We start from the raw sequence: 57671 nt of genomic DNA on the forward strand, positions 1-57671 counted from the left end.
GGAGTCGCGGTGAGGGTATTGTCTTTTGATTCGCGCACGACGGGGGTCGCCGCGCGTAAATTTGTGCGGTCTTGGGGCAACTATGTCAGGCGTGATCGTGTCGATGCGTCGGACGCTGCTGTCGTGCACATCGTTGGCGCGCAACGGCTTGTTGGGAGGCGCTCTTGCAGCGCTGCTGCCGGCTGCGCCGGCCGAGGCCGCCGACCTCATCGACACCCTCTCCATCATGCTGGATTTCAACCGGCAGGAACTCGCGGTGCTCGCCACCGCGCTGGCCCTGCTCGGCTTCTCGGTGGTGGCCGCGATCCTGTTGATGCGCACCAGGGTGCGCACGGCGAAGAACGAGGCGCGGCTGCGCGCGCGAATCGGGGAACTGCAGCTGCAGGCCGACCGCTTCGGCGCGCTGCTGTTCGCCGAGCCGCAGATCCTGATCTCCTGGCCGGCCGGCGACAATCGCGCGCAGATTTCCGGCGACGTCTCCATGGTGCTGCCGCGCGACTCCTCGCCGCAACGCGTGCTCGCTTTCGGAACCTGGCTGCCGCCGGAACCCGCACTGCAGATGGACCATGCGGTCGACGCGCTGCGTGACCGCGGCGACGGGTTCCAGCTGACGCTCACCACCGCGCATGGTCACACGCTGGAAGCGATCGGCCGCGCCATCGGCGGCCAGGCCATCGTCCGGATTCGCGAGCTCTCCGGTCTCCGGCGCGACCTCGCCGAAACCAATCTGCGTTACAAGGCGCTCTCGGACGAGACCGAGATGCTGCGCGGTTTCGCCGCCGCCGCGCCGTGGCCGATCTGGGCCAAGGGCGACAACGGCGCGCTCACTTTCGCCAATCCGGCCTATGTCCGCGCGACCGAGGCGGCCAGCGTCACCGATGCGCAGGAGCGCAAGCTCGAACTGCTCGACAGCGCCGACCGCACCGCGATGGAGCGGGGACTGAAGGATACGGCGAGCTTCACCTCGCGGATGCCGATCGTGATCGGCGGCGAGCGGCGCATCTATGACGTGCGCGCGGTCAATGTCGGCAACGGCAGCGTCGGCGTCGCCATCGATGCCAGCGAGGCGGATGCGCTCAGCTCGGCGCTGGTGCGAATGGCGGAAGCGCATCGCCGCACCCTCGACCAGCTTTCCTCGGGTGTCGCCGTGTTCGACGGCCAGCGGCGCCTTGCCTTCTACAACGATTCCTACCGCCGGCTGTGGGATCTCGACCGTAACTTCCTCGACGCCCATCCGGACGATTCCAGCGTGCTCGACCAGCTCCGCGCCGCGCGCAAGCTGCAGGAGCAGCCGAACTTCCGGGAGTGGAAGGCCAAGCTGCACGAGGCCTACCGCGCGGTCGAGGCCGCCAAGGACACCTGGTACCTGCCCGACGGCCGCGCGCTCTCCGTCGTCACCACGCCGAACCCGGAGGGCGGCGTCACCTATCTGTTCGACGACGTCACCGAAAGCCTTGAGCTCGCCCGCCGCTTCGACGGCATGATCCGCGTTCAGCGCGAGACGCTGGACAGTCTCGCCGAGGGCGTCGCGGTGTTCGGCAGCAACGGCAAGGCGCAGCTGTTCAACCCGGCCTTCGTGCGGATGTGGAAGCTGTCGAGCGATGCCATGCGCGACGAGCCGCACATCCAGACCGTGGAAGGATGGTGCCATCAGCTGTTCGACGATCCCGCGGTGTGGCGCCAGATCCGCGAGGCCGTCACCTCGATCGAGAGCCGCGCCGACGTGCCGCTGAAGCTGGAGCGCAAGGACGGCAGCGTGCTCGACGGCATGATCCGCCCGCTGCATGACGGCGCGACCATGCTGACGTTCCAGGACATCACCGACACCGAGAATGTCGAGCGCGCGCTGCGCGAGCGCAACGAGGCACTGGAGACCGCCGACCAGATGAAGGTGGATTTCGTCCACCACGTCTCCTACGAGCTGCGCTCGCCGCTCACCACCATCATCGGCTTCGCGCATTTCCTCAGCGACCCCTCGACCGGACCGCTGACGCCGAAACAGGCCGAATATCTCGACTACGTCACCAAATCGACCAACGCGCTGCTGGCGCTCACCAACAACATCCTCGATCTCGCCACCATCGACGCCGGCGCGATGAAGCTGGAACTCGGCCCCGTGGACGTCAGCAAGACCATCGAGCTGGCCGCCGAGGGCATCCAGGACCGCCTCGCCACCGACCGCATCCGCCTCAAGGTCGAGATCGCGCCCGATATCGGCAGCTTCGTCGGCGACGAGAAGCGCGTAGTGCAGGTGCTCTATAACCTCCTCGCCAATGCCGTCGGGTTTTCTCCACAGGATTCCACCGTCGGCATCAGCGCGCGGCGCACCGAGCACAGCGTGGTCTTCACCGTGACAGATTCCGGGCCTGGAATACCTGCCGACATGAAGGACAAGGTGTTCAACTGGTTCGAAAGCCGCTCGCAGGGCTCGCGTCACCGCGGTGCCGGGCTCGGCCTGTCGCTGGTGCGCTCCTTCGTCGAGCTGCATGGCGGCAAGGTGCGGGTGGATTCGATCGTCGGCCGCGGCACGGTCGTGATCTGCGATTTCCCGACCGACCAGGCGGCGCATCGCGACGCCGCCGAATGACAGAACCCACCAAACTCTCCGTCGCGCTCCACAACGAGACGGCCACCGCGCAATTGATGGCGGATCTCGCGCTGCTGGTCGGCCCCGGCGATGTCATCACCCTCACCGGCGATCTCGGCGCCGGCAAGACCGCGGCGGCCCGCAGCCTGATCCGCTATCTCGCCGCCGACGAAGAGCTGGAGGTGCCGAGCCCGACCTTCACGCTGGTGCAGGGCTACGAGCTGCCGCCCTTCCCGGTGCTGCACGCCGATCTCTACCGCGTCGAGGACGAAAGCGAGCTGGAGGAGATCGGCCTGTCGCCGCTGCCCGATGCCACGCTCGTGCTGATCGAATGGCCGGAGCGCGCGCCGTCGGCCATGCCCACCGATCGCATCGACATCGCGCTGACGCATCGCCCCGCACTGGGCTCGACTGCGCGCGCCGCCGATGTCACCGGCCACGGCAAGAGCGCGGCCACGGTCGCAAGGCTGCAGGCGCTGCGCGAGTTCCTCGATGCGTCCGGATATATGGATGCGACGCGCAAGCGCATGGCGGGCGATGCCTCGACGCGCTCCTATGCGCGGCTTCTGCGCGACGACGAGATCGTCATCCTCATGAACTTTCCGCAGCGGCCCGATGGCGCTGCGATGTACGGCGGAAAATCCTACAGCGCCGCGGTCCATCTCGCCGAAAACGTCAGGCCTTTCGTCGCCGTCGACGAGGGCCTGCGCGCGCAGGGAATCTCGGCGCCGAAGATCCATCATTTCGATCTCGACCACGGTTTTCTGATCTCGGAGGATTTCGGCAGCGAAGCCGTGATCGAGGGCGAGCCGCCGCGCCCGATCGTCGAGCGCTACGAAGCCGCAACCGACGTGCTCGCCGCGCTGCATGGTAAGACGCTGCCGGAAACGCTGCCGCTGGACGGCCAGACCTACGCCATCCCCGTCTTCGACACCGAGGCGCTGCTGATCGAGATCGGCTTGATGCCGGAATGGTATCTGCCCGACCGCAACGCGCCGCTGAGCGATGCGGCGCGTGCGGAGTTCTTCGCGATGTGGCGCGAGCTCTTGAAGAAGCCGCTGGCCTCGCCGAGGACGTGGATCATCCGCGATTATCATTCGCCCAATCTGATCTGGCTCGGCGATCGCACCGGCATCGAGCGCGTCGGCGTAATCGATTTCCAGGACACCGTGCTCGGTCCGCAATCCTACGACGTGGTGTCGCTGCTCCAGGACGCACGGATCGACGTGCCCGAAAACGTCGAGCTGACGCTGCTGTCGCGCTACATCAAGGCGCGCCGCGCGGCCGATGCGAGCTTCGATGCGGCAGGCTTCGCCGAGACCTACGCCATCATGTCGGCGCAGCGGAACACGCGCCTGCTCGGCACCTTCGCCCGCCTCAACCGCCGCGACGGCAAGCCGCATTATCTGCGCCACCAGCCGCGGATCTGGACCTATCTGCAGCGCTCGCTGGCCCATCCCGCGCTGAGCTTCCTGCGCGACTGGTATCTGGCCAACGTCCCCCAGCCCCAAAGCCCGCCGGAGACCTGATTCGCGGGTCGATTTACCGGCTGTTAGCCAAGATGTCGGTATTCTGGCGGCCAGGCAGCCGGGAAATTACGGGGCTGGAGCGGGCAGATGGCGGTAAAGACGGACCAGCGCGGCAACAGCCGGGTTGTCTTCGAGCGTGGCATTCCGGCCCAGATGATGGGTATCGACGGCACATGGCGGCGCGATTGCACCATGGAGGACGTCTCCGACAGCGGCGCGAAGCTGACCATCGACGGTTCGGTCGAAGGCCTGCATCTGAAAGAGTTCTTCCTGCTGCTGTCGTCCACCGGCTTGGCCTACCGGCGTTGCGAGCTGGCCTGGGTCAATGGCGACCAGATCGGCGTCAATTTCCTGAAGATCGGCGACAAGAAGAAAAAGGCGCGTTCCACAGCCGTCGGGGCATGACGGCAACACCCGTCGTACAACCGTCACGGCGGGTGGTTAAGGCGGTTGAGATGCGCTGCGGCCGATCCAACCTCGTGTTAGGATTGCTGCGGACACAAAAGGTCTGAGAAAGCGAAGGATGTCCGTCAAACCGACCAAAGCCATGGTGCTCGCCGCAGGGTTCGGCCTGCGCATGCGTCCGCTGACGGACAAGATGCCGAAGCCGATGGTACCGGTCGCCGGCCAGCCGCTGCTCGATCACGTGCTCGACAAGCTCGGCCAGGCCGGCGTGACCGACGCCGTGGTCAATGTGCATTACCTGCCCGACCAGATCATCGAACACACTGCCTCGCGCCAGCATCCGCGCGTCACCATCTCCGACGAACGCGACCAGGTGCTCGGCACCGGCGGCGGCGTGGTCAAGGCGCTGCCGCTGCTCGGCGATGCGCCGTTCTACCATGTCAATTCCGACACGCTGTGGATCGACGGCGTGCGCTCCAACCTGACGCGGCTTGCCGAGAATTTCGACCCTGAGCGCATGGACATCCTGTTGCTGATGGCGCCGACGGCAACCAGCATCGGCTATAGCGGCCGCGGCGATTACGGCATGCTACCGGACGGTGCCCTGCGCAAGCGCAAGGAAAAAGAGGTCGTTCCGTTCGTCTATGCGGGCGCGGCGATCCTGTCGCCGACGATCTTCGAAGGCGCGCCGCAAGGCGAGTTCTCGCTGACCAGGATGTTCGACCGCGCCAACGAGCAGGAGCGGCTGTTCGGCCTCCGCCTCGACGGCGTCTGGATGCATGTCGGCACGCCCGACGCCGTGCACGCCGCGGAAGAGGCGTTTCTGGAGAGCGTGGCGTAGGGTCGCTCTCTTGTCCCGGACGCGGTGCGGCGCCACAAGCGCGTTTACGCGCGTCTTCGACACGCTATGGTGCCGCTCCGCAGAGCCGGGACCCACTCCATCCTCCGTCACGAAACGAAGTAACCTGGGCCCCGGCTCAGCGGCGCATCACTCCGTGCTGCGCCGCGTCCGGGGCACGAGAGTGTAGCCCACGAACAACGGGGGACGATTCCTGCCCAGCCCATGACCATTCGACCCCGCCTCCCTATATTGCCTGATCCTTCGAATCAGGCAGCCCATGCGTGTCTTCAGCGTTCCCATCTCAGTTCCTTTCCTGCGCACGGTCGTTGCGGCCCTGCTCGAGGGACGGCTGGTCGAGGGGTTCGAGGCGCGCAAGGAACCGGCGCGGCTGGCGGATGCGACATTGTACCTGCCGACGCGGCGCGCGATGCGCGTCGTGCGCGAGATCTTCCTCGACGAGATGAAGACGGACGCCGTCGTGCTGCCGCGCATCGTCGCGCTCGGCGACATCGACGAGGACGAGCTCGCCTTCGCCGATGAGGGCGAGCAGTTCTCCGGCGCAACGCCGCTCGAGATCCCGCCGCGACTCGGCGAGCTCGAACGGCGGCTGACGCTGGCGCAGCTCGTTGCCGCCTGGGCCAAGGGTCCGGTGCTGTCGCCGCTGGTGGTCGGCGGGCCCGCCTCGACGCTTGCACTGGCCGGCGACCTCGCGCGCCTGATCGACGACATGGTCACGCGCGGCGTCGACTGGAACGCGCTCGACGGCCTCGTGCCCGACATGCTCGATCGCTACTGGCAGCACTCGCTCGAATTCCTGCGCATCGCGCGCATCGCCTGGCCCCAGCATCTCGCCGAGATCAACCGGATCGAGCCGGCGGCGCGGCGCGATCTGTTGATCGCGGCGGAAGCCAAGCGGCTGACCGCGCATCCGCATGGCCCCGTGATCGCGGCCGGCTCGACCGGTTCGATGCCGGCCACCGCGAAATTCCTGCACGCGGTCGCGCAGCTAGCCCATGGCGCCGTGGTGCTGCCGGGTCTCGACACCGATCTCGACGACGACGCCTGGCGCAGCATCGGAGGGGTGCGCGATTCGCTCGGCAAGTTCGCCGAGCACCCGGCCTCGAACCATCCGCAATATGCCATGCATGCGCTGCTGCAGCGCTTCGGCATCAAGCGCAGCGACGTCGAGATCCTTCAGCCGCCGGCCGAAGGCGGTCGCGATCTGCTCGCCTCCGAATCGATGCGCCCCTCCGCCAAGACGGAAATCTGGCACGACCGGCTGAAGCAGCCGGATGTCGCCACGAAGATCTCGGGCGGCATGGCGAGGCTCGCCGTCGTGGAGGCACCCAATCCGGAAATGGAAGCGCTCGCCATCGCCATTGCGATGCGCGAAGCGCGGCATCTCGGCAAATCCGCCGCGCTGGTGACGCCCGACCGCGCGCTGGCGCGCCGCGTGATGGCTGCGCTGACCCGATGGGGTCTCGGTTTCGATGATTCCGGCGGCGACGTGCTGATCGAAACCTCCGCCGGAATCTTCGCGCGCCTCGCGGCGGAGGCGGCGACGAAGGGATTGGAGCCACCGACGCTGCTGGCGATGCTCAAGCATCCGCTGTGCCGGCTCGGCCGCGCACCCGGCGCGTGGAAGGCGGAGATCGAAGACCTCGAGCTTTCGCTCCTGCGCGGCACGCGCCCGCCCGCCGGTACGGCCGGTCTCTTGCGTGAATTCAACCGCTTCCGTGACGAGCTTGCAAAGCTGTGGCGCCACGAGGTTTCCGCGCTTCACAAGGCCGAACCCCGCGCGCATCTCAAGGCCGAGGATCTCGATCGCATTCAGGCGCTGATCGACGCCCTGCAGAAGGCGCTCGCGCCGATCGAGAGCCTGCCGCCGCCGAAGCCGTACGACTTCGCCGAGCTCGCGCATCGGCATCGCGAGATCATGATCGCGCTGTCGCGCGACGATCAGGGCATTCCGCTCGCCTTCGAGGATCGCGAGGGCCTCGCGCTCGCCGGCGCTTTCGACGATCTCCTGCGTGGCGGCACGACCAGCGGATTGATGGTGCAGCTAGCGGACTATCCCGACGTCTTCCAGACCGCCTTTGGCGACCGCGCGGTACGACGGCGCGACAAGCCCGGCGCGCGGCTGCAGATCTACGGCCCGCTGGAATCGCGCCTGATGCAGGCCGACCGCATCATTATCGGTGGGTTGATCGAGGGCGTCTGGCCACCGGCGCCGCGCATCGACCCCTGGCTCAGCCGGCCGATGCGGCACGAGCTTGGCCTCGATCTGCCGGAACGGCGCATCGGCCTCTCCGCCCACGACTTCGCGCAACTGCTCGGCGGTGACGAAGTGATCCTCACCCATTCCGCCAAGGCCGGCGGCGCGCCGGCGGTGGCCTCGCGCTTCCTGCACCGGCTCGAGGCGGTCGCGGGCGCCGATCTCTGGAAGGCCGCGATCCGAGCCGGCGAGAGCTACGTGCGATTTGCCGAGCGTTTGGACCAGCCCGACAAGGTCGAGCCGATCAAGCAGCCCGAGCCGCGGCCACCGCGCGCGACGCGGCCATTGAAGATGTCGGTGACCGCGATCGAGGATTGGCTGCGCGATCCCTACACCATCTATGCAAAGTACATCCTGCGGCTCGACGCGCTGGATCCCGTCGACATGCCGCTCTCGGCGGCCGACCGCGGCTCGGCGATCCACGATGCCATCGGCGAGTTCACGGAAACCTATGCGGCTCGTCTGCCCGACGACCCCGCACGTGTCTTGCGCACGATCGGCGAAAAGCATTTCGCGCCGTTGATGGAGCGTCCCGAGGCGCGGGCGCTGTGGTGGCCGCGGTTTCAGCGCATCGCGCGTTGGTTCGGCGAATGGGAGACGGCGCGGCGCGGCGTGATCGAGGCGATCACGGCAGAGACTCGGGGCGAGATCTCGATCCGACTCGACAATGCACGCACATTCTACCTTTCCGCGCGCGCCGACCGCATCGAGCGACGCCAGGGCGGCGGCTATGCCATCCTCGATTACAAGACCGGCCAGCCGCCGACCGGCAAGCAGGTCCGCATGGGCCTGTCGCCGCAGCTCACGCTGGAAGCCGCCATCCTCCGCGAAGGCGGTTTCCCCGACATCGATGCGGGCGCCTCCGTGAGCCAGCTCGTCTATGTCCGCCTGAGCGGCAACAACCCGCCGGGCGAAGAGCGCATCCTCGAGCTCAAATACAAGCAGAGCGACGAGCCGCAGCCGCCGGACATCGCGGCCGCCGAAGCGCGGGCCAAGCTGGAAGCACTGATCCGCGCCTTCGAGGACGAGAACCAGCCCTACACCTCGCTGAACCTGCCGATGTGGACCAACCGCTACGGCACCTATGACGATCTCGCCCGGATCAAGGAATGGTCCGCGGCGGGCGGCCTGGGGATCGAGGAATGGTGAAGTTGCCGCGTCCCATCCCCGACGAGGTGCGCGCGCGTCAGGCGCGTGCATCGGACCCGACCGCGTCGGCCTTCGTGTCGGCCAATGCCGGCTCAGGCAAAACCCACGTGCTGGTGCAGCGCGTGATCCGCCTTTTGCTGTCGGGCGTTCCTCCCGAGAAGATTCTCTGTATCACTTTCACCAAGGCTGCGGCCGCCAACATGGCCGAGCGTGTGTTCACCACGCTCGGCCACTGGGTGACGCTGGATGACACCGGCCTCGATGCCGCGATCAAAGCCGTCGGCATCCCCCATCCTGATCGAAAGATACGCCGCGAAGCGCGAAAACTGTTTGCCTGCGCGCTTGAGACGCCGGGCGGGCTGAAGGTGCAGACCATCCACGCGCTGTGCACCCGCCTGCTGCAGCAGTTTCCGTTCGAGGCCAATGTGCCCGCGCGCTTTTCCGTCATCGACGAGCGCGACCAGACCGACATGATGGAGCGCGCCAATCTGAAGGTGCTGCTGGAGGCCGCGCGCGCGCCTGACAGCGTCACCGGCCGCGCGCTGCTGACCGCGATGGCAAGCGCCGCCGACGTCACCTTCAAGGAGGTCGTGCGCGAGGCCTGTCTCAGCCGCGACCATTTCATGGCCTGGACCGACGGGGCCGGCAACGTGGAAGCGGCGGCGGCCCAGATGGCCGCGGCGCTGGGTGTCGATGCGAACGACCGCATCGAGGACGTCGAGACGGAAATCCTCGATGGACCCTATTTGCCACGCTCGCGCTGGGACGACATCGCTTTCGCGCTGGAAGACGGCAGCAAGTCCGACAACGACCAGGCGGGCCGGCTCCGCGAGGCCAAGGTGTTTAGCGGCGCGGCGCAGGTCGATGCCTATCTGTCCGTCTTCCTCACCGACGAAAAGCTGCCGCGCAAGTCGGTGCTGACCAAGAAATTCGGCGAGCACAATCCGTCCGTCGCCCGCCTGTTCGAGGCCGAAGCGCAGCGCGTCGGTGGATTGGTCGAGAAGCGCCGCGCGGTCACCATGCGCGACCGCACCGCGGCTCTCTTGCACATTGCGACCGCGGCTGCGGCGAACTACCGCCGCGAGAAGCAGGAACGCGGCCTGCTCGACTATGACGATCTCATCGACAAGACGCTGGCGATGCTCGACCGCATCTCCTCAGGCTGGGTGCATTACAAGCTCGACCGCGGCGTCGATCATGTGCTGATCGACGAAGCCCAGGACACCAGCCCGCGACAATGGGACATCGTTGCGCACATCATCTCGGAATTCACCGCCGGCGAAGGCGCGCGCGAAGGCCTGAACCGTACGGTGTTCGCGGTCGGCGACGAGAAGCAATCGATCTTCTCGTTCCAGGGCGCAGATCCGCACGAATTCGACACCCGCAAGCGGGAGCTGAACCGCAGATTCACTGCGGCTGGGCTCAAGTTCGATCCGGTCGACTTTACCTATTCGTTCCGATCGGGTGCTGCGATCCTGCATTCGGTCGACCATGTCTTCCGAGAGCCTCAGATCTACAAGAGCATCCACTCGATCGACATCGGCCATCCCCTCCACAATTCGCTCAGCGACGCCGGCCCGAGCGTCGTCGAACTGTGGGACCTCGCCGAGGCCGACGACCGGCAGGAGATCGAAGGCTGGCGTGCGCCGTTCGACGGCGTTGCCGCCACCAGCCCCGAGGTGAAGCTCGCGCGCCGCATCCAGGCCGAGATCAAGCGACTGGTCGAAAGCGGCACGCTGACCGGGCATGCCGGTGAACGCCGTCCGCTACGCTATGGCGACATGCTGATCCTGGTGCGCAGGCGCGGCAATGCGTTCGACGCCGTGATCCAGGCGCTGAAACACGCTGGCGTCCCCGTCGCCGGCGCCGACCGGCTCAAGCTCACCGAGCACATCGGCATCATCGATCTGATGAACCTTGCGGATGCGCTGCTGCTGCCGCAGGACGATCTTGCGCTGGCGGTGGCGCTGAAGAGCCCGCTGTTCGGGCTCGACGACGACGATCTGTTCGTGCTCGCCCATGGCCGCAAGGGATCGCTGCGCCGCGCGCTCGGCGAGCAAGCTGCTACAGCTGAAAAGTTCGCGACCGTGCTGCGGCGCCTGGAAGCCTGCGAGATGCGCGCGGGCGAGGAGACGCCGTTCGCCTTTTACGCCTGGCTGCTCGGCGGCGATGGCGGCCGCGCGCGCATCCTGCGCCGGCTGGGCCACGAGGCCAACGATGCGCTCGACGAATTCCTGGAGCTGGCGCTGAACTACGAGCGCAAGGCGCCGGCTTCGCTGCAAGGCTTCATGGCCTGGCTGCGCTCGGCCGATACCGAGGTGAAGCGCGACATGGAGATCTCGCGCGACGAGGTGCGGGTGATGACCGTGCACGGCGCCAAGGGGCTCGAAGCCTCCGTCGTGTTCATGGTCGACACCACGTCGTCGCCGGCCGATTCTCAGCGCGTGCGGCTGATCCACGTGCCGCGCGGTAATGGCGGCGAGGTCGTGGTCTGGGCCGGGCGCAAGGCCGATGATCCCAAGCCGGTCGCCGAGGCACGCAAGGCCATGCTGGAGGAAACCGAGGACGAATATCGCCGCCTGCTCTATGTCGCGATGACGCGCGCGGCCGACCGGCTGATCGTCGGCGGCTGCATGCCCGGCAACATGAAGACGGTGCGCAAGCTGAGCTGGTACGACCTGGTCGACACCGGGCTGGCAGGCTCGGGGCTCGACAAACAGGTCGTCGAGACGCCGCTCGGCAAGGTCACCCGTTTCGCCCGGCCGGAGGATGTCGCGGCGCTGGGCACGCCGGCCGTCTCGGTGGATCAAACGATCGCCTTGCCGGACTGGCTGCGAACCCCCGCACCCCGCGAAGCCGCCGAGGACGATCCCGTGCGCCCGTCCGGCCAATCGGCCGAGCAGGGCCGCAGCGTCCGGTCGGGCGAATCAGTGCAGTCGCGCGCGCTGGCACTGCAGCGCGGCACGCTGGTGCACCGGCTGCTGCAATCGCTGCCCGATATCGCCCCGGAGCGCCGGCGCGAGGCCGCGCTGGGCTTCATGACGCGCAACGCTGCCGACTGGACCGAGGCCGACCGCACCGCGCTGGCCGACAAGGTGCTCACGTTGATCACTGAACCGCGCTTTGCGCCGGTCTTTGCCGCCGGCAGCCGGGCGGAAGTCGCCATCGCCGGCCGGCTGGAGCGGCCGGGTCGCGCCCCGGCGTTGGTATCGGGGCAGATCGACCGGCTGGTCATTCGACCGGATGAGGTCTTGATCGTCGATTTCAAGACCAACCAGGCGGCGCCCAAAAGCGCGGCTGAGGCGCCCGTCGCCTATGTCCGGCAGCTTGCGCTGTACCGGGCGGTGCTGGCGCGGCTTTATCCCCAAAAGCCCATCAGGGCCGTCCTGCTTTGGACCGAGGCCCTTGAATATATGGAGATTTCAGCCCCCGCGCTGGACGCGGCGCTGGCATCTCTTCATCTCGGTGTGAGCGTCCTTGACCCGGCAACAAGCCGTTCATAGGTTCACCCCATGATCCCCAGCGCGATTCCAGGTCGCGCCGATTCTCTCAACCGAGTGAGGTACTCCCAATGGCCGTTGGCAAGGTTTCTGACACCGATTTCGAAGCCGAAGTGCTCAAGGCGAACGGCCCCGTGGTCGTCGATTTCTGGGCCGAGTGGTGCGGCCCCTGCCGCATGATCGCACCCGCCCTCGACGAGATCGCCGGCGCGATGGGCGACAAGGTCAAGATCGTGAAGCTCAACGTCGACGAGAGCCCGAAGACCGCCTCGAAGTACGGCGTGATGTCGATCCCGACCCTGATGATCTTCAAGGGCGGCGAGATGGCCTCCCGCCAGGTCGGCGCCGCGCCGAAGGCGAAGCTGCAGCAGTGGATCACGTCGGCGGTTTGATCCGGCGCGATTGACTGAAGTGCTTTTGGAACGGCCGGCTCATCACCGGCCGTTTTGTTTTGCGTAGCCCGGATGGAGCGAGAGCGTAATCCGGGACCGCTGTCGCTTGTGGCGCGAATCCCGGATTGCGCTTCGCTCCATCCGGGCTACGAGAGGACCCAAAGGCCGGCCGTTTGCGTTGGTGGGACATGTTCAGCGTATGACGAGTCCCGCCCTTGCCAGCCCCTCCCGTGAAGCGCGCCCGAAGATCGACATCCCTCGTCGCGATGGAGGCGCGGTCGGTCGACGAGATTCCGCGCGGTAAGGAATGGCAGTACGAGCCGAAATGGGATGGCTTCCGCTGCCTCCTCTCGCGAAATGGCAGCGATGTCGATCTGCGCTCGAAATCCGGTGAAGACCTCGCGCGCTATTTTCCGGAAGTGGTCGCCGCCGCGCTGAAGCTGAAGGCTGATCGCTTCACGTTCGACGGCGAGCTGGTCGTGCCGCAGGACAAGGGCTTTTCGTTCGACGCGCTGCTGCAACGGATCCATCCCGCCGCAAGCCGCGTGAAAAAGCTGTCGCAGGAGACGCCGGCACTCTATCTCGCCTTCGATCTGCTTGCGACCTCCCGGGAGAAGGCTCTCGCCGAGAAGACGCTTAACGAGCGTCGGCCGTCGCTGGAAGCGTTTGCAAAAGCCAATCTGAGGGGCAGCCTGTTCCGTCTCTCACCGTTCACCGCAAGCTACGCCACGGCGAAAAAATGGCTAGCGCAATCCGGCGGCGGCTCGGACGGCGTCATCGCCAAGCGCATCGACTTGCCCTATCAGGCCGGCAACCGTGACGGCATGCAGAAGATCAAGAAATACCGCAGCGCCGATTGCGTCGTCGGCGGCTTCCGCTATGCCACCAACAAGATCGCGGGTCGCAAGGTGGTGGGGTCGCTGCTGCTCGGGCTCTACGACGATGCCGGCTTGCTGCACCATGTCGGCTTCACCTCCGCGCTCAAGGCGGACGAGAAGCCCGCGCTGACCGACCGGCTGGAGGCGCTGATTGCAAAACCCGGTTTTACGGGCAACGCGGCGGGCGGCCCGAGCCGCTGGTCGACCGATCGCTCGGCGAAATGGTGCCCGCTGAAGCCGAAGCTGGTGATCGAGGTCTGCTACGACCATTTCAGCGGCGAGCGCTTTCGCCACGGCACCTCGATCCTGCGCTGGCGTCCCGACAAGGCGCCAGGGCAATGCCGCTTCGAGCAGCTGAAACAGAAAGTGCCCGATCCGATGAAGCTGCTGAAGTAAATTGCGCTCGTGCCCCGGACGCAGCGCAGCGCGTCTTCCGCGATGCGCTGCGTCCGGGGCACGAGAAGAGCTACCCGATCCATCCCGTCGCCAGCGCGTTCGCAAGCTCCGGCTGATCGTTACGACGGGCCAACGCCGCCATGGCCTCGTGATCGTAGGCGATGTTGCGGAACGTCACCTGCCAGGCACCACCAACGAATTCGAGGATTGCATAACGCGCATGCGGCGTGCCGGCTTCGACGACGTGCGGATACGGATGCTTGTCGCGAAAGCCGGGACTGCCGACGCTGCCGGGATTGACGATCAGCCGGCCGTCGCGCAGGCGCACGGCGCGGGCGAGATGGGTGTGGGCGCAGAGGATCAGCGATTGCGAGATCCCCAGCGCGTATTGCTCGATCCGGTCCAGCGGCGACAGCGCCACCGCGCCGTCCGGGTGTACGGTATCGAGCCAATAGATTTCGTCATTGTCCGGCGTTGCGTGGCAGAGGAAGACGCGGTCGCGGAACAGGCGGGTCTTCGGCTGCGCACGCAGCCAGTCGAGCTGCGCGGCGTCGAGCGCGTCGTAGGCGGGACGATCCCACGACCCCATCTTCTCCGGCGGCCGGTCGAGCAGATAGCGGTCGTGATTGCCAGCTACGTGCACGGCGTCCAGCCTCATCAGGATCTCGATGGTGCGGCGCGCATCGAGCGGGCCGCTCAGCATGTCGCCGAGATTGACGATGTCTTCGATGCCGTGCGCGCGAATGTCGGCGAGCACTGCTTCGAGCGCGAGGTGATTTCCGTGGATGTCGGCAATCGCGGCAAATCGCATTGGGGACTCTCTCTTGCCCCGGACGCAACGCAGTGCTTCTTCAGCGGTGCGCTGCAGCCAGGGCCCATGTGGCAGACATTCTGGGTCCCGGCTCTGCGGAGCAGCGTTGCACGCTGCACCGCGTCCGGGACACGAGACCGCCTATGCAGGAGGCGTGCCGTTCAAGCCCAGCACATGCCCGGCCAGATACAGCGAGCCCGTAATCAGGATGCGCGGCGGCACTTCATAGGCGAGTTTCGACAAAGCGCGCAACGCGGCTTCGATCCCGGGCGCGATCTCGACGCGCATGCCGAGGCTGCGCGCGGCGTCCGCGAGGCGATCGACCGGCATCGCGTTCTCGGTATCGGGGATCGGCACCGCCATGATGTGACGGGTGAGGCCGGCGAAATTGGCGAGGAAGCCTTGCGCATCCTTGTTGGCCATCATGCCCGCGATCACGACCAGCGGGCGCGACACCCGCTCTTCGAGATCGCCGAGCGCAGCGGCGGCGACGCGGCCACCTTCGGCATTGTGCCCGCCATCGAGCCAGATCTCCGAGCCTTGCGGGCCCCAGCCGGGCAATTCGCCCGAGGTGAGACGCTGCATCCGCGCCGGCCATTCGGCGCCGACGATTCCGGCTTCGAACGCCGCTTGACCGATCTTGAAGGTCGGGATCGCGCGCAGCGTTGCGATGGCAAGGCCGGCATTGGCGAATTGGTGGCGGCCGAATAGACGCGGCGCCGGCAGATCCATCAGGCCGCGCTCGTCGGAATAGACGAGGCGCCCGCGCTCGACATTGACGTGCCAGCTCTCGTTCGCCGCAAACAGCGGCGCGCGCATGCGCTTGGCCTGCGCCTCGATCACGGCCATCGCCTCCGGCATCTGCTCGGCACAAATCACGGGCACGCCGCGCTTGACGATCCCCGCCTTCTCGCCGGCGATCGAGGTCAGCGTGTCGCCCAGGAAATCCATGTGGTCCATGCTGACGGGCGTGATCACGCAGGCCGCCGGCGCGTCGACGACATTGGTCGAATCGAGCCGGCCGCCGAGGCCGACTTCGAGCAGCACCGCATCGGCCGGGTTCTGCGCGAACAGATGAAAGGCGGCCGCCGTCTTCAGCTCGAACACGGTCGCGGCCTCGCCGGCATTGACGCGCTCGACCTCTTCCAGCGCCGCCCGCAACTCGTCGTCGCCGACCAACACGCCGCCACCGATGCGGCCGAGCCGGAAACATTCGTTGATGCGGACGAGATAGGGCGAGGTATAGGCGTGGACGCGCAGGCCCGCGGCCTCCAGCGTCGCGCGCAGATATGCAACCGTCGAGCCCTTGCCGTTGGTGCCGGCGACATGGATCACCGGGGGCAGCTTGCGTTCGGGATGGCCGAGCCGTTCGAGCAGGCGGTTCATCCGCTCGAGGCCCAGATCGATGCGTTTCTGATGCAGGGCCGACAGCCGCCCGATCAATTCGCCGAGCGGCGTCTTCGTGCTGTCAAGGGACGCGTTCACGCGTGGGGCGCAGCCGGCGCCGTCTCAGCGGCCGAGACGATCTGTGCCGGGCTCGCGACCGGCTGCACGGACTTCGATGGGCCGTCCTGCGCCGGTGCCTTGGTCAGCAGGCGGCAGAGCCGCGCCAGGGTCGGACGCAGTTCGTGACGATGCACGACCATGTCGACCATGCCGTGGTCTTTGAGATACTCGGCGCGCTGGAAGCCCTCGGGAAGCTTTTCGCGGATGGTCTGCTCGATCACGCGCGCGCCGGCAAAACCGATCAACGCGCCGGGCTCGGCGATCTGCACGTCGCCCAGCATCGCGTAGGAGGCGGTGACGCCGCCGGTGGTCGGATTGGTCAGCACGACGATATAAGGCTGCTTCGCCTCGCGCAGCATCTGCACGGCGACCGTCGTGCGCGGCATCTGCATCAGCGACAAGATGCCTTCCTGCATGCGCGCGCCGCCCGATGCCGCGAACACGATGAACGGCGACTTCTTCTCGACCGCGAGCTCGAGCCCGCGCACGATGGCCTCACCCGCGGCCATGCCGAGCGAGCCGCCCATGAAGTCGAAATCCTGCACGGCGACGACGACGCCGGCGCCTTCGAGCTTGCCGTAGCCGACCTTGATCGCGTCATTCAAATTGGTGCGCGCCCGCGCATCCTTGATGCGATCGACATATTTCTTCTCGTCGCGGAACTTGAGCGGGTCGGGCGTGACCTCGGGCAGCGCGACGTCGAACCAGGTCTCGTTGTCGAAGATCGACTTCAGACGCGCCACCGCGCCCATGCGCATGTGATAATTCGAGCCGGGGATGACGAACTGGTTTGCCTCGACGTCCTTGTAGAACACGAGCTGTCCGGAATCCGGGCACTTGATCCACAGATTCTCCGGCGTCTCCCGCCGCAGCATGTTTCGGATCTTCGGCCGGACCACATTGGTAAGCCAGTTCATGGTTTGCTCCGATGTGCGACGCCGCCTGGGCGATCGCCTGAAGGGATATATGGCGGCCGGGTCTCCGCCCGGCAAGCCGCCGTGTCGCCCGCTCCAAAAGCGGAATTATGGCCTATTCCGCCACCTGTTTCGCGCCCTTGACGCCCTGTGCCAGGGCCGCCGTCAACTCGGCGACGGCGTTAACGGTTTTGGCGGTCGCCCGCCCCTCGGCATCGAGGCTGTTCTTGAGTGCATCGACCAGCGCGGTGCCGACCACGGAGCCGTCGGCCTTCTCGGCAATGGCGCGCGCCGCCTCCGGCGTGCGGATGCCAAAGCCAACGCAGATCGGCAAGCTCGTGTGCCGCTTGATGCGCGCGACAGCTTCGCCGACGACATTCGCGTCCGCGGCCGCCGCGCCAGTGATGCCGGCGATGGAGACGTAATAGACAAAGCCTGACGTGTTCGCGAGCACCGCGGGCAGGCGCTTGTCGTCGGTGGTCGGGGTCGCCAGGCGAATGAAGTTCAGGCCCGCCTTCAGCGCGGGAATGCAGAGCTCTTCGTCTTCCTCCGGCGGCAGATCGACGATGATCAGGCCGTCGACGCCAGCCGTCTTGGCATCAGCCAGGAACTTGTCGACGCCGTAGATGTAGATCGGATTGTAATAGCCCATCAGCACCAGGGGCGTGGAATTGTCGGCCTTGCGGAAGTCGCTCACGAGACCGAGCGTCTTCTTCAAGGTCATGCCGATCTTCAGCGCGCGGAGGCCGGCGGCCTGGATCGAGGGACCATCCGCCATCGGATCGGTGAAGGGAATGCCGAGCTCGATGACGTCGGAACCTGATTTCGAGAGCGCCTTGACGATCTCGAGCGACGTCACGGGATCGGGATCGCCGGCCATCACATAGGTGACGAAGGCCGCGCGGCCCTGCTTCTTCAACTCGGCAAAGCGAGTGTCGATACGCGTGGTCACTTCTTGCCCCTCAGGATATCGCCGACCTGCGGGACGTCCTTGTCGCCGCGGCCGGAGAGGTTGACGACCATCAGGTGATCCCTCGGCCGCTTCGGCGCGAGCTCCATCACCTTGGCGATGGCATGCGCCGGCTCCAGCGCGGGAATGATGCCTTCGAGCTTCGACAGCAGCTGGAACGCGGCGAGCGCCTCGTCGTCAGTCGCGGAGAGATAGTTCACGCGGCCGACCTCGTGCAGCCAGGAATGCTCGGGGCCGATGCCGGGATAGTCGAGGCCGGCAGAAATCGAATGCGCGTCCTGGATCTGGCCGTCGGCATCCATCAGCAGGTAGGTGCGGTTGCCGTGCAGCACGCCGGGACGGCCGCCCGCGATCGAGGCGGCATGCAGCTGCGTCAGCCCGTGGCCCGCGGCTTCGACGCCGAAGATCTCGACGGAGGGATCGTCGAGGAAGGGATGGAACAGGCCCATCGCATTCGAGCCGCCGCCGATGCAGGCGACCAGCGAATCCGGCAGGCGACCCTCGACCTCCTGCATCTGCGTCTTGGTCTCGTTGCCGATGATCGACTGGAAGTCGCGCACCAGCGTCGGATAGGGGTGCGGCCCCGCCACCGTGCCGATGCAGTAGAACGTGTTGTGCACGTTGGTGACCCAATCGCGCAGCGCCTCGTTCATGGCGTCCTTCAGCGTGCGCGTGCCCGACTGCACAGGGACCACCGTGGCGCCCAGCATCTCCATGCGGATGACGTTGGGCTGCTGCCGCTCGACGTCGACGGCGCCCATGTAGACCACGCATTCGAGCCCGAAGCGCGCGCACAGCGTCGCTGTGGCGACACCGTGCTGGCCCGCGCCGGTCTCGGCGATGATGCGCTTCTTGCCCATGCGCCGCGCCAGCATGATCTGGCCGAGCACGTTGTTCACCTTGTGCGAGCCGGTGTGGTTCAGCTCTTCGCGCTTGAGATAGATCTTGGCGCCGCCGAGATGCTCGGTGAGGCGCTCGGCGAAATAGAGCGGCGAGGGCCGGCCGACATAGTTCTTGAGATAACCGTTCATCTCGCCCTGGAAGGCCGGATCGGCCTTGGCCGCGGTGTAGGCCTTCTCTAGGTCGAGGATCAGCGGCATCAGGGTTTCGGCGACGAAGCGTCCGCCGAAGATGCCGAAATGGCCGCGATCGTCGGGACCGCTGCGATAGGAGTTTGGTTTGGCGATGTTCATCGAACGCTCAACTCTTGAGTGGCGCGCGCGGCGCGAATGAAAGCCTTGATCATCTCGGGGTCTTTGACGCCGGGGGCGCTCTCGACACCGGAAGAGACGTCGACGCCACCCGCGCGGGTGACGCGGAGCGCCTCGGCGAGGTTGTCAGCGTGAAGCCCGCCTGAAACCATATACGGGAGCGCGAGCTCAAGGTTTTGCAACAGGCGCCAATCAAACGGCTCTCCCAGGCCGCCGGGCCGGGTCGCATCCTTCGGCGCGCGCGCGTCGAACAGGATGCGATCGGCGACCGCGGCATAGCCCGGCAGTACCGCCAGATCGCTGGCGGTCGCGACCGGGACCGCCTTCATCACGGGGCGGCCGAACCGCTGCTTGATGTCACGCAGCCGCGCGACGCTTTCCTGGCCGTGGAGCTGGAAAATGTCCGGCGACAGCGCAACCATGATGTTGTCGAGCGTCGCATCGTCGGCATCGACAGTGAGCGCCACCTTGAGCGCGCGGCCCTTGACCTGGCGGCCGAGCTCGCGCCCGAGCTCCAGCGCCAGATGCCGGGGCGACGGCGGAAAGAACACGAACCCCACCATGTCGGCGCCGGCGTCGAGCGCTATTTCGAGCGTCTCGCGCGTGGAGAGGCCGCAGATTTTGACGAGCAGGGGCATGGTTTCAAAGCAAATGGAGGCCGCGGATCCGCGGCCGGAAAACGGGGTTTTCGGTCGGGGCCGCTTCTACAACGTCGCGCGCTGCTTGTCTCGCCCGATGGGCCCGTAAAGCCCGACCCCGGAGGGAACGGGAAGGCGCTGGGATTCGGGCCTCGCCGCGGCCGCCTGGGCCCGCAGATCGGCCAGTTCGCCCCTGGCGGCCCGCGCCTCCGCATCGTTCCGCCGCGCGGCGCGCCGCCAGTGCCGCTGACCGAACCAGACCGCACAGCCGCCCGCCAGAACCCCGATTCCCGCCACCAGGATCAGCAACAGGAACAGCGGCAGCGTGACGGAGAGTGAAGGATCGTCCGAAATGAAGGGGTCGAAGGAGACCGTGACGAAATGCCGGTTGGCGACGGCAAATGCCACCAGGATCAGGCCCAGCGGGATCACGATCAGCGCGGTCAGGAATTTTCGCATCGCGATCGCTCGTCTTGAATCAAGCTTGCGGCCGCACTATGCGACCGTTCGGTTAAACCCCGACGACGACAGCCTCAATCGGGCGCGCCAGGATCCGGATGGTCGCGGTTCAACCGCTCGCGCATTTCCTTGCCGGTCTTGAAGAACGGAACGCTCTTCTGGTCGACGGGCACATGGGCGCCCGTGCGCGGATTGCGCCCGGCGCGTGCAGGGCGATGCTTGACCGAGAAGGCACCGAAGCCGCGCAACTCGACGCGGTCACCGCGCGCGAGGGCCGCTACGATCTCTTCGAGAATCGCATTCACAATGTTCTCGACATCCCGCTGGTACAGATGCGGGTTGTGCTCGGCGATACGCTGAACAAGTTCGGATTTGATCATCGAGAGATAGGACCCGGGAGCGTGCGGATGACCATTTCCGTGAAAATACCGTGATCTGTCAAGACGCTAAATCAAGATTGAGCATCGGGAAAATGCGTGACAAATGCCGAAAAAGCGGGCTGCCCCGATGCCCGCCAGACGGGAAAACCCTGGGAAGCTCGCCCAGCCCTCTCAGTTTGACGCGGCCGGCTGCCACAGAGCCAGCATTCCATCCATTCCGAACCGGTCGACCGCCTGCGCGACGCCGGTTTGCCCGATTTGATGCGCAATCGAGCCCAAACCAAGCGCTTCCAGCGTGATCGCGGCGGCCGTCTTGAGGAACGGCAGATCGCCAAAGCGCGGCTGAAGCTTGTAGTCTCGTACCGGCAGACCCTTCTTGACGCTCTTGTTCTCGACAAGCCAGCTCACCGCCGTCTTCTCGTCGCCGATCTGGTCGATCAGCTTGAGATCGATCGCCTGGCGTCCGGTGAAGACGCGGCCATCAGCCACTTTCTCGAGCTGCGTGTCATCCATGCCACGCCGATCCTTCACCAGCCCCCTGAACCAGGCGTAGGAATCCTTCACCAGCGCATCGAGAGCGGCCCGCGCTTCGGGACTGGTCGGCTCAAAACCGTTGGGCGCGGCCTTCAGCGGCGAGGACTTCACCTCCTCGACCTTGACGCCGATGGTCTTCAGCAGCTCGGAGACGTTGGGGTATTGGAACAGCACGCCGATCGATCCGACCAGCGAGCTCTGCTGGGCGACGATGTGGTCGCTCGCAATCGCAGTGATGTAGCCCCCGGAGGCAGCCAGGCCCTCGACCACCACGACCAGCGGCTTCTTCGCCTTGAGCCGGACCAGCGAGTCATAGAGCTGCTCGGAGCCGGCGGTGGTGCCGCCGGGCGAATTGATGTGAACGATGACGGCGGCCGCCTGCGAGTTCTCCAGCCGCTCCAGCGCCTGGGTGCGATCGGAATCGCTGCGGATCAGGCCTTCGATGTGAACGCGCGCGATCGAGCCGGCGGATGCGAAGCTGCCCCGCGCGCCGGGCGTTGCCATCAGCGCAAAGCCTGCGATCGCCGCGATCGCGATCAGCGCAGCCACGACGCGCCAGAACGTCAGCTTGCGACGGATCCGGCGGCGATCGACGATGATGTCCGAATCGAGCGACATCGGAATTCTCCAAATGAAAGACTGGACGCGTTGTGCCGTCACGGCGTGACCAACAGCTTATCTGGATACATCAATTGCGGCGCAATTTGAAGAAAACAAGGCCTGGTGGGGCCTCAGCAAATCGCCACAAATTCAGTCGTCATCCCCGCGAAGGCGGGGATCCATAACCCCAGGGAGACGTCGTCGCGCGGGCTAGCAACTCCGAGTCTTCGCCAAACTTCTCCCTGGGGTTATGGGTCCCGGATCGGCGCTCCGCTCCCGACAACGCTACGCGTTGCCGGGACCTACGCTTGTCCGGGACGACAGTTGTGTATGTCGCCCCAACAAAAAAGCCCCGGCTCGCGCCGGGGCTCTGATGTCAGCAAAACCTAGGTTTCGCTTACTTGCTGTCGCGGTTCTTGAGCGCGGTGCCAAGGATGTCGCCCAGCGTCGCCCCCGAATCGGAGGAGCCGTACTGCGCGATGGCTTCCTTCTCTTCGGCGACTTCGAGCGCCTTGATCGACACCTGGACCTTGCGGGCCTTCTTGTCGAACTGGATCACGCGGGCATCGACCTTCTCGCCGACGGCGAAGCGTTCGGCGCGCTGGTCGTTGCGGTCACGAGCGAGCTCGGAGCGCTTCACGAAAGTGGTGAAGTCGGTACCGGTGATCTTCACCTCGATGCCGCTCTCCTTCACTTCGAGCACTTCGCAGGTCACGACCGCGCCCTTCTTGACATCGCCCGGCTCGGCGAAGGGGTCGCCTTCGAGCTGCTTGATGCCGAGCGAGATGCGCTCCTTCTCGACGTCCACATCGAGCACCACGGCCTTCACCATGTCGCCCTTCTTGTAGTTGTCGATCACCTGCTCGCCCGGAAGCTTCCAGTCGAGGTCGGAGAGATGGACCATGCCGTCGACGTCGCCCTCGAGGCCCAGGAACAGACCGAACTCGGTCTTGTTCTTGACTTCGCCCTCGACCACCGAACCGGTCGGGTGACCTTCGACGAAGACCTCCCAGGGGTTGCGCATGGTCTGCTTGAGACCGAGCGAGATGCGGCGCTTGACGGAATCGACTTCCAGCACCTGCACTTCGACTTCCTGCGAGGTCGAAACGATCTTGCCGGGATGCATGTTCTTCTTGGTCCACGACATCTCGGAGACGTGGATCAGGCCTTCGATGCCCGGCTCGAGCTCGACGAACGCACCGTAGTCGGTGATGTTGGTGACGCGGCCGGTGAAGCGAGCCTGCAGCGGGTACTTGGCTTCGATGCCCTGCCACGGATCGTCCAGCAGCTGCTTCATGCCCAGCGAGATGCGGTGCGTCTCGTGGTTGATCTTGATGATCTTGACCTTCACGGTCTGGCCGATCGAGAGCACCTCGGTCGGGTGGTTGACGCGGCGCCACGCGATGTCGGTGACGTGCAGCAGGCCGTCGATGCCGCCGAGATCAACGAACGCACCGTAATCGGTGATGTTCTTGACCACGCCGTCGATGACCTGACCCTCTTCGAGGTTCTGCACCAGCTCCTGGCGCTGCTCGGCGCGGGTCTCTTCGAGAACCGTGCGGCGCGACACCACGATGTTGCCGCGGCGGCGGTCCATCTTGAGGATCTGGAACGGCTGCGAGTTGTTCATCAGCGGCGCAACGTCGCGGATCGGACGGATGTCGACCTGCGAGCGCGGCAGGAAGGCCACGGCACCGTCGAGGTCGACGGTGAAGCCGCCCTTGACCTGGTTGAAGATGACGCCGTTGACCTTCTCGTTGTTCTGGAAGGCCTTCTCGAGCTTGCCCCAGCTCTCTTCGCGGCGAGCCTTGTCGCGCGACAGAACGGCTTCGCCAAGCGCGTTCTCGATGCGATCGAGGAACACTTCGACCTCGTCGCCAACCTTCAATTCGCTGTCACGGCCGGGGCCGGAAAATTCACGCAGGGCGACGCGGCCCTCGGTCTTCAGGCCGACGTCGATGACGGCCATGTCTTTTTCAATTGCAACCACCTTGCCCTTGACGACCGAGCTCTCCTGCAGGTTGCCACCTGCGAAGGACTCGTCGAGCATCGCTGCGAAATCGTCGCGCGACGGGCTATAGGTATCAGCAGAAGTCGAAGCCATTTGTTCTCCAGTTGCGGATGTCTTGCCGGCCGTTGGGGTCATGGGCGCATCGCACACGCAGTGTCGGAAGGCCCGCAAGACCTTCAGGCGACCGCTCGTTGCTCCGGCTGGCGCCGAAACAGCGGAAGCGGGCCGGCAGGGCCCGCGTGTTCGATACGTGGAAAATCTTTGTCCGGAGCCTGGATCGCATCAGTCCCGAGCAGGGACCTGATGTATCGACCTCAAAGAGCGGGAGCGGGCGCTTCCTCCAATGACGGCTGCGGCTTAACCCCGCGACCGGCCCGCTCGGACGGCCTCGATAATGTCGATGGCGGCCCGGACGCCGCCTTCTATATCCAGTTGGGAGTTATCAAGCAAGTAAGCATCCGCGGCCGGTTTCAAAGGCGCAATCGGCCTGTTTTTGTCGCGTTCGTCTCGCTGGATGATATCGGCGAGCACGGCCGCCTCGTCCGCCGCCTCGCCCCTCGCCCTCGCCTCCATGGTCCGGCGGCGGGCACGGACCTTGGGGTCGGCGACGACGAAGATCTTCACGTCGGCATCCGGGCAGATCACGGTTCCAATGTCCCGGCCATCCAGCACCGCGCCGGGCGGATCGGCGGCGAATTGCCGCTGGAAATTGAGCAGGACCTCACGGACTTTCGGGATCGCCGACACGATCGAGGCGCCCTCGCCAGCCTTCTGGGTCTTCAACGCGGGATTACCGAACTTTTCGGGGTCGAGCTCCAGCGCGGCCTGCACGGCCGCCGCCTCGTCACGGAGATCATGACCCGACTGCATCAGGGCATAGGCCACCGCGCGGTAGATCACGCCGGTATCGAGGTGACGATAGCCGTAATGATGGGCAAGGCGCTTGCCGAGGGTTCCCTTCCCGGAGGCCGCGGGCCCGTCGATGGCGATGATCATGTCACTCAAACCTTGGCTGTCTGCGGCCCGCGCGCACGTCGCAATGGCCGCTCTTCGGTGAAGATATTGCGAGACGCGAACTCCGCGGGACTCGCAAAAGTGAGATATTCGCGCATTGCGTCGGAGGGGGACGGTGCAGTGAACCATGGCTCGGCAAGGCGTCGTGCCGGATCGCAGACCCAGGCCGGCAAAATATTGGCCGAGCAGCGCGATGGCCTCCTCAACGGTCGAGATTCCCACCACCTTCATCAGGTTCAGGATATCCAGCCGCTCCGTCTCGCCACGAACCGGATCGGTGACGCGAAGCGCCTTCAATTTCAACGCCAGAAGATATGCCGCGGTGGGCACCGAAACCTCGAGTCCCGGCGGCGTGCCGTCGCGCGGGAAGGTGCCGAATTCGAGATGATCTGCAGCGCGGTCCGCCAATGGACTGAGACGGAATACGACGTGGTCGTTGAACCAGTCGGCGCTCCACCCATTTCTTGCGGCGATCTCGGCTACTGCTCTACCAAGCCAGTCCGGCAGCGGATGCTCGAGCTTCGAGACATCGACGTCTTCGGTCGCAAAGCGGAAATTACTGGCCAGCATGAGAGCCGAGCCGCCATAGACCGCGATCTGAAGCTTGCTTCCGGCGTCGGCCGCAGCACGGCCGATCGAATCGAAGGCGTCCAGCAAGGCATCGCGGTCGAGGGCTGCGCTCATGGCCACGGCCTCATGAAAACTCGGCCCCTAGCGAACGCATCATCGGAATGAAATCCGGGAAACTGGTGGCGATGAAGGCGGTGTCATCGACGGTCACCGGCTGGTCGGAGGCGCAGCCCATCACCAGCGCGGACATCGCGATGCGATGGTCCATATGGGTGGCGACAGTGCCTCCGCCCGGCACGTGGCCGCGGCCCTCGACGATCAAATCGTCGCCGGAGACCTCCACTTTCACGCCGTTGACGCGCAGCATGTCGGCGGTCGCTTCCAGGCGATCGGATTCCTTGACGCGCAGCTCGTGCAGGCCGCGCATGATGGTGGTGCCCTCGGCGAAGGAGGCCGCCACGGCCAGCACCAAATATTCGTCGATCATCGATGGCGCGCGCTCGGGCGGCACCTCGACACCGCGCAGCTTCGAGGCGCGCACACGCAGCTTCGCCATGGGTTCACCGGCATCGCCCCGCATTTCGCTCTCCTCGATCGAGGCGCCCATTTCGCGCAACGTGGTGAACAGGCCGGTGCGCAGCGGATTGGTCATGACGTCGGACAGGACGACATCGGAGCCCTCGACGATCAGCGCTGCGACCACGGGGAACGCCGCGGAGGACGGATCGGCGGGCACCACGACGGTGGCGCCGTGCAGCTCCGGCTGGCCCTTGAGGGTGATCCGGCGGCCATGCACGCCCTCGCGCGCCGAGGAAATATCGGCGCCAAAGTGTTTCAGCATCAATTCGGTGTGGTCGCGGCTGGCTTCAGTCTCGATCACGGTCGTGGTGCCCGGCGCGGCGAGGCCCGCCAGCAGCACCGCCGACTTGATCTGGGCCGAGGCGACCGGGGTCGTGTAGGTGATCGGAAGCGGATCGCGCGCGCCTTGAAGGGTCAGGGGCAGGCGGCCGCCCTCACCTCCGGTGACGACTTTCGCGCCCATCTTCTCCAGGGGATCGAGAATCCGGCGCATGGGGCGGCTGCGCAGCGAGGCATCGCCGTCGAACACCGCCGAGATCGGGCAGCCGGCGACGGCGCCCATGACCAGCCGGCAACCGGTGCCGGAATTGCCGAAATCCAGGGGCGCTTTGGGCTGGGCGAAGCCTGCGACACCTCCCCCGTTGACCTTCCAGGCAAAATCCCCGGTGCGCTCGACCCTGGCGCCCAGCGCCTGCATGGATTTGGCGGTGTTGAGGACGTCCTCGCCCTCGAGCAGGCCCGAAATCCGGGTTTCGCCGACCGCGAGCGCGCCCAGGATGAGCGCGCGGTGGGAGATCGACTTGTCCCCGGGCACCCGTACTGTCCCGGTCAGGGGACCGCTGGCGCGCGACTGAAGCGGCCTCGTTTGGTCGGAATGGGTCACGATAATGTCCTTGGATGCACCCTCGAGGGGGCTGGAGGGCAGGTACCACATGGTCCGAGCCCCGTCACGGACATGTCGTTCTCCCGTAATGCGCTATTGACAGCGGGCCGCCAACTAGCCAAGTGAAGCACCGCTTTTCAGACATTCCCAGGATTCCTGCCGTGGCCAAGTCCGAACTCGGAACCAAACGTATTTGCCCGACCACGGGCAAGAAATTCTACGACCTCAATAAGAGCCCGGTGATCTCGCCCTATACCGGCGAAGTGGTGCCGATCGCTCCCGTGGCTCCCGCGCGCGTTCCTCGCGGTGCCGAAGCTCGCCACGCTGCAGCCGCCGACACCACGCCGGAGCCGGCAGAGGTCGAGGAGGTCTCGCTCGAGGAGGCCGATGCCGAGGAGAACACCGGCAAGGTCAAGGCTGCCGTGCCTGAATCCGAGGACGATATCGAAGTCGACGAGACCCTCGACGACGACGATGACGACGATTCGACCTTCATTGCCGACGAAGAAGAGGGCGATGAGGACGTGACCGACATCATTGGTGATGTCGGAGGTGATGAAGAGACTTGAGATCAGCCCTGATCTGTGAAAAAGGGTGCACCGCGCGAGTCGCTTGAGAGCGCTCGCCGGCCGGGACGGATCCCCCAGGATCCTCCTATCTGGACTTCGGGGCCATAGCTCAGCTGGGAGAGCGCTTGCATGGCATGCAAGAGGTCGGCGGTTCGATCCCGCCTGGCTCCACCAGCCTTCGCGAAGCGAAGGCTGTCTCGCCGAAGCCCGCAGGGCGAAGGCGGACTCTCGCGAGGCGCTACTCCCCAATCACCGCATTCAATCGATCCCGTAGCGCCACGATCTCGTCTTTCATCGCGATCAGCTCGGACACCGAGCAATCCGAGGCCGCCAGGATCGACTGCGGCACGGCGCGCGCTTTCTCCTTCAGCGCATGGCCCTGGGCCGTCAGCGCGATCAGCACCTGGCGCTCGTCCTCGCTGGAGCGGGTGCGCTTGACGAGGTGCGCCGCTTCCAGCCGCTTGAGCAGCGGCGTCAGCGTGCCCGAATCCAGGAACAGCCGCTCGCCGATATCCTTGACCGGCACGTCGTCGCGCTCCCACAGCACCAGCATCACCAGATATTGCGGATAGGTCAGGCCGAGCCGGTCGAGCAGCGGCTTGTAGACGCGGTTGAAGGCGTGCGCAGCCGAATAGACCGCAAAGCAGATCTGGTTGTCGAGCTTTTGCGGATCGAGGGTCGATAGTTTCCGGGCCATGGGGATCTCGCGGGATTTGCCTCATTCTGGGGCCGGACGGCCGCAGATTCAATTGCGAACAATTAAATGTGAGGCTCCCCAATTTCAATTGCGCGCAATCTAATTGTCTGCGATATAGAACGCACCCCATCGAAACCCAAGGGAGACGACAATGTCCGTGAACGTCCTCTACAAGACCAGCGCCAAGGCCACCGGCGGCCGCGACGGCCATGCTGCAACCCTCGACGGCGCGCTCGACGTCAAGCTCACCACGCCGAAGGAGCTCGGCGGTGGCGGCGGCGCCGGCAACAATCCCGAGCAGCTGTTCGCGGCCGGCTATGCGGCCTGCTTCATCGGCGCGATGAAGTTCGTGGCCTCGCAGGGCGGCCCCAAGGTTCCCGCGGATGCCTCCGTCACCTCGACCGTCGGCATCGGCCCGCGCTCCGAGGGCGGCTTCGGCCTCGATATCGACCTCGCCGTTTCGCTGCCGGGCCTCGCCCGCAGCGAAGCCGAGGCGCTGGTCGAGAAGGCGCACCAGGTGTGCCCCTACTCCAACGCCACGCGCGGCAATGTCGACGTTCGCCTGACGGTCGTCTGACCGGAACGGCGGATTGGCTGGCCCGGGATCCCCCTCGGGCCGGCCGCTTCTGCTTGATTTGCCATTCCGCGGGATAGTCGCACCGCGGCGCATGCGGCCCTACGCATCAAGCCATTGCTGGCGCAAAAAAACCTCGCTAGGCCTGTGGTCAATGATCGACACAGGGGAAGCGACGGCATGACTGAAGCAGCCAGTTCTGAAGCAGCAACGGGCGCAATGAGCGGACTGCGCGTCATCGATCTCACGCGCGTGCTCGGCGGTCCCTACTGCACCCAGATCCTGGCCGACCATGGCGCCGACGTGATCAAGGTCGAGCCGCCCGCCGGCGACGAGGTGCGCGAATGGGGCCCTCCCTTCCACGAGGAAGACGCGGCCTATTTCATCGGCATCAACCGCAACAAGCGCTCGATCGGCCTCGACCTCGCCTCCGAGGGCGGCCGCGCCGTGCTGCTGAAGATGCTGGAGACGGCCGACGTCCTGATCGAGAATTTCAAGCCGGGCACGCTGGAGAAATGGGGCATCGGCAACGACGTGCTCAGCCAGAAATTCCCGCGCCTCGTGCATTGCCGGATCTGCGGCTTCGGCGCTGACGGCCCGCGCGGCGGCAATCCCGGCTACGACGCCATCATCCAGGCCATGACCGGCATGATCGCGGCGACCGGCTCGCTCGAGAGCGGCCCGATGCGGATCGGCGTGCCTCTCGTCGACATCGGCACCGGACTTTACGCGGCGATCGGCATCCTGATGGCGCTGTCGGAGCGGCAGCGTTCCGGCAAGGGCCAGTTCCTGGAGACGACGTTGTACGAGACCGGCCTTGCCATCATGCATCCGCACACCGCGAACTACTTCATGCATGGCAAGCCGCCCGGCCTCACCGGCAACGAGCACCCGAACCTCGTGCCTTACGCGATCTTCCCGACCAAGACCGACAACATCTTCATCGGCGTCGGCAATGACGGCACCTTCCGCAAGCTCGCCAAGGAGATCGGCAAGCCGGAGCTCGGCACCGACCCGCGCTTCGCCCGCAACAAGGACCGCATCGCCAACCGCGAGGCACTGCGCGCCGAGCTCGCCGCCGTGTTCAGCCAGCACGAGGCCGAGCCGCTGTGCAATCGCCTGCTGGCCGCAGGCCTGCCCGCAGGCCCCGTGCAGAAGATCGACCAGGCGTTGACCAACGCCCACACGATCGCGCGCGGCGATATTATCGAGAAGGACTGGTACAAGGGCGTGGCCTCGCCGATCCGGCTCGACCGCAGCAAGCCGAGCCTGCGCCGGCTGCCGCCGAAATTCAGCCAGCACTCGGCGGAAGTGCTGGGCGAGTTCGGCTACTCCAAGGCCGAGATCGACGCGATGGTCGAAAAGGGCACGGTCTGCGGCCCCGAGCGCAAGCGCTAGCGGCCCCCGCCTCCCTCCAACGAATGATGCCGCACTGCGGCGCGGGCACGATAGTGCACCGCGAACGGAGGAAGCTGCCCACTTCGTCTTCGCCTAATTGACGACTTCCCATTTGGCAGCGCTTGCTGCTTTCGTTTCTCCCGCTTACACAGTCATGTGAACGTCATATGGCGCTGCTAGCGCAAGCGCTTCTTTAGTGACGGGCAAGGGAGGTTTTCTTGATGGCTCTTCGACAATTTGGCACGGCTGCTGCTGTTGCACTCGCGGTTGGTCTCGGCGCTTCGCCGGCCCTGGCCGTGACGGAAATCCAGTGGTGGCACGCCATGACCGGCGCGAACAACGACGTCATCGTCAAGCTCGCCAATGATTTCAATGCCGCGCAGAGCGACTACAAGGTGATCCCCACCTACAAGGGCAACTACGCCGATACGATGAACGCGGGCATCGCCGCGTTCCGCGCCGGCAACGCCCCGCACATCATGCAGGTGTTCGAGGTCGGCACCGCCACCATGATGGCCGCGACCGGCGCCGTGAAGCCTGTCTACAAGCTGATGGCCGACGCCGGCGAGAAGTTCGATCCCAAGATCTACCTGCCCGCCATCACCGGCTACTACTCCACCTCGAAGGGCGAGATGCTGTCGTTCCCCTTCAACTCGTCGTCGACCGTCATGTGGGTCAATCTCGACGAGCTGAAGAAGGCCAATGTCGCGATCCCAAAGACCTGGCCCGAAACGTTTGAGGCCGCCAAGAAGCTCCATGACAACGGTCATGCGACCTGCGGCTTCTCCAATTCCTGGGTCACCTGGGTCAATCTCGAGCAGCTCTCCGCCTGGCACAACGTGCCGCTGTCGAGCAAGGCCAACGGCCTCGACGGCTTCGACACCAAGCTCGAGTTCAATGGTCCGCTCCAGGTCAAGCATCTCGAGAAGCTGGTCGAGCTGCAGAAGGACAAGACCTACGATTATGCCGGCCGCACCAACACCGGCGAGGGCCGCTTCACCTCGGGCGAATGTCCGCTCTATCTGACCTCGTCGGCATTCTTCGGCAACGTCAAGGCGCAGGCCAAGTTCGCCTTCACCGCGGTGCCGATGCCCTATTACCCCGACGTCAAGGGCGCGCCGCAGAACTCCATCATCGGCGGCGCTTCGCTCTGGGTCATGGGCGGCAAGCCGGCCGAGGAGTACAAGGGCGTTGCTAAATTCCTGACCTTCCTCTCGGACACCGATCGCCAGGTCTATATCCACAAGGCCTCGGGCTATCTGCCGATCACCAAGGCGGCTTACGAGAAGGCCAAGGCCGAGGGCTTCTACAAGGATCAGCCCTATCTCGAGACCCCGCTGCTCGAGCTGACCAACAAGGAGCCGACCGAGAATTCGCGCGGCCTGCGCCTTGGCAATATGGTCCAGCTGCGTGACGTCTGGGCGGAAGAGATCGAGCAGGCGCTCGCCGGCAAGAAGACCGCCAAGCAGGCGCTGGACGCGGCCGTCGAACGCGGCAACACCATGCTGCGTCAGTTCGAAAAGACCGCCGTGAAGTAAGGCAACGCACGGCAGGCCGGTGAACCCGGCCTGCCGCTGCTGCTGGCATCATGCAAAAGCAAGCCATTTTCCAATCGAAGCTGTTGCCTTACGCGCTGGTTGCGCCGCAGCTCGCGATCGTCCTGATTTTCTTCTACTGGCCGGCCCTGCAGGCCGTGATCCAGTCCTTCCTGCTCCAGGACGCCTTTGGTCTGTCCACCAGCTTCGTCTGGTTCGACAATTACGTCGAGCTGTTCAGCGACCCCGCCTATTTCGAATCGATCCTGCGCACCTTCTTCTTCTCGTTCGCCATCGCGGTCTCCTCGCTGTCCTTTGCACTGCTGCTCGCGGTGATGGCGGACAAGCCGCTGCGCGGCTCGACGCTCTACCGCACGCTGCTGATCTGGCCCTATGCGGTGGCGCCGCCGGTCGTCGGCGTGCTCTGGATCTTCATGCTGCATCCCTCGCTCGGCGTGCTCTCGCGCTATCTGCGCGCAATGGGCATCGACTGGAATCCGCTGCTCGACGGCGACCAGGCCGCCAGCCTGATCATCCTCGCCGCCGCCTGGAAGCAGATCTCCTACAACTTCCTGTTCTTCCTCGCCGGCCTGCAGGCCATTCCCAAAAGCGTGCTCGAAGCCGCCGCGATCGACGGCGCGCGCCCGATGCGCCGGTTCTGGACCGTGACCTTCCCGCTGCTGTCGCCGACCATCTTCTTCCTGCTGGTCGTCAACATCGTCTATGCCTTCTTCGACACGTTCGGCATCATCGACACCATGACCCGCGGCGGTCCCGGCAAGTCGACGGAAACGCTGGTCTACAAGGTCTATTCCGACGGCCTGCTCGGCGGCAATCTCGGCAGCTCGGCGGCACAATCGGTGGTCCTGATGGTCATGGTCATCGTGCTCACGGGAATCCAGTTCCGCTTCGTCGAACGCAAGGTCACCTACTGATGGTCGAGGACGAGGGCATCCGGCGCTACGTCGCCCATTTCATCCTCTGGATCGGGATCGCGATCGTGGCCTTCCCGGTCTACATCGCGATCGTCGCCTCGACACAGGACAACGCGCTGATCGCGAACGGGCAGATGTCCCTGCTGCCGGGCGGCCATTTCTTCGAGACTTACTACCAGACCATCTTCGTCGGCACGAGCGGCTCGACCCGCGAGCCGGTCGGCAACATGATGCTGAACTCGCTGGTGATGGCGCTCGCGATCGCGATCGGCAAGATCGCGATCTCGATCATCTCGGCCTATGCGATCGTGTATTTCCGCTTTCCGTTCCGCATGCCGATCTTCTGGATCATCTTCATCACCCTGATGCTGCCGGTCGAGGTGCGCATCTATCCGACCTACAAGATCGTCGCCGATCTGCACATGCTCGACAGCTATGCGGGCCTCGCGCTGCCGCTGATCGCCTCGGCCACGGCGACGCTGCTGTTCCGCCAGTTCTTCATGACCGTGCCGGACGAGCTGCTCGAAGCCTCGCGCATCGACGGCGCCGGCCCGTTGCGGTTCTTCTGGGATACGCTGCTGCCGCTGTCGCGCACCAACATGGCGGCGCTGTTCGTGATCCTGTTCATCCTCGGCTGGAATCAATATCTCTGGCCGCTGCTCATCACCACCCGCGACGACATGCAGACCATCCAGGTCGGCATCCGCAAGATGATCACCACCACCGACGCGCTGACCGAATGGCCGATCGTGATGGCAACCGCCGTGCTGGCCATGCTGCCGCCGGTGTTCGTCGTCGTCGTGATGCAGAAGCTGTTCGTGCGCGGACTGGTCGAGACGGAAAAGTAAGAAGCGAGTTTTCATGGCTAACGTCACCCTGCGCAACGTCCGCAAGACCTACCCCGGCGGCTTCGAAGCCATCAAAGGCGTCAACGTCGATGTCGGCGACGGACAGTTCTGCGTGCTGGTCGGCCCCTCCGGCTGCGGCAAGTCCACGCTGCTGCGCATGGTCGCAGGGCTGGAGACCGTCACCGGCGGCGAGATCGACATCGGCGGTAAGGTCGTCAATCAGGTCGAGCCCGCCGATCGCGACATCGCGATGGTGTTCCAGAACTACGCGCTCTATCCGCATATGAGCGTCTACAACAACATGGCCTATGGCCTGCGCAACCGCGGCATGGCGGAAGCCGAGATCAAGACCCGCGTCGAGGAAGCCGCGCGCGTGCTCGAACTGTCCGCCATGCTGGAGCGCAAGCCGCGCCAGCTTTCCGGCGGCCAGCGCCAGCGCGTCGCCATGGGCCGCGCCATTGTGCGCCAGCCGAAGGTGTTCCTGTTCGACGAGCCGCTGTCGAACCTCGACGCCAAGCTGCGCATCTCGATGCGCGTCGAGATCCGCAAACTGCAGCGCCGGCTCAACGTCACCTCGATCTACGTCACCCACGACCAGCTCGAGGCCATGACGCTTGCCGACATCCTCGTCGTGATGAACGGCGGCCAGGTCGAGCAGGTCGGCAATCCCCTCGCGATCTACGAGAAGCCGGCGACGACTTTCGTCGCCTCCTTCATCGGCGCTCCACCGATGAACCTGATGCCGACGCGTACCGATGACATCAAATCGCAGCTAGGCGGCAGCGCTGGCGAGGCCGGCATTCTCGGCATCCGCCCGGAAGACTTCGTCATCACCGACCAGACTCCGGCCGGCGGCATCGCCTTGCCGCTCACCGTGGAAGCGATCGAGCGCGTCGGCGCCGAAACCTTCGTCTATGGCTCGCGCGCGCCGGAAGAGCAGCACGTCGCCGCCACACCCGGCGAGCTGCCGCCCGGCGAGATCATCGTCCGCATCCCCGGAACCGAGGCGCCTGCCATCGGCGCGAAAATCCGCGTCGCGGCCGTGCGCGCGAAGCTGCATTTGTTCAGCGCTGACGGGCGGACGCGGCTCGAAGCCTAGGGTTCCGAGGCTTCCAGTACGAAAACAACCCCATGCACAGTAGAAGGGGTCTTGTTTTCGTTGGGAAAATCCATCCCGAAAAATCGTAGCGCGAGGCCTCTCGCTCAGCTCCGAGCAAACGCTGACGAAGCGTTCGGAGACATCGCCGACACATCAGCGGTGGCAAATGGACGATGCGGCCGATCTCGGCCCATCCACAGCCTCCCGGCTACGTCCTTGAACGCACACAGGAACATGCCCATATTGCTGATCAAGGGGCGCCTCTACGGGCCCTGATGCACCAAAGTCGCTTTGCGAGGACTTTGTAAACTATGTCTCGTGTTCCCACGTTATCCAGTCCGTTCCTTCTGGGCTTCGACGAGATTGAGCGCGTGCTCGATCGCGTCGTCAAAGGCGCCGACGGCTACCCTCCCTACAATATCGAGAGGTGCGGCGGCGCGGACAACCAGCCCGAGCGCTTACGAATCACGCTGGCGGTCGCCGGATTTACGCGCGACCAACTCGATGTAACCATTGAGGAAAACCAGCTCGTGATCCGCGGGCGCCAACAGGACGACAAGACCCGGCAATACATCCATCGCGGCATCGCCGCGCGCCACTTCCAGCGCACCTTCGTGCTGGCGGAGGGGATGCTGGTGCTGGGTGCGGATCTGAAGAACGGGTTGTTGTCGATCGACCTGGCCCGGCCTGAACCGGAGAGGATCGTTAAGACAATCGCTATCAATGAGCACGAATAATGGAACGAGTAGCGGACTCGACCGCTTAGTGTTCCAGAGGAGTCGAGACCATGAGTGAAGGTCACGTTGCGTTCGAATACGAAGCCAAATCCGATAACAAGGCCGTCTCGCCGGAGACGCTGGCAACCCTGGGCGAAGGCCATATCGCCTATGTGAAGCAGATCCGCTCCGAGGATGTGCCGGGCCTGTTCCCCGAAGCGCCGAAGATCGCGCCGGGCCTCAAGCTCTTCGCGCTCCACGCCGCCGACGGCACGCCGATCATGCTGACCGACAGCCGTGAAGCTGCGATCGCGAATGCCTGGAGCAACGAGCTGCAAGCGGTGAGCGTGCACTGAGCGCGCGCTTCGCACGAATCAGAATTTGAAGCGGGCATGCCTTCGAACGAAGGCGTGCCCGTTTTGGTTTGGGCATCAATCGCTTCCAAAGTCAAAATCGGGCTTAGATCTCGACCGGATTGAGCATTCGGCGCAGTAGCAGGCAGGTCGGCCTTGGAAAGACCGCGAGGGCTCCGTCAGAGTTTTGCCAAGACCGTTTGCCCAAACTCCAGCTCAAGCCACTGCCACTCGGCGTCCTGACCCGACCAGGCTTCACCGCGTTGCTTCACTCGACCGAGGCCAGCGAGCCACAAGGTCGTTCCCGTCGTTCCTACGGCGTCTCCCTGAGTCGTGGGAGGTGACCATTCCACAAGGTCAGGATACTGAAAGCTCGGTACGCTCTCACCCGCCGCGATACCCGCTATCCTGACTGCTTCGGAAATTAGATAGCCGCGGTCCTGCAAGTCCCAACGCGGCTCGCCACCGTTGATGCTGCCGATAATGGCGCCGGCCATCGAAGCTATCGTATCGGTATCACTTCCTATTTCGTTTGCGCCGAGACATAGAGCCTCTTCGGCCGACATCGTGCTGCCGCACAAAGAGAGAGCGCTCGCAGCTATTGCCGTGTTTGTTCCGGCACCGCGGGTCGCATCTTCAAAGCCGCCAAGTCTGCTTAGGACCTCTCGATATCCCTTTGGGCCCTCGCGTACGGCGAGTTGCACATCGCCAACAAGGGAAAGCGAACGCTTTGCCTCGTCTTCAACCGCTCTCTCGAAAGAACGGCCAAACCGCTCTTCCCATGGGCCGAGCCAAAATGACCCCAAGTGCTCGTCCTTCTTAACAACTTTAGCAAGTTGTCCGAATGAACCGATAAAGTCTTTCCAAGCTGAAACGTCAGGGGTCCGTTGCTCCTGAAGCGAATAAGCTAAGGACATCGCGTGAAATATCGCTCCGCAGAAGCCAATTGGGTGCCCATGTGTCGTTATTGCGTCCTTAAAAACATCCGCGGCGAAATCTTCAAGCCGCAAGCTCCGGCTCTTCCACACGTGAGGTTGGATACGCATAGCGGCCCCATTGCCACCGGCATCGAAATAGCCACGCGTCGCCTTCGAAGAGAAGAAGTTTGAAAACCAAGCAACACCCGGTTCAGCCAGGTTATTGGCAGCTGCCGTTGTGCCCGGACCAGCGCCAAGCGAATACGAGAGCCAAACAGGTAGCTCGACTTTGGCGAAGGCCTCGACGTCAAATTGACCATTACCTCGGGTGGCCCGAGAGACTGCTAATCGGAGCTGAGTGTCGTCCGAATACGTTCCGGCGGGAAGCCTGACGGTAGGGCCGAAATAGCCACCGATCCTTCGTCGCCAATCCATAGTCGAGCGTACTTGGATTGCCCCCGTTCGGTGATAGAGGGTCCTTTGATCTGCAAGTTCGGTCATCCAACCGAGCGCATCGCCAGCGGCAGCCCAAAGAGATGAGCTAACGACTGCGGCCTTTCGACTATCCGCATTCAACTGAGGACCTCTTGCGCTACGGCTGGCCATGGAACTTGCTCGCATCTTCTAACGCCTCAACATCGTCGCGGCCAAACCGCGACAATACTGCGTGCACGCGATCAGCTTCTTCACCACTCCTTACGTAGACCCGTCGAAGGTACGACATTCGGAAGCCGTCAGGAAAAAGGACCTCAGCTTGCTCGCTGTATGCGGATCGATGTTGTTGGTAGTTGAAAAGTAGACACCTCTTTGGTCCAGCAGGTCCACGTCAAAAGACATTATCACCCAGTAAACATCTCGGCCGGCGTGCCACCACAACGAGGCACGAAGCAAGTTTGTCGTTATTTCCGGAATACTGAGATTGACGAAGTTGATCCAATTCTCCGTCTTGTCGAACCAAGCTTCTTCCTCACTTCGGAAGGGAGCATTGAGCGTGAGGATGTTTTCGAGTTTGTCTTCAGTTTTGAGAGGATCCTGGATTGCTCCGTCGCAAGGGCTACTCGCAATGACTCTAAGCGAGGCTTCAGCCCGCCCGCATCACTTCACGAACCCAAGCCCTTCGCGCGCGGTGTCGACGGCCCATTTGTCGCCCGGCGGCAGCGCGAGCACGCTGTTGAAGTCGGCGCGCGCGCGCTTTGGATCCGACATCATCATGTAGAGCAGGCCGCGATTGGCCAGGGCGGCCTGGTTCGTCGGGTCGAGCCGGACCGCCTCGTTGTAATCGGCAAGCGCGCGCGTGTGTTCTCCCATGTCGCGAAGCAAGGCGGCGCGGTTGTTGTAGGCCGTCGAATTTGCCGGCTCCAATCGAACCGCTTCGTCGCAATCGGCCAGGGCACGCTTGTCGTCACCCTTCTTGTGCCAGGCGAGGGCGCGGGCGAGATAGGCTTTCGCGAAAGCCGGGATCATCCGCGTGACCTCGTCAAACTCCCGGATGGCCTCGTCGGCATCGTCCTTTTTCAGGAGGATGATCGCCCGGCAATAATGGCCGCCGGCTTTGCCGGGCTCGAGGCGAACGGCGCTGTTGCAGTCGTCGAGCGCCGCATCGATCTCGCCCCTGCCGGAATGGATCGTGCTCCTGAGCTCGTAAGGCCATGCGGCCGCCGGATTGCGCTGCATCGCCTCGTTGTAATCGGCCATGGCGCGGTCGGTGTCGCCCTTCGCCGCATGGGCCTCGCCTCTCGTGACGAGCGCAAAATAGGCCTGCTTGGGATTGCGTTCGATCGCTTCGGTGAACCCGGCGATCGCGGGATCGAAATCGCGTCTGTTGAAATATTCCTGCGCTCGCGAGGTGTAGGACGGTCCGTAATTGGGATCGAGGCGAATGGCGTCGTTGTAGTCGGCCAGCGCATGATCGCCATCGCCTTTGGCCGAATAGGCGCGGCCGCGGCAATTATAGGCGCGACCGAAATTCGGATCGATCCGGATCGCAGCGCTGCAATCCTCGAAGGCGCGATTCCAATCGCGCTTCATGTACCAGGCTTCGCCGCGCAGCTCGTAAGCGACCGCGTTGGTCGGGTCCGCCGCAATGATCCCGGTCTTCTCCGCGATGACGCGGTCGTTCGATGCCTCGTCAGCGCGAGCCACGTTCGTCGTGGCGATGGCGAAGGAGCAAACCAGACCCAGACCGAAAACCCGGCCGACCGAACCGCACATCATGTCGACAAATCCCCGCGCCGAAATTGTGCCGGTCGCAGGTGAGCATGGTGACGACATATCGCAGCGCCCGGCTGCAAAATAAGTCGCCGACGAAGCAGTACGGGTTCGAACGGGGGAGACGCTTACGCCGCGGTCGCCGGCGGCAGCGCCAGCACCGAATAGATCGCCTGGGCATCGCGCGAGGCGCGGAGCTTCTTGGCGATGTCCTGGTCGCGCAGCAAGCGGGCGATGCGGGCAAGGGCCTTGAGATGGTCGGCACCGGCGCCTTCGGGGGCGAGCAGCAGGAAGACCAGATCGACCGGCTGGCCGTCCATGGATTCGAAATCGATCGGGCGATCGAGGCGGGCGAACAGGCCGAAGATCTTTTCGAGCTTGGGCAGCTTGCCGTGCGGAATGGCAACGCCGTAGCCGACCGCGGTGGTGCCGAGCTTCTCACGCTGCAGCAGCACCTCGAACACCGAGCGCTCGTTCTGCCCGGTCAGCTCGGCAGCCTTGGCCGCGAGCTCCTGCAGGGCCTGCTTCTTGCTGTTGACCTTCAATGCCGGGAGAATCGCCTCGGGTGCGACCAGATCGGTAATCGGCATGGAGGGTTTCCGAGGTGAATTAAACCGTCAGGTTCCGAAATGGCCGGCTCAGTCGAACCGAGCCCGGCCGGCGGCAAGAAGGTGAAGCAGGAGGGGGACTTAGCCCCGATCCTGATGTGGGGCGCTTCTACTCCAACGCAATCCCGGTGCCAACTGCCGCGTGCGGCTTTGCCACGGTCATTGTTAAGCCCTGGGGATCATACGGGCCCCGGTTTCGGCCCTAGCCGCCCGTCTTTCCGTCCGGCTTGGCTCCCGGCGGGTCGATCCAGCCGACATTGCCGTCAGCCCGGCGGTAGATGATGTTCACCCGGCCGCTGGAGCCATGCTGGAACACCAGGCAGGGTGCCCCGCTGAGGTCGAGTTCCATGACGGCCTCGCTGACCGAGAGCGGCTTCAGCGAGGTGGTCGATTCGGCGATGATGACCGGGCTGTAGCCGGTGACCTCATCCTCGTCCTCACCCTCGCCCGGCGCCTCCAGCACATAAGCCGTGGCGTCGAGGGCCGCGAGCGCAGCGGAGGCGACGTGAGCCTTGCGGGCGGAGCGGTCCTTGAGACGGCTCTTGTAGCGCTTGAGGCGCTTCTCGATCATCACCAGGGCCTGGTCGGCGCTGGCATAGGCATCCGGCGCGTTCGAATCGGCTTCCAGCGTGATGCCGGAATCCAGATGCAGCGCGCAGTCGGTGCGGAAGCCGAAGCCGTCCTTGCTGAGGGTGATGTGGCCGGAGTAATTGCCGTCGAAATATTTGCGCAGGACCTCTTCAGTCCGGTCGCTCACGCGGCCGCGCAGGGCCTCGCCGACACTGACGCTCTTGCCCGAAATCCGAAGAGTCATGTGATGCCTCGCTTGGTTTGCTTGCCAAGATTGGATCGGTCGCGAATGGGGAGAGAGTAGCGCGATTTCGCGCCAGCGCAATCAGGCCGGTTCGGTGTTGCGGGAGCGATCGGACAGGGCGGTGGAGAGAACGTTACCAAGGGCGCTCTGCTTGTCGCGGCGGCGTTGCACCGAGGAAGGAATGCGCATGGCTTCGCGGTACTTCGCGACCGTGCGGCGGGCAATATCAATGCCCGAGGCGCGCAAGCGTTCCACGATGGTGTCGTCCGACAGGATCGCGCTGGGCGCTTCCTGATCGATCAGCTGCTTGATGTGGTGGCGCACGGCTTCGGCGGAATGCGCCTCGCCGCCGTCGGCCGAGGCGATCGAGGCCGTGAAGAAATATTTCAGCTCGAATGTGCCGCGATTGGTCGCCATGTATTTGTTGGCGGTGACGCGCGACACCGTGGATTCATGCATCTGGATGGCGTCGGCGACGGCTTTCAGATTGAGCGGCCGCAAATGCGCAACGCCATGGGTGAAGAAGCCGTCCTGCTGGCGCACGATCTCGGTTGCAACTTTCAGGATGGTGCGGGCGCGCTGGTCGAGCGCGCGCACCAGCCAGGTCGCGTTCTGCAGCGCGTCGGTGAAGTACGACTTGTCGCCGTCCTTGCCGACCTTCTTCGACAGCTGCGAATAATAAGTCTGGTTGACCAGCACGCGCGGCAAGGTGTCGCTGTTGAGCTCGACATGCCAGCCGCCGTCGGGACCCGGGCGGACATAGACGTCGGGCACCATGGTCTGCAGCCGCGCCGAGCCGAACTTCATGCCGGGCTTGGGATTGAGACGGCGGATCTCGCCGATCATGTCGGCGATGTCCTCGTCGTCGACGCCGCAGAGCTTGCGAAGAGCCGCGATGTCGCGCTTGGCGAGGAGATCGAGATGCTCGACCAGGGCCTGCATCGCGGGGTCGTAGCGGTCGAGCTCGCGAAGCTGGATCGCGAGGCACTCGCTCAAATTGCGCGCACAGACGCCGGGCGGGTCGAATTTTTGCAGCACGGCGAGAACGTCCTCGACGTCCTTTTGCGTCGCGCCCAGACGCTCCGCGGCCTGACCGAGATCAGGCGGCAGATAGCCGGCTTCGTCGACGAGGTCGATCAGGTACTGGCCGATCATGCGCTGCGCGGCGCCGGTGAAGGCCACCGAGAGCTGCTCGGCGAGATGGTCGGTGAGCGTCAGCTCGGCCGCGACGAAGGCTTCGAGATTGTAGTCCTCATCGCCGGAGGCGCCGCCGCCCCACTCGGTGTAGGTGGTCGGCGCAGCGTCCTGGGCATTGCGCGCTGCAGCCTCGGCCGGCTCCTCGGAGAAGACGTTGTCGAGGCCGGTGTCGAGGGTCTGCTCGATCTCGGCGCGGGTGCCGAGATCCTTGCTCATCCATTCTTCCTGGCCCGGCTCGAAGGCCTCCCCCGGTCCACCGCCGGGCTCGTCGCTGCCGCCGCCGAAATCGTCGCCATCGTTGAACTGGCCGGCTTCAGCCGGGGCGTCCCCGCCGCCGGCCTCGTCATTGGCCCGCTCCAGCAGGGGGTTCCGCTCAAGCTCCTCTTCCACGAAGGTCGTGAGATCGAGATTGGACAATTGCAGCAGCTTGATCGCCTGCATCAGCTGCGGCGTCATGACCAGCGACTGCGATTGCCGGAACTCTAATCTCTGCGAAAGCGCCATCTAACAAGAACCGTTCCCGAAAATTGGTCCGATTCTTGCTTATCTTAGTCCTGACCCGATGTACACGCCTTGACGAATGGGAAAAAAGGGCTAGAGGCGGAATTCCTCGCCAAGGTAAAGGCGGCGGACATCCGGATCAGCGACGATCTCGTCCGGCGTCCCCTCGGTCAGAATTTCACCGGCATAGACGATATAAGCGCGATCGGTGAGGCCGAGCGTCTCGCGCACATTGTGGTCGGTGATGAGCACGCCGATGCCGCGATTGGTGAGATGGCGGACGAGGTCCTGGATGTCGCCGACCGCGATCGGATCAATGCCGGCGAAGGGTTCGTCGAGCAGCATATAGTTCGGACGCGTCGCCAGAGCGCGCGCGATCTCGACGCGGCGGCGCTCGCCGCCCGACAGCGCGATCGACGGCGATTTGCGCAGGCGGGTGATGTTGAACTCGTCGAGCAGCGAATCGAGCTGCTCCTCGCGCTTCTTGCGCGAGGGCTCCACCACTTCGAGCACGGCGCGGATGTTCTGCTCGACGGTGAGGCCGCGGAAGATCGAGGCTTCCTGCGGCAGATAGCCGATCCCGAGCCGCGCGCGCTGATACATCGGCAGCTTGGTGACGTCGTGACCGTCGAGCTCGATCGCGCCGCGATCGGCCTTGATCAGGCCGGTGATCATGTAGAACACGGTGGTCTTGCCGGCGCCGTTCGGACCGAGCAGGCCGACCGCTTCGCCGCGGCGCACATAGATGCTGACCCCGCGCACCACCCGGCGGCTGCCATAGGCCTTTTCCACGCTATGCACAGCCAGGAAGCCCGGCCGCCGCAGGAGCTGAGGGCCGGCGTCGCCATTGGCCTTGGCGGCGCCCCTCAGGGGATGAGCGGCCTGCGGACGCGGCGCCTCCGCCTGATAATCAGCCTGGTAGTCGCCCTGATAGTCTCCCTGGAACTGATCGGGCGCGGGCATCGCCTGGTCACGGGACATCGGCGACGCGTCCCTGATCGGGCTCGGCACGAGCCCGCCGACGCCGTCACCGAGCGCGGTGATGTCCTGACGCGCAAATCCTGGCCGGCCGCGCTTGGCGGGGCGCCGACGGAACATGCTGAAGAGATCGACCATCCCCGCCTTCTAGCCTTTCGCGACGATCTTGCGCGCATTCGCGCGATCTGCCGCCCCGGCCTTTCGATGAGCCGATGCAGCATGAGTGAAGGGATGTCTCATGCCCAGTGAAACACGCCCGAAAAGCGGCGGATCCCGCTTCGATAGCCCTGCGCGCTAGATACAGTCTCGCCGGCCAAGCTTCAACCTCGGTTCGGGCGCATCAAGCCCAAGCCGTTGAATTTACTTTGGTTTACTTGCACCAGGCAACTGCAAAGGCGCCGCCCCGCCGGGCTTGCCCGACCCGCAATCATTGCCGGAGCCCTGCGGCAGCAAGACCTGAACCCGGCCGCTATCCGATTCCACCCGCGACACGCCGGTCGTCATGTCGACCTTCAGCCGATCGCCACGCATCACGTTCTTGCACTGCGTCATCACCACCTGGCCCGCGCCGCCGCCGAACATGGTGATGAGATTGGTCCTGGTGTCGAACACGGCGGTTTCACCGGTCACCACCTGGTCCTTCTGGGTGACCACGACGTTGCCGTGCGCCTCCAGCCGCTTGATCGAGGAGCTGCCGCCCGGCCCCGGCTGGGCCGACTGAATCGGCGCGGTCGATTTTGCGCTCTTTGCCGCCGGTTGCTGCGGTGTCGCCGGCTTGTCGCCGCCGCCGGACTCGTAGAACACCACCAGGGTTTTCGAGGTCATGGTGGTGTCGCCCTGGATGACCTTCACATTGCCGGAGAAGGTCGCCTCCTTCTTCTTGTCGCGCATCTCGAGCGAGGCCGCTTCGATCTGGATCGGCTGGTCGCGGTTCTGCGAAAAGCCCTGCATCGCGTTGGGCACGCCCTGCGTGGTGCTCTGCGCAATGGCCGCACCCGTGGCGGCCAGCGCAATGCCGACGGCAAGTGCGGCCGCGCATACGATGGCGCACCGCTTGTCCTCGCTGCGCGAAAAGATCCTGGTCATGAAAATCATCTTGAGTTGGAAGATTTGTTCTGAGGCGTACGCGTCTTCACGGGCGGCGCAGGCTCGACCGGCGCAGGCTGCGCCGCGGCGGGCTCGTCCAGCTTGTCCAGATGCATCACCACATTGCCTTCGAAACGGATGACGTCGCCGCCTTCGGTGATGCGCAATTTGTCCGCGGTCAGCGTGCCGTTGGTCAGCTTGACGTCGACACGCTCGTCCGAGGAGACCGTGCCCTTGTTCATGTCGACGAAGGCGGAATTCAGCCGCGCCTCGTAGCCGGTGGAGGTGCGCAGGAAGATGTCCTTGTGCAGATCGAGTTGCTGCTGCTTGTTGTCGAAGCGGCCGGTGCGAGCATCGAGGAACATGGTGGATTGATCCTCCATCAGCACCTTCGCGCGCAAATCGTTGAGATCGACATGATCGGGGTCGGTGATGTCCTGCGTCGCGGTCTTGGCCCAGAGCTCGTAGGGCCGCTGATCCGGGGTGAAGCCGGACAGATGCGGCGATTCCATCGTGATCTTGGTGCCCGACACCACCATGTTCTCGACGGTGAGCGGCAGCTCCGGAATCCTGAACTTGTTGAAGAACGCGATGTAGATGATCACGGCCATGGCCACGACCACCATCGCCGGAACCGAGACCCTGAGAATCCGCACCAGGCGGCTGTGGCGCGCCGCGCTGGCAAACTTCGCCGCAAGCGCGGCGTCGTAGGTGGGATTGTAGGCCGAATTCACCTGAACTCCTGAGGTGTCACTCGCCAGGCCGGGTCGAGACGCATTCCATTGTACCCGCTACGGCCCCAACATGCAGCCATGGCACATAAGCCTTGGGCATATCAGGCTTGGGCATCAGGCTTGGACAGGCCGCACGAAAGTGTCCGAAACGGGGCGCAGCCCGAAGTCTAACCGGCGGGCCAGGGCTCAGGAATGCGCGAAAATGTCCTCTTCCTCCCAGCCCTGGAGGTCGAGCAGGCAGCGGGTCGGCAGGAAATCGAAACAGGCTTTCGCGAGCGCGGTGCGGCCTTCCCGGACCAGCATGGCATCGAGCCGTTCGCGCAAGGCATGCAGGTGCAGCACGTCCGAGGCGGCGTAGGCGAGCTGCGGCTCGGTCAGGCTGTCGGAACCCCAGTCGCTGGACTGCTGCTGCTTGGACAGGTCGACATTGAGCACCTCGCGCACGAGGTCTTTCAGGCCGTGGCGGTCGGTGTAGGTGCGGATCAGGCGCGAGGCAATCTTGGTGCAATAAATCGGCCCGGTCATGACGCCGAAGGTCTGGTACAGCACCGCCACGTCAAACCGCGCAAAGTGGAAGATCTTCGTGAGGGCGGGATTGGCCAGCAGCGCCTTCAGGTTCGGCGCGTCGGTGTGGCCCTTGGAGATCTGCACGACGTCGGCGCTGCCGTCGCCCGGCGAGAGCTGCACGACGCAGAGCCGGTCACGGTGCGGGTTGAGCCCCATGGTCTCGGTGTCGATCGCAACCGCTCCGGTGTAGCGGGACAGGTCGGGCAGGTCGCCGCGGTGCAGGCGTACGGTCATGGCGTTTCAAAACCTCGGGTCGAATCGGTGCGTCGGCACAATAGCGAATTCGGAATGCCCGCGATGTAGCCATTGCCGGCGGGCCGCGCAAGCGCGGGGTTCGGTCAGATCGCCGCCAGCATGATGCAGATCATCGCCGCGACCGTGACGCGGCTCGGGCCGTCGCGGAAGGCGTAGAGAATGGGATCGTCGGGCATCTCGCGGCGATGCGCCATCATCAGCGCGCGGCCGAACCAGTACAGCAGCAGCGGGGTGAGCAGCCACAGCATCCAGGGGCGGCTGTAGAGCGGCGTCACCGCGGTCGAGGAGACGTAGAGCGAGAACACGGTCACCGCGTTCATCGCGCTCGCCGCCGCCATCGCGCCGATGACGTGCAGATCGGTGATCCTGTAATCGCGGTTGGAGGGATCGGCGAGGCCGGCGCTTTCGCGCATGCTGAGCTCGCTGAAGCGCTTGATCAGCGCGAGCGACGTGAACACGAACAGCGAGAAGATCAGCAGCCATTCCGACAGCACCACGCCGACGCCGACCGCGCCCGCAACGATGCGCAGCGTATAGAGCCCGGCGAGCGTGACGATGTCGACCAGCATCTTGCGCTTGAGGGCGAGCGAATAGGCGATCGTGGTGGCGAGATAGCCGCCGAGCACGCCGAGGAACAGCGGCGAGATGCAGAGACCGGCTGCGACCGCGAACAGCCACAGCACAGGGATCGCCGCCAGCGCCGAGGAGATCGGCAGATCGCCGGCCGCGAGCGCACGATGGCGCTTGGTCGGATGCTGCCGGTCCGCGGCGAGATCCAGCAGATCGTTCATCAGATAAGCGCCGGACGCACAGGCCGAAAACGCCAGGAACGCCAGCAGGGCGGAGCCGAGAGAGGCAAGGTTCAACTGATGCGCGGTGATGACGGGCACGAACACCAGCGTGTTCTTGGCGTATTGATAGACGCGCAGCGCCTTCGCCCAGGTCCTGAAGCTCGCACGATTGCTGCCGCGCGCGCCGACACGCGCGACGGAGGCGCGATCGAAGGGAAGGTCGCCTGCGGCGAGATCCGCCGGCGCGACCACGCCGTCGAAGCCGAGATGCGCGGCGATGCCAGCGGCATGACCGGCGAAGCGGCCCGCGACGAGATAGATCTTCTCGCCCCGCGCCCGCGCCGCCAGCGCCTGGTTCAGGACGTCGGACTCGTAGGGCAGATGGGCGTAGTCGATCTCGGCCTTCGCCAGGATGTCGGTGAGCGCCGCCATGCCCGGTCGTCCGCCCGCGCCGAAGCGCGCCAGCATGCGGCCGGGGCTGGAGAACAGCGCCTCCATCAAAAGCTCGGACCGTAGCAGGCCGCCTTCAAGATCGATGAGAAGCGTCCGCGCCGCCGCCGGGCTCGCCGACGGGGTCGATGCGCTAAAATCGTATTGCCGGGCAGGCTGCTCCATCCGAGAACGCTCTTACTAGCCGCCAATGACCGGCATCGGGCCGGGGAGCAGGGACAGGGATGGCCGCGAGCCTAGGGGGCATTCGCTAAGGGCGGCTTAATCGGCCGGAGCGCTGCGAAAGCCGGGACGTGCGCGCTACCTGGGCTCGAAGAAAATACTAGTATTATCAGTGAGATGAGGACGCGACGGCGCTCCCAGCCCTCACGGTGACTTCTTCAGTGCCGGCGCGGCAGGGGCCGACCGGGCTTGCGGTTGCGCGCCTGCCGCGTCGGGCGTCTTCCGCAGAGCCCACGCGCTGTCGCTGCCGCTCGTCAGCAGCAGCACCAATGCCATCAAGCGCGCGCGATCCATTGCATCGAATTGCCAAAGCCCGCCATCACCAGCCGACGCGCATTCCGACGCGGCCGCCCAATCCGCCGCCATTGGTGCCGTAGGTCAGGCCGCCGCTGGCCTGCACATTCTCGCTGACGCGCATCGCCGCGCTCATGGAGAGCGCATTGGTGTTCTGGAAGGTGCCCCAGTTCATGCTCATCGCGATCTTTTCGGACGGCATCAGCCATGGCGAGCCGGACATCGCAAAGGCCATCGCGACACCGTTGATCGCCCTGCCGGTCCTGCCGTCGATCTCGTTGAGGCGGGCATTCATGCCTGCGAGCTGGCTGTTGATGTTTGCGATGTCTCCGGAGCCCGCCAGCCCGAGCGCGCTGAGCGAGGTCGCCGCAAGATTGCCGGCCGCGTCCGTGGTGACGAGCTGCGTCGGTCCTGATTGCGCGGCCGTGCTCGCGGCCGAGGTGACGCCTGTCATCGTGTAGGTATTGCTCGCGGTGCCCAAGACCTGCTGGTTCGCGCGCGTCGCAGTGGCGCCATTGCCGATCGCGGTGGCGTTCGCGAACGTTGCCGACGCGCCATTGCCGAACGCCGACGAGTTCGCGCCGGTGGCGTTGGAGCCGTTGCCCACCGCGGTGTTCGCGACGCCGTTTCCGCTCGCATTGGCGCCGGTTCCGATGGCCGTGTTGAAGCTGCCGGTGCCGCTGGCATTGGATTGTGCACCGTTCGCGATATTCCTCGAATTGGCGCCGTTGGCCTTCGCCAGATAGCCGGTCGCCGCGTTGGAGCTGTTGGCGCCATACGCGATGGCGGCGTTGCCGCTGGCGACGTTATAGCTTCCGGACCCGCTCGCGTCGCTATTCACGCCGGTCGCGATATTGAAGCTGGCGTCGCCGGTCGCGTTGGAATTGGGGCCGGTCGCGATGTTGGCGCTGCCGTTGCCGTAGGCGTTGGCGTTGGTCCCCGTCGCGGTGTTGGAGCTGGCGTCGCCGTAAGCCCTGGCGACAAACCCGGTCGCAACATTTCTGCTGTTGTTGCCGGAGGCATTGGAACTGCGCCCGGTCGCAACGTTCCTGCTGTTGTCTCCGTTGGCCAGGGCGGTGAGCCCGGACGCGAGATTACCACTGTTGTTGCCGCTGGCGTTGGCTCCGGCGCCGGTCGCGATATTGTTGCTGTTGTCACCGCCGGCTTGCGCGTTGTTTCCGGACGCCATGTTTTTGCTGGTGTCACCGCTGGCGATGGCTCCCGCTCCGGTCGCGCTGTTGAAGCTGTTGTTGCCGCTGGCGTTGGCATTGTTGCCCGTCGCAATATTGGAGCTGCTTTGGCCGCTGGCATTGGCGGAACCGACGGCAATATTGCTGCTGGCATTTCCGTCAGCGTAAGCGCCGCTCCCGATCGCGGAGTTGTTGCTGCCCGCACCCGGAGCAGAGGCGGAGGGCCCGCAGGCAAAATTGCCTCCAGAGCCGGCCGCACTGGCGCCTTGCTCGGACGCAGCGCCATCCACGCACACGAACTGCGCCCACGCTTTCGGCGCGCCCGCGCAGCTCGCGATCGCGGCCAAGAGAGCTGTTGCAAAGAGCGCGGCAACTCGCGCTTGCGATGGCATGGTCATGTTCATCCCCCGTATTCCAAACCCGCGACCCGCAGGCGGACACTGGAAGAATGAAGACCGTCGCCACTTCCAACCTCCGTCCACCACGGCATCAACGCGATTGACGCTTGTGCGACAGTCAGAGCATGCAGGTCCTGGCTTTGGGAAGGCTTTCGGGGCGTATTGGCCAGCGCGGCATTGCGTCCCCCCATGGATATGGGGGTAGAAGTGTGTTCCCGGTTTCTCAGTCCGCGCACGCCCCTTGCGAAGAGGCCGGACGGCTCGTCGGCTGCCGGGCTGTTGCAAGGATCCCACAACGCGCCCCTAGCTTCACGTTTCGACGGAAAGCATTGCCGTGCGCCCCGTGAAAATCGTGGCGGCCCACCCTATCTGCCAATTTCCCTCGCCCCTCAGCACGAATCAGGTGCCCATGACCGAACAGACGCTCGCCGCGCCGATCGACGCTCCATCGGAACGCCAGCGCGGCTTCTCGCGCTACCAGGTGCTCCTGATCGCGCTGCTGGCGTTCACGCAGTTCACGATCATCCTCGACTTCATCATCATGTCGCCGCTCGGCGCCATCCTGATGCCCGCGCTCGACATCACGGCCACGCAATTCGGCGTCGCGGTGTCGGCCTACGCGTTCAGTGCCGGACTGTCGGGCATCCTCGCCGCCGGCTTTGCCGATCGCTTCGACCGCAAGCGGATCCTGCTGTTCTTCTATGTCGGCTTCACGCTCGGCACGATGCTGTGCGCCGCCGCGCCGAACTATCATGTGCTGCTGATGGGCCGGATCGTGACCGGCCTGTTCGGCGGCGTGATCGGCTCGATCGTGCTCGCCATCATCACCGATCTGTTTCCGCTGCACATGCGCGGCCGCGTGATGGGATTCATCCAGACCGCGTTCGCCGCGAGCCAGGTGCTCGGCATTCCCGCAGGCCTGTTTCTCGCCAATCACTGGAGCTGGCACGTCTGCTTCATCGCGATCGTCATCGTGTCGATCGTCGCGATCGCCGTCATCGCTTTCGCGATGGAGCCGGTCGATGCGCATCTGAAGCTGAAGCAGGACAAGAACCCGTTCCACCATCTGGTCGCGACCGTCTCAGAGACGCGCTATACGCTGGCCTTCGCGGTCACGACCTTGCTGGCGACCGGCGGATACATGCTGATGCCGTTCTCCAGCGCCTTCACCGTGCACAATCTCGGCATCGACATCACGCATCTGCCGACGATCTATCTCGTCTCGGGCCTGTTCAGCATCGTGACGGGGCCGTTGGTCGGCCGGGCCAGCGACGCATTCGGCAAATACCCGACCTTCGTGTTCGGCTGCGTGATGACCGTTATCATGGTGCTGATCTACACCCATCTCGGCCACGTCTCGCTCACCACCGCGATCACCGTCAACGTGCTGATGTTCGTCGGCATCTTCTCGCGCATGATCCCGTCGCAGGCGCTGATCTCGGCGATCCCCGACCCCACCCAGCGCGGCTCGTTCAGCGCGGTCAGCGCCTCACTGCAGCAACTCTCCGGCGGGCTCGGCTCGGTGCTCGCCGCAGCCATCGTCGCGCAGGGCCCGGACGGCGCGCTGCTGCATTTCGAATGGATCGGCTACGTCGTCGTCACCACGACGATCGTCACGCTGGTGATGATGTATTTCGTGCAGAAGGGCGTGGCGGAGCGGGCGGGGAAGCGGGTGGTGTGAGGGGGCAGCCGGTTTCGGTACCCAAAACAGGCTCTCGTCGCAGCGGTACCGGGATCACAGTCCGGCTAGCTCCAGCGATTGGAAGCAGTCTTATTTGGGGGACAAATCCCACCAAATGGTGCCCAGGAAAGGACTCGAACCTTCACGGCCGTTAAGCCACTGGCACCTGAAGCCAGCGCGTCTACCAATTCCACCACCTGGGCATGCCGTTTGGGGCACGGAGGCGGTTACTACGGTTCGGTGACGCCGTTGTCAATTCATGCTTGAGGCCGGGTTCGGGATGCCGATTGCGCGGCGCAATGCGGCCCGATACAAGCCTGACAAGACGCACTCTTTTCCGCAGGATATGGACCCCTCCCATGGCATCGAATCTGGAAACTCTCGTCACGGTTTTCGGCGGATCGGGCTTTTTGGGCCGCAGCGTGGTCCGCGCCCTGTGCAAGCGGGATTACCGGGTCCGGGTCGCGGTCCGGCGGCCGGAACTGGCCGGCTTCCTCCAGCCGCTCGGCCGGGTCGGGCAGGTCCATACCGTGCAGGCGAATCTGCGCTATCCGGCCTCGGTCGAGGCGGCGCTGCGTGATTCGCATGTCGTGATCAACTTGGTCGGCATCCTCGCCGAGGGTGGCGAGCAGACCTTCGACGCCGTCCAGGCGAAGGGGGCCGAGACGGTCGCCAAGGCGGCGGCTGCGGTAGGCGCCCGCCTGGTGCATGTCTCGGCGATCGGTGCCGATGCCGAATCGCCGTCCCGCTACGCCAGGGCCAAGGCGGCCGGCGAAGCCGCAGTATCGGCTGCGGTGCCCTCGGCCACCATTTTCCGGCCCTCCGTGATGTTCGGCCCCGAGGACCAGTTCACCAACCGCTTCGCCGCGCTGGCCCGGATGTCGCCGGTGCTGCCGCTGATCGGCGGCGAGACCAAGCTGCAGCCGGTCTATGTCGGCGACGTCGCCACAGCGATCGCGGACGCCGTGGACGGCAAGGCCAAGGCGGGCGCGACCTACGAGCTCGGCGGTGCGGAAGTGCTGACCATGCGCGAGATCATCGAGGCCATCCTCGAGATTACCGACCGCGAGCGGATGCTGGTACCGCTGCCGTTCGGCCTCGCCCGCTTCAAGGCCGCCTTCCTGCAATTCGCGCCGGGCGCGTTCAAGCTGACGCCGGACCAGGTCACGCTGCTCGAGCGCGACAATGTGGTGTCGGACGCGGCGAAGGCCGCCGGCCTGACGCTGGAAGGGCTCGGCATCTCACCCGATTCGCTGGAAGCGATCGCCCCGCAATATCTCTGGCGTTTTCGCGCGGCGGGTCAGTTCCAGCGCATGGGCGTTTGAGACTTTCATCTCCGCCGTCATGGCCGGGCTTGACCCGGCCATCCACGTCTTCTTCGCCTGACATCAAGAACGTGGATGCCCGGCACAAGGCCGGGCATGACGAGTTCGCGGGGCGAGCGACCAGACTGCCGCGGCGACCCTCAAAACTTCAGCTTCTTGAACACCGCTTCCGGCAGCGCCTTGATGATCAGCATCACGAGGCGCCATTTGCCGCTGACATAGACGACATCCGTTTTCTTCTCGACAGCGGCAAGGATGGCATCGCCGACCACCGGCGCCTCGACGGTGAGCGGTCCGATCAGCTTCATGCCTTCCGTCATCTTGGTGCGGACGAAGCCGGGCTTGACGGTGACCACATGCACGCCGCCGCGGCTGGCGCGGGCGCGCAGGCCCGACAGGAAGGCCGAGAAGCCGGCCTTGGCCGAGCCGTAGACGTAGTTCGAGGCGCGGCCGCGATCGCCGGCGACCGACGACACGCCGACGATCGTGCCGCTGCCGCGCGCCAGAAATTTGTCCGCGAACAGGCCGAGGATCAGCGCGGGCCCTTCGTAGTTCGAACGCATGATTGCAGTGGCATGGGCGAGATCGCTTTCGGCGTTTTGCTGCTGGCCGAGCAGGCCGACGATCGAGATGACGACATCGGGCAACGCGGGAAGGCCGGCGGCGAAGCCCTCGAACGAGGCGGTGTCGAGCACATCGAATGGATGGAGGCCGACCGCGACGTCGTAACGCGCGCGCAGATCGGCGGCATCTGGCTCCAGCGCGGCGACGTCGCGGCCGGCGAGCCCGACATCATATCCCGCCTTGGCAAAGGCGCGCGCCGCGGCGCGGCCAATATCGGAGGAGCCACCGAGCACGAGAACGGACTTGCTTGACGTCACGAGCTAGACCTCATCAAACAGACGCTGTGAAAGTTTTGAGCGGATGACCCCATTGGGATCGAGCGACTTGCGGATCGCCTTGAAGCGCGACAGCGCGGGATAGCCGGCTTCGAACGTCGCGCGCGACTGGCGCGCGTCCTTGGCGAGATACAGCCGTCCGCCGGCGCCAACGACCAGACGATCGATCTCGTCGAGAAAATTCAGGATGTCGCCCTTCACCGGGAAATCCAGCGCCAGCGTGTAGCCCGGCAGCGGGAACGACAAGATGCCGTCGCCCTGGCCGAGCTTCTTGAGCACGGCGAGAAAGGAGGCGTCGCCGCGCCGCGCGACGCGATCGAGGATCTCACCGAGCACGGCACGCGCGTTCGCTTCCGGAATCACGCATTGATGCTGGAGGAAGCCGCGCTTGCCATAGATGCGATTCCAGTCACCGATGCTGTCGAGCGGAAAGAAATACGGATAGAGCGACACGACATGGCTGCCGCCGGCGCGGCGCGCGCCCATGCGGTAGTAGAGCTCGTTGAAGGCGCGGACGCTGGTGCGGTTCAGCGCCATCGAGGGCAGGTCGACCGGCACGCTGAGACTGGAATTCCTGCCGGCCGGGAACACGTCGGCGCCTCCCGCCAGTTCGTCCCTGCCCGCGTGCTCGCCCAGATAGATCAGCGAACGACCGAGATCGCGTCCTCGCGCCACGCAGTCGATCCAGGCCACCGAATAGGTCGCGGCATTGCTCGCCTCGAGTGCGCGCATCGCGGCATCGAGATCTGACGCGGAGATCACGCGCTCGCGGATCCACCCGGTCTCGACCTTGCGCAGCCGCATCGTGGCTTCGAGGATGATGCCGGTCAGTCCCATGCCGCCGACGGTCGCAAAGAACGCGTCGGCGTTCTGCTCGCGCGAGACCTCGATCACCTCGCCCGCTCCGGTGCGCAGCAGCAGGCTGTCGACGTAGCGCCCGAAACCGCCTTCGCCATGATGGTTCTTGCCGTGCACGTCCGCCGCGATGGCGCCGCCGACCGAGACGAAGCGCGTGCCGGGCACGACGAACGGCAGGAAGCCGCGGGGGCCGAAAGTGTCGATCAAATCCGACAGGAGAACGCCGGCTTCCAGGCGGATGCGGCCGGTGGCCGGATCGAACGACCGGACCCGGTCGAAGCCGGTCATCCCGACCGTCCTGACGGCGCCGATCGCGGCATCGCCATAGGCGCGGCCGCTGCCACGCGCGACGGTGCCGGCCGAGACAGCCTCGCCGACCGCCGCAAACGAGCGCGGGCGCAGCACATCGCTATCGACGACCGGGAAACGCCCCCAGCCGCTGACGAGGGTCATGGATTCGGCTCCTGTGCCGGGCGCGCGCCGCCCGGCGTCGGAAACTGCCTACCGATCAAAAGCTTATTTTACGTTGAGGTGCGGCGGCGAGTTCCGGAGAAGTTAACGGCGTACACCTGCGTAGCCCGGATGGAGCGCAGCGTAATCCGGGATCGTGCCACAAGCGACGTCCGCCCCGGATTGCGCTTCGCTCCATCCGGGCTACGAAGCGCCAACGGCTACCGCCCGAGCGCCAGCGCGATCAGGCCGAGCGTGCCGACGATGACGCGCCACCAGGCGAATACCACGAAGCCGTGCCGGGTGACGTATTCCAGGAACGTCTTGACCACGATGATCGCGGTAATGAACGACACCACGAAGCCGATCGCGACGATGTTCATGTGATCCATCGTCATCTCGGAGCGGTTCTTGTAGAAATCGTAAGCGAACGCACCGATCATGGTGGGAATGGCGAGGAAGAACGAGAATTCCGCCGCCGCGCGCTTGTCCGCCCCCAGCAGCATGGCAGCGACGATGCTGGCGCCGGAACGCGACACGCCCGGGATCATGGCGACGCATTGCGCGATGCCGATATAGAGATACATCAGCAGCGGAAATTTGGTGGCATCGTGCTCGCGCGGCTTGAGATCGAGCTTGTCGATCCAGAGCAGAATGGCGCCGCCGACGATCAGCGTGAAGCACACGACCCACGGATTGAACAGCACGCTCTTGATGTATTTGCCGGCGACGAGACCGACGACCACGGCCGGCAGGAACGCCACCAGCACGCCGATCACGAAGCGGCGCGAATAGGTGTCGCCCGTGAAGAAGCCGATGACGACCTCCCAGAGCTTCCTGAAATACAGTCCGACGATCGCGAGGATCGCGCCGAGCTGGATCAGAACCGTAAACGAATCCCAGAAGGCGCCTTCGCCGAGGTGGAAGAAGCGCTCCGCGAGCAGCAGATGGCCGGTCGAGGATACGGGAAGGAACTCGGTCACACCCTCGATGATGCCGAGGATCACTGCCCGTATTGCATCTGACATATTTACGGTCCATTTCGGCTGGAAAAGCGGGGTTCTTCTCGCCTATTCGCCTCCATGCCGCAATCGCAAAATGCGAAATCACGCCCTTGCTTCGCGGTTTTGAAGGACTAGTGTGGCGCCGCACAAACATTGATGGATTCTTAAGCACCATCACATAGTCAAAGGCTTCATGTTTACGCTGTTTCATCATCCGTTCTGTCCGCATTCGCGATTCATCCGCCTGATCGCGGGCGAATACGGGCTCGACCTGAAGCTGGTCGAAGAGCGCAGCTGGGAACGGCGCGAGGCATTTCTGCTGCTCAATGCGGCCGGCGCGACGCCTGTTCTGGTGGACGACGAGCAGCCTCCGATCCCCGGCGCGGCGATCATCGCCGAATATGTCGACGAGGCCTATGGCACCGAGATGGGACCCAAGCGCCTGATGCCGGAGACGATCTCCGAGCGCGTCGAAGTGCGCCGGCTGATGGCCTGGTTCAATGAGAAGTTCTTCGAGGAAGTCTCGCATCCTCTCGTCACCGAGCGCATCTACAAGCGCTTCATGAGCGAGGAGGACGGCGGGGGCGCGCCTTCCGCCGACGTGATGCGCGCCGCCAAGGCCAATGTGCGCTATCATCTGGCCTATATCGGCTGGCTGGCGCAGACGCGTAACTTCCTCGCCGGCGACCGGCTCACTTACGCGGATCTCGCCGCCGCGGCGCATCTCTCGGCGATCGACTATCTGGGCGACGTGCCATGGAGCGAGGACGACGCGGCAAAGGCGTGGTACGCGCGGGTGAAATCCCGCCCGTCGTTCCGTCCGCTGCTGAGCGAATGGCTGGCCGGCGTGCCGGCGTCGCGGACCTACGTGGACCTGGATTTCTGAGCTCCGATCCGACTGAACTGAAGATCGCGCTTGAACGCGAAGCGCGCGCGCTCGGCTTCGACTGTGTCGGCATCACCGCGCCAGGCACGATCGAGCGCGCCGGACAACACTTTCTCGAATTCATCGCCTCGGGCGGCCATGGCGATATGGACTGGCTCGCGAACCAGCCGGAGCGTCGCGTCGACCCACGCGGGCTGTGGAGCGACGTGCGCAGCGTCATCATGCTCGGCGTCAACTACGGTCCGGACCAGGATCCGCTTGCCGTTCTCGAGCAGCGCACGCGCGCGGCGATCTCGGTCTATGCGCAGGGCGACGACTATCACGACCTCATCAAGAAGCGGCTGAAGGCGCTGGCGCGCTGGCTGGTGTCAACCGCGCCGTCGGACGTGAAAGTGTTCGTCGACACCGCAGCCGTGATGGAGAAGCCGCTGGCGCAGACCGCCGGTCTCGGCTGGCAGGGCAAGCACACCAATCTCGTCTCGCGCGAATTCGGCTCATGGCTGTTTCTCGGCGCGATCTACACCACGCTGGAATTGCCGCGCGACGAGGCCGAGATCGATCATTGCGGCTCGTGCCAGGCCTGTCTCGACATCTGCCCGACCTCGGCGTTTTCCGCGCCCTACAGGCTCGATGCGCGGCGTTGCATTTCTTATCTCACCATCGAGAACAAGGGACCGATCCCGCGCGAATTCCGCAAAGCCATCGGCAACCGCATCTACGGCTGCGACGATTGTCTCGCGGCATGCCCCTGGAACAAGTTCGCGCAGGAGGGGCGCGAGGCGAAGCTTGCCGCACGTGACGAATTGCGCGCGCCGGGTCTTGCGGAGCTCGCACGGCTCGATGATGCCGCATTCCGTGCGCTGTTCACGAAGTCGCCGGTGAAGCGCATCGGCCGCGACCGCTTCCTGCGCAATGTGCTGATTGCGATCGGCAATTCGGGCGAAGCCACGCTGGCGGAAGAAGCGCGGCGATTGCTGCATGATGCGAGCCCGCTGGTGCGCGGGGCGGCGGTGTGGGCGCTGGGGCAATTGGTGGAGCGGCAGGCGTTTCAAGAGATGAAGGCTGCCGTGCTGGACGGCGAGCGCGACGACGGCGTGCGCGAGGAGTGGCGCGCTGTTTCCTAACCCACCGCTGTCATTCCCCGCCTAGTGCGCAATTGCGCACGGGGGCGGGGAATCCAGTACGCCGCAGCCTCTCGATCAAACCCCTGCCGTCTCGGAGTTCTGGATCGCCCGCCTTCGCGGGCGATGACAGCGGAGTATAGGCAGCGCACTCCGTCCCTGACTCTCACGCCTCCTCGCCGCAAGCACCGCACTTGATTTCCCGGCGCGTTTCTTCAATCTCTCGCGCATGACAACAAACATGCCTTTCTTCACCCGCGCCGGCGAGACATTCCACCCGACGGAAGTCGCCAACGGTCCCTGGGATCCGACATCGCTGCACGGACGCGTCATCGTCGGTCTGCTCGGCTTTGCCATCGAGGAGCGTCATTCCGGGCCTGAATTCGTGCCGGCGCGGCTCACCGTCGACATGTTTCGGTTGCCCACCATCGACAAGCCGATCGAGGTGACGACGCGGCTCGTGCGCGATGGTCTGCGCATC

General features: G+C 64.9%; 49 protein-coding genes, 2 tRNA genes and 1 pseudogene (1 of these 52 only partly in view). 23 read left to right on the forward strand and 29 right to left on the reverse strand.

Annotated features, from left to right (window positions below):
- Positions 1–82 precede the first annotated feature (82 nt).
- The 8 genes from QRQ56_RS13495 (at position 83) to QRQ56_RS13530 (ending at position 13952) form a co-directional block, all read left to right on the forward strand.
- Positions 83–2587 (forward strand): ATP-binding protein, encoded by a 2505-nt coding sequence (locus QRQ56_RS13495; RefSeq protein WP_438740642.1) that lies wholly within the window; start codon positions 83–85, stop codon positions 2585–2587.
- Entirely contained in the window at positions 2584–4116 is a 1533-nt protein-coding gene (gene tsaE, locus QRQ56_RS13500) for a tRNA (adenosine(37)-N6)-threonylcarbamoyltransferase complex ATPase subunit type 1 TsaE (RefSeq protein ID WP_438740644.1), read from the forward strand. The genes QRQ56_RS13495 and tsaE overlap by 4 nt, the downstream gene beginning before the upstream one ends.
- Positions 4117–4203: 87 nt before the next feature.
- The gene (locus tag QRQ56_RS13505) at positions 4204–4521 is read left to right on the forward strand and encodes a PilZ domain-containing protein (protein ID WP_142248643.1); all 318 of its coding nucleotides are present in this window, start codon (positions 4204–4206) and stop codon (positions 4519–4521) included.
- A gap of 118 nt (positions 4522–4639) precedes the next feature.
- Positions 4640–5362 (forward strand): nucleotidyltransferase family protein, encoded by a 723-nt coding sequence (locus QRQ56_RS13510; protein ID WP_438740646.1) that lies wholly within the window; start codon positions 4640–4642, stop codon positions 5360–5362.
- Between the two features lie 277 nt (positions 5363–5639).
- Complete coding sequence (gene addB / locus QRQ56_RS13515; RefSeq protein WP_438740648.1) at positions 5640–8786, forward strand: double-strand break repair protein AddB; 3147 nt, start codon at positions 5640–5642, stop codon at positions 8784–8786.
- Complete coding sequence (gene addA / locus QRQ56_RS13520) at positions 8780–12289, forward strand: double-strand break repair helicase AddA (protein ID WP_438740650.1); 3510 nt, start codon at positions 8780–8782, stop codon at positions 12287–12289. The genes addB and addA overlap by 7 nt, the downstream gene beginning before the upstream one ends.
- A 68-nt stretch (positions 12290–12357) precedes the next feature.
- Positions 12358–12678 carry a thioredoxin gene (trxA, locus tag QRQ56_RS13525; RefSeq protein ID WP_007598398.1) on the forward strand — a complete coding sequence of 107 codons (321 nt, stop codon included), beginning with the start codon at positions 12358–12360 and terminating at the stop codon, positions 12676–12678.
- 266 nt (positions 12679–12944) lie between these two features.
- Positions 12945–13952 carry an ATP-dependent DNA ligase gene (locus QRQ56_RS13530; protein ID WP_438741463.1) on the forward strand — a complete coding sequence of 336 codons (1008 nt, stop codon included), beginning with the start codon at positions 12945–12947 and terminating at the stop codon, positions 13950–13952.
- A 70-nt stretch (positions 13953–14022) separates the two neighbouring features.
- Here QRQ56_RS13530 and QRQ56_RS13535 read toward each other — a convergent pair whose 3' ends face one another.
- The 12 genes from QRQ56_RS13535 to aroA form a co-directional block, all read right to left on the reverse strand.
- Positions 14023–14763 (reverse strand): metallophosphoesterase family protein, encoded by a 741-nt coding sequence (locus QRQ56_RS13535; protein ID WP_438740651.1) that lies wholly within the window; start codon positions 14761–14763, stop codon positions 14023–14025.
- A gap of 141 nt (positions 14764–14904) precedes the next feature.
- Positions 14905–16248, reverse strand: coding sequence for a bifunctional folylpolyglutamate synthase/dihydrofolate synthase (locus QRQ56_RS13540; RefSeq protein ID WP_438740653.1), 1344 nt, complete (start codon positions 16246–16248; stop codon positions 14905–14907).
- Positions 16245–17186, reverse strand: coding sequence for an acetyl-CoA carboxylase, carboxyltransferase subunit beta (gene accD / locus QRQ56_RS13545; RefSeq protein WP_438740655.1), 942 nt, complete (start codon positions 17184–17186; stop codon positions 16245–16247). Before accD ends, QRQ56_RS13540 begins: the two co-directional genes overlap by 4 nt.
- A 112-nt stretch (positions 17187–17298) precedes the next feature.
- Complete coding sequence (trpA, locus tag QRQ56_RS13550; RefSeq protein ID WP_438740657.1) at positions 17299–18135, reverse strand: tryptophan synthase subunit alpha; 837 nt, start codon at positions 18133–18135, stop codon at positions 17299–17301.
- Positions 18132–19346 (reverse strand): tryptophan synthase subunit beta, encoded by a 1215-nt coding sequence (trpB, locus tag QRQ56_RS13555; RefSeq protein ID WP_438740658.1) that lies wholly within the window; start codon positions 19344–19346, stop codon positions 18132–18134. Before trpB ends, trpA begins: the two co-directional genes overlap by 4 nt.
- A complete protein-coding gene (locus tag QRQ56_RS13560; protein ID WP_438740660.1) occupies positions 19343–20002 on the reverse strand; it encodes a phosphoribosylanthranilate isomerase in 660 nt (219 codons plus the stop codon). Before QRQ56_RS13560 ends, trpB begins: the two co-directional genes overlap by 4 nt.
- 66 nt (positions 20003–20068) lie before the next feature.
- Positions 20069–20461 (reverse strand): lipopolysaccharide assembly protein LapA domain-containing protein, encoded by a 393-nt coding sequence (locus QRQ56_RS13565; RefSeq protein ID WP_438740661.1) that lies wholly within the window; start codon positions 20459–20461, stop codon positions 20069–20071.
- Between the two features lie 74 nt (positions 20462–20535).
- On the reverse strand, positions 20536–20841 hold the full coding sequence (locus QRQ56_RS13570; protein WP_007598410.1) for an integration host factor subunit beta: 306 nt from the start codon (positions 20839–20841) through the stop codon (positions 20536–20538).
- Between the two features lie 171 nt (positions 20842–21012).
- Positions 21013–21993, reverse strand: coding sequence for a signal peptide peptidase SppA (gene sppA / locus QRQ56_RS13575; protein WP_438740663.1), 981 nt, complete (start codon positions 21991–21993; stop codon positions 21013–21015).
- Positions 21994–22372: 379 nt separating this feature from the next.
- Positions 22373–24079, reverse strand: a complete 1707-nt coding sequence (rpsA, locus tag QRQ56_RS13580; protein WP_438740664.1) for a 30S ribosomal protein S1 — start codon at positions 24077–24079, stop codon at positions 22373–22375.
- A 264-nt stretch (positions 24080–24343) separates the two neighbouring features.
- Positions 24344–24982 (reverse strand): (d)CMP kinase, encoded by a 639-nt coding sequence (cmk, locus tag QRQ56_RS13585; RefSeq protein WP_438741465.1) that lies wholly within the window; start codon positions 24980–24982, stop codon positions 24344–24346.
- 712 nt (positions 24983–25694) lie between these two features.
- On the reverse strand, positions 25695–27083 hold the full coding sequence (gene aroA, locus QRQ56_RS13590; RefSeq protein ID WP_438740666.1) for a 3-phosphoshikimate 1-carboxyvinyltransferase: 1389 nt from the start codon (positions 27081–27083) through the stop codon (positions 25695–25697).
- 110 nt (positions 27084–27193) lie between these two features.
- Between aroA and QRQ56_RS13595 the strand changes: the two genes are divergently transcribed.
- Both QRQ56_RS13595 and QRQ56_RS13600 read left to right on the forward strand, forming a co-directional pair.
- The gene (locus QRQ56_RS13595) at positions 27194–27601 is read left to right on the forward strand and encodes a TIGR02300 family protein (protein WP_438740667.1); all 408 of its coding nucleotides are present in this window, start codon (positions 27194–27196) and stop codon (positions 27599–27601) included.
- A gap of 98 nt (positions 27602–27699) precedes the next feature.
- A tRNA-Ala gene (locus tag QRQ56_RS13600) sits at positions 27700–27775 on the forward strand.
- Positions 27776–27839: 64 nt separating this feature from the next.
- Here QRQ56_RS13600 and QRQ56_RS13605 read toward each other — a convergent pair.
- Positions 27840–28298 (reverse strand): MarR family winged helix-turn-helix transcriptional regulator, encoded by a 459-nt coding sequence (locus QRQ56_RS13605; protein ID WP_438740669.1) that lies wholly within the window; start codon positions 28296–28298, stop codon positions 27840–27842.
- A gap of 151 nt (positions 28299–28449) precedes the next feature.
- On the opposite strand from QRQ56_RS13605, the gene QRQ56_RS13610 reads away from it, so the two are divergent.
- From QRQ56_RS13610 to QRQ56_RS13645, 8 genes are all read left to right on the forward strand, one after another.
- Positions 28450–28875 carry an organic hydroperoxide resistance protein gene (locus QRQ56_RS13610; RefSeq protein WP_063198878.1) on the forward strand — a complete coding sequence of 142 codons (426 nt, stop codon included), beginning with the start codon at positions 28450–28452 and terminating at the stop codon, positions 28873–28875.
- A 177-nt stretch (positions 28876–29052) separates the two neighbouring features.
- Complete coding sequence (locus tag QRQ56_RS13615) at positions 29053–30270, forward strand: CaiB/BaiF CoA transferase family protein (protein ID WP_438740670.1); 1218 nt, start codon at positions 29053–29055, stop codon at positions 30268–30270.
- 221 nt (positions 30271–30491) lie between these two features.
- Positions 30492–31808 carry a sn-glycerol-3-phosphate ABC transporter substrate-binding protein UgpB gene (ugpB, locus tag QRQ56_RS13620; RefSeq protein ID WP_438740672.1) on the forward strand — a complete coding sequence of 439 codons (1317 nt, stop codon included), beginning with the start codon at positions 30492–30494 and terminating at the stop codon, positions 31806–31808.
- A 50-nt stretch (positions 31809–31858) separates the two neighbouring features.
- Positions 31859–32740: a sn-glycerol-3-phosphate ABC transporter permease UgpA gene (gene ugpA / locus QRQ56_RS13625; RefSeq protein ID WP_438740673.1), complete on the forward strand. Its 882-nt coding sequence runs from the start codon at positions 31859–31861 to the stop codon at positions 32738–32740.
- Complete coding sequence (ugpE, locus tag QRQ56_RS13630) at positions 32740–33588, forward strand: sn-glycerol-3-phosphate ABC transporter permease UgpE (protein ID WP_438740674.1); 849 nt, start codon at positions 32740–32742, stop codon at positions 33586–33588. Before ugpA ends, ugpE begins: the two co-directional genes overlap by 1 nt.
- A gap of 13 nt (positions 33589–33601) precedes the next feature.
- Positions 33602–34687, forward strand: a complete 1086-nt coding sequence (locus tag QRQ56_RS13635; protein WP_438740676.1) for a sn-glycerol-3-phosphate import ATP-binding protein UgpC — start codon at positions 33602–33604, stop codon at positions 34685–34687.
- Positions 34688–34998: 311 nt separating this feature from the next.
- Positions 34999–35424, forward strand: a complete 426-nt coding sequence (locus QRQ56_RS13640) for an Hsp20 family protein (RefSeq protein WP_212235616.1) — start codon at positions 34999–35001, stop codon at positions 35422–35424.
- Positions 35425–35474: 50 nt separating this feature from the next.
- Positions 35475–35759 carry a DUF1150 family protein gene (locus QRQ56_RS13645; protein ID WP_438740678.1) on the forward strand — a complete coding sequence of 95 codons (285 nt, stop codon included), beginning with the start codon at positions 35475–35477 and terminating at the stop codon, positions 35757–35759.
- 176 nt (positions 35760–35935) lie between these two features.
- Here the strand turns inward: QRQ56_RS13645 and QRQ56_RS13650 are convergent, their stop codons facing one another.
- The 12 genes and pseudogenes from QRQ56_RS13650 to QRQ56_RS13705 form a co-directional block, all read right to left on the reverse strand.
- Positions 35936–37279 (reverse strand): ADP-ribosylglycohydrolase family protein, encoded by a 1344-nt coding sequence (locus QRQ56_RS13650; RefSeq protein WP_438740680.1) that lies wholly within the window; start codon positions 37277–37279, stop codon positions 35936–35938.
- Positions 37266–37424 (reverse strand): annotated as a pseudogene (locus tag QRQ56_RS13655) (hypothetical protein); the annotation flags it as partial. The gene QRQ56_RS13650 and the pseudogene QRQ56_RS13655, both read right to left, overlap by 14 nt.
- A gap of 344 nt (positions 37425–37768) precedes the next feature.
- Positions 37769–38887 (reverse strand): tetratricopeptide repeat protein, encoded by a 1119-nt coding sequence (locus tag QRQ56_RS13660; RefSeq protein ID WP_438740682.1) that lies wholly within the window; start codon positions 38885–38887, stop codon positions 37769–37771.
- Between the two features lie 122 nt (positions 38888–39009).
- Entirely contained in the window at positions 39010–39471 is a 462-nt protein-coding gene (gene ptsN / locus QRQ56_RS13665; RefSeq protein ID WP_027514736.1) for a PTS IIA-like nitrogen regulatory protein PtsN, read from the reverse strand.
- Between the two features lie 220 nt (positions 39472–39691).
- Positions 39692–40303, reverse strand: a complete 612-nt coding sequence (gene hpf / locus QRQ56_RS13670; RefSeq protein WP_438740684.1) for a ribosome hibernation-promoting factor, HPF/YfiA family — start codon at positions 40301–40303, stop codon at positions 39692–39694.
- A gap of 81 nt (positions 40304–40384) precedes the next feature.
- Positions 40385–42004 (reverse strand): RNA polymerase factor sigma-54, encoded by a 1620-nt coding sequence (rpoN, locus tag QRQ56_RS13675; RefSeq protein ID WP_438740685.1) that lies wholly within the window; start codon positions 42002–42004, stop codon positions 40385–40387.
- A 90-nt stretch (positions 42005–42094) separates the two neighbouring features.
- Complete coding sequence (gene lptB / locus QRQ56_RS13680; RefSeq protein ID WP_438740686.1) at positions 42095–43117, reverse strand: LPS export ABC transporter ATP-binding protein; 1023 nt, start codon at positions 43115–43117, stop codon at positions 42095–42097.
- A gap of 222 nt (positions 43118–43339) precedes the next feature.
- Entirely contained in the window at positions 43340–44074 is a 735-nt protein-coding gene (locus QRQ56_RS13685; RefSeq protein WP_438740687.1) for an LptA/OstA family protein, read from the reverse strand.
- Positions 44071–44799, reverse strand: coding sequence for an LPS export ABC transporter periplasmic protein LptC (lptC, locus tag QRQ56_RS13690; protein WP_438740688.1), 729 nt, complete (start codon positions 44797–44799; stop codon positions 44071–44073). The genes QRQ56_RS13685 and lptC overlap by 4 nt, the downstream gene beginning before the upstream one ends.
- Before the next feature lie 186 nt (positions 44800–44985).
- Positions 44986–45600 carry a ribonuclease D gene (locus QRQ56_RS13695; protein WP_438740690.1) on the reverse strand — a complete coding sequence of 205 codons (615 nt, stop codon included), beginning with the start codon at positions 45598–45600 and terminating at the stop codon, positions 44986–44988.
- 104 nt (positions 45601–45704) lie between these two features.
- Positions 45705–47027: a UbiA family prenyltransferase gene (locus QRQ56_RS13700; RefSeq protein WP_438740691.1), complete on the reverse strand. Its 1323-nt coding sequence runs from the start codon at positions 47025–47027 to the stop codon at positions 45705–45707.
- A 376-nt stretch (positions 47028–47403) separates the two neighbouring features.
- On the reverse strand, positions 47404–49251 hold the full coding sequence (locus tag QRQ56_RS13705; RefSeq protein ID WP_438740693.1) for a beta strand repeat-containing protein: 1848 nt from the start codon (positions 49249–49251) through the stop codon (positions 47404–47406).
- Between the two features lie 124 nt (positions 49252–49375).
- Here QRQ56_RS13705 and QRQ56_RS13710 point away from each other — a divergent pair, with 124 nt between their 5' ends.
- Complete coding sequence (locus QRQ56_RS13710) at positions 49376–50647, forward strand: MFS transporter (protein WP_438740694.1); 1272 nt, start codon at positions 49376–49378, stop codon at positions 50645–50647.
- Positions 50648–50763: 116 nt separating this feature from the next.
- Here the strand turns inward: QRQ56_RS13710 and QRQ56_RS13715 are convergent.
- Positions 50764–50850, reverse strand: a tRNA-Leu gene (locus tag QRQ56_RS13715).
- A 156-nt stretch (positions 50851–51006) separates the two neighbouring features.
- Here QRQ56_RS13715 and QRQ56_RS13720 point away from each other — a divergent pair.
- Complete coding sequence (locus QRQ56_RS13720; protein ID WP_438740695.1) at positions 51007–51972, forward strand: complex I NDUFA9 subunit family protein; 966 nt, start codon at positions 51007–51009, stop codon at positions 51970–51972.
- A 140-nt stretch (positions 51973–52112) separates the two neighbouring features.
- Here the strand turns inward: QRQ56_RS13720 and QRQ56_RS13725 are convergent, their stop codons facing one another.
- From QRQ56_RS13725 to QRQ56_RS13735, 3 genes are all read right to left on the reverse strand, one after another.
- On the reverse strand, positions 52113–52853 hold the full coding sequence (locus tag QRQ56_RS13725; RefSeq protein WP_438740697.1) for an SDR family oxidoreductase: 741 nt from the start codon (positions 52851–52853) through the stop codon (positions 52113–52115).
- Positions 52854–52856: 3 nt separating this feature from the next.
- Complete coding sequence (locus tag QRQ56_RS13730; RefSeq protein WP_438740698.1) at positions 52857–54182, reverse strand: FAD-binding oxidoreductase; 1326 nt, start codon at positions 54180–54182, stop codon at positions 52857–52859.
- Between the two features lie 218 nt (positions 54183–54400).
- Positions 54401–55207, reverse strand: a complete 807-nt coding sequence (locus QRQ56_RS13735) for an undecaprenyl-diphosphate phosphatase (protein WP_438740699.1) — start codon at positions 55205–55207, stop codon at positions 54401–54403.
- Positions 55208–55376: 169 nt separating this feature from the next.
- On the opposite strand from QRQ56_RS13735, the gene QRQ56_RS13740 reads away from it, so the two are divergent.
- The 3 genes from QRQ56_RS13740 to QRQ56_RS13750 all read left to right on the forward strand — a co-directional run.
- The gene (locus QRQ56_RS13740) at positions 55377–56069 is read left to right on the forward strand and encodes a glutathione S-transferase family protein (protein WP_438740701.1); all 693 of its coding nucleotides are present in this window, start codon (positions 55377–55379) and stop codon (positions 56067–56069) included.
- Positions 56018–57193 carry a tRNA epoxyqueuosine(34) reductase QueG gene (gene queG, locus QRQ56_RS13745; RefSeq protein ID WP_438740703.1) on the forward strand — a complete coding sequence of 392 codons (1176 nt, stop codon included), beginning with the start codon at positions 56018–56020 and terminating at the stop codon, positions 57191–57193. Before QRQ56_RS13740 ends, queG begins: the two co-directional genes overlap by 52 nt.
- A gap of 238 nt (positions 57194–57431) precedes the next feature.
- Positions 57432–57671, forward strand: the 5' portion of a protein-coding gene (locus tag QRQ56_RS13750) for an acyl-CoA thioesterase domain-containing protein (RefSeq protein ID WP_438740705.1). The gene runs 549 nt beyond the window's last position; the window shows 240 of its 789 coding nt (coding positions 1–240); it begins with the start codon at positions 57432–57434; its stop codon lies off the right edge, out of view.

It is taken from the genome of Bradyrhizobium sp. U531 (assembly GCF_051710265.1).
Lineage (GTDB): Bacteria > Pseudomonadota > Alphaproteobacteria > Rhizobiales > Xanthobacteraceae > Bradyrhizobium.

Excerpts from the sequence above, each read along its gene's own strand:
- addA (WP_438740650.1), top strand. The coding sequence starts at position 8,780 with ATGGTGAAGTTGCCGCGTCCCATCCCCGACGAGGTGCGCGCGCGTCAG.
- cmk (WP_438741465.1), bottom strand. The coding sequence starts at position 24,982 with ATGATCATCGCCATCGACGGGCCCGCGGCCTCCGGGAAGGGAACCCTC.
- QRQ56_RS13685 (WP_438740687.1), bottom strand. The coding sequence starts at position 44,074 with ATGATTTTCATGACCAGGATCTTTTCGCGCAGCGAGGACAAGCGGTGC.
- accD (WP_438740655.1), bottom strand. The coding sequence starts at position 17,186 with ATGAACTGGCTTACCAATGTGGTCCGGCCGAAGATCCGAAACATGCTG.
- QRQ56_RS13605 (WP_438740669.1), bottom strand. The coding sequence starts at position 28,298 with ATGGCCCGGAAACTATCGACCCTCGATCCGCAAAAGCTCGACAACCAG.
- QRQ56_RS13740 (WP_438740701.1), top strand. The coding sequence starts at position 55,377 with ATGTTTACGCTGTTTCATCATCCGTTCTGTCCGCATTCGCGATTCATC.
- addB (WP_438740648.1), top strand. The coding sequence starts at position 5,640 with ATGCGTGTCTTCAGCGTTCCCATCTCAGTTCCTTTCCTGCGCACGGTC.
- tsaE (WP_438740644.1), top strand. The coding sequence starts at position 2,584 with ATGACAGAACCCACCAAACTCTCCGTCGCGCTCCACAACGAGACGGCC.
- QRQ56_RS13535 (WP_438740651.1), bottom strand. The coding sequence starts at position 14,763 with ATGCGATTTGCCGCGATTGCCGACATCCACGGAAATCACCTCGCGCTC.
- QRQ56_RS13700 (WP_438740691.1), bottom strand. The coding sequence starts at position 47,027 with ATGGAGCAGCCTGCCCGGCAATACGATTTTAGCGCATCGACCCCGTCG.
- QRQ56_RS13615 (WP_438740670.1), top strand. The coding sequence starts at position 29,053 with ATGACTGAAGCAGCCAGTTCTGAAGCAGCAACGGGCGCAATGAGCGGA.
- QRQ56_RS13610 (WP_063198878.1), top strand. The coding sequence starts at position 28,450 with ATGTCCGTGAACGTCCTCTACAAGACCAGCGCCAAGGCCACCGGCGGC.
- rpsA (WP_438740664.1), bottom strand. The coding sequence starts at position 24,079 with ATGGCTTCGACTTCTGCTGATACCTATAGCCCGTCGCGCGACGATTTC.
- QRQ56_RS13710 (WP_438740694.1), top strand. The coding sequence starts at position 49,376 with ATGACCGAACAGACGCTCGCCGCGCCGATCGACGCTCCATCGGAACGC.
- trxA (WP_007598398.1), top strand. The coding sequence starts at position 12,358 with ATGGCCGTTGGCAAGGTTTCTGACACCGATTTCGAAGCCGAAGTGCTC.
- aroA (WP_438740666.1), bottom strand. The coding sequence starts at position 27,083 with ATGTGGTACCTGCCCTCCAGCCCCCTCGAGGGTGCATCCAAGGACATT.
- QRQ56_RS13530 (WP_438741463.1), top strand. The coding sequence starts at position 12,945 with ATGGAGGCGCGGTCGGTCGACGAGATTCCGCGCGGTAAGGAATGGCAG.
- ugpB (WP_438740672.1), top strand. The coding sequence starts at position 30,492 with ATGGCTCTTCGACAATTTGGCACGGCTGCTGCTGTTGCACTCGCGGTT.
- QRQ56_RS13510 (WP_438740646.1), top strand. The coding sequence starts at position 4,640 with ATGTCCGTCAAACCGACCAAAGCCATGGTGCTCGCCGCAGGGTTCGGC.
- QRQ56_RS13660 (WP_438740682.1), bottom strand. The coding sequence starts at position 38,887 with ATGATGTGCGGTTCGGTCGGCCGGGTTTTCGGTCTGGGTCTGGTTTGC.
- QRQ56_RS13650 (WP_438740680.1), bottom strand. The coding sequence starts at position 37,279 with ATGGCCAGCCGTAGCGCAAGAGGTCCTCAGTTGAATGCGGATAGTCGA.
- QRQ56_RS13570 (WP_007598410.1), bottom strand. The coding sequence starts at position 20,841 with ATGATCAAATCCGAACTTGTTCAGCGTATCGCCGAGCACAACCCGCAT.
- sppA (WP_438740663.1), bottom strand. The coding sequence starts at position 21,993 with ATGTCGCTCGATTCGGACATCATCGTCGATCGCCGCCGGATCCGTCGC.
- lptB (WP_438740686.1), bottom strand. The coding sequence starts at position 43,117 with ATGGTCGATCTCTTCAGCATGTTCCGTCGGCGCCCCGCCAAGCGCGGC.
- QRQ56_RS13735 (WP_438740699.1), bottom strand. The coding sequence starts at position 55,207 with ATGTCAGATGCAATACGGGCAGTGATCCTCGGCATCATCGAGGGTGTG.
- QRQ56_RS13635 (WP_438740676.1), top strand. The coding sequence starts at position 33,602 with ATGGCTAACGTCACCCTGCGCAACGTCCGCAAGACCTACCCCGGCGGC.
- QRQ56_RS13695 (WP_438740690.1), bottom strand. The coding sequence starts at position 45,600 with ATGACCGTACGCCTGCACCGCGGCGACCTGCCCGACCTGTCCCGCTAC.
- QRQ56_RS13560 (WP_438740660.1), bottom strand. The coding sequence starts at position 20,002 with ATGCCCCTGCTCGTCAAAATCTGCGGCCTCTCCACGCGCGAGACGCTC.
- ptsN (WP_027514736.1), bottom strand. The coding sequence starts at position 39,471 with ATGCCGATTACCGATCTGGTCGCACCCGAGGCGATTCTCCCGGCATTG.
- QRQ56_RS13720 (WP_438740695.1), top strand. The coding sequence starts at position 51,007 with ATGGCATCGAATCTGGAAACTCTCGTCACGGTTTTCGGCGGATCGGGC.
- queG (WP_438740703.1), top strand. The coding sequence starts at position 56,018 with ATGGCTGGCCGGCGTGCCGGCGTCGCGGACCTACGTGGACCTGGATTT.
- ugpA (WP_438740673.1), top strand. The coding sequence starts at position 31,859 with ATGCAAAAGCAAGCCATTTTCCAATCGAAGCTGTTGCCTTACGCGCTG.
- QRQ56_RS13505 (WP_142248643.1), top strand. The coding sequence starts at position 4,204 with ATGGCGGTAAAGACGGACCAGCGCGGCAACAGCCGGGTTGTCTTCGAG.
- QRQ56_RS13495 (WP_438740642.1), top strand. The coding sequence starts at position 83 with ATGTCAGGCGTGATCGTGTCGATGCGTCGGACGCTGCTGTCGTGCACA.
- hpf (WP_438740684.1), bottom strand. The coding sequence starts at position 40,303 with ATGACTCTTCGGATTTCGGGCAAGAGCGTCAGTGTCGGCGAGGCCCTG.
- QRQ56_RS13645 (WP_438740678.1), top strand. The coding sequence starts at position 35,475 with ATGAGTGAAGGTCACGTTGCGTTCGAATACGAAGCCAAATCCGATAAC.
- QRQ56_RS13730 (WP_438740698.1), bottom strand. The coding sequence starts at position 54,182 with ATGACCCTCGTCAGCGGCTGGGGGCGTTTCCCGGTCGTCGATAGCGAT.
- rpoN (WP_438740685.1), bottom strand. The coding sequence starts at position 42,004 with ATGGCGCTTTCGCAGAGATTAGAGTTCCGGCAATCGCAGTCGCTGGTC.
- QRQ56_RS13565 (WP_438740661.1), bottom strand. The coding sequence starts at position 20,461 with ATGCGAAAATTCCTGACCGCGCTGATCGTGATCCCGCTGGGCCTGATC.
- ugpE (WP_438740674.1), top strand. The coding sequence starts at position 32,740 with ATGGTCGAGGACGAGGGCATCCGGCGCTACGTCGCCCATTTCATCCTC.
- trpB (WP_438740658.1), bottom strand. The coding sequence starts at position 19,346 with ATGAACATCGCCAAACCAAACTCCTATCGCAGCGGTCCCGACGATCGC.
- QRQ56_RS13640 (WP_212235616.1), top strand. The coding sequence starts at position 34,999 with ATGTCTCGTGTTCCCACGTTATCCAGTCCGTTCCTTCTGGGCTTCGAC.